The sequence below is a fragment of the Coleofasciculus sp. G1-WW12-02 genome (genome assembly GCF_040219735.1).
GTDB lineage: Bacteria > Cyanobacteriota > Cyanobacteriia > Cyanobacteriales > Coleofasciculaceae > Coleofasciculus.
In genome coordinates this window covers 1-57,671 of record NZ_JAVJRX010000157.1, presented here as the reverse complement: position 1 = coordinate 57,671, position 57,671 = coordinate 1, and the positions used below count along the sequence as shown (strand labels likewise).

Annotated in this window: 47 protein-coding genes (1 of these 47 running past the window's edge); 19 read left to right on the top strand and 28 right to left on the bottom strand. The window is 45.8% G+C overall.

Features of this window, described 5'->3' with window-relative positions:
* From RID09_RS25270 to RID09_RS25255, 4 genes are all read left to right on the top strand, one after another.
* Window positions 1-1,066, top strand: the 3' portion of a protein-coding gene (locus RID09_RS25270) for a serine/threonine protein kinase (protein WP_446338671.1). It extends 236 nt beyond the left edge of the window; the window shows 1,066 of its 1,302 coding nt (coding positions 237-1,302); the start codon falls outside the window, past its left edge; the stop codon is at window positions 1,064-1,066.
* A gap of 270 nt (window positions 1,067-1,336) precedes the next feature.
* Complete coding sequence (locus tag RID09_RS25265) at window positions 1,337-1,699, top strand: VOC family protein (protein WP_446338670.1); 363 nt, start codon at window positions 1,337-1,339, stop codon at window positions 1,697-1,699.
* A 178-nt stretch (window positions 1,700-1,877) separates the two neighbouring features.
* A complete protein-coding gene (locus RID09_RS25260; protein ID WP_446338699.1) occupies window positions 1,878-3,170 on the top strand; it encodes a recombinase family protein in 1,293 nt (430 codons plus the stop codon).
* Between the two features lie 205 nt (window positions 3,171-3,375).
* Window positions 3,376-4,005 carry a pentapeptide repeat-containing protein gene (locus tag RID09_RS25255; RefSeq protein ID WP_446338669.1) on the top strand — a complete coding sequence of 210 codons (630 nt, stop codon included), beginning with the start codon at window positions 3,376-3,378 and terminating at the stop codon, window positions 4,003-4,005.
* 44 nt (window positions 4,006-4,049) lie between these two features.
* Here RID09_RS25255 and RID09_RS25250 read toward each other — a convergent pair whose 3' ends face one another.
* From RID09_RS25250 to RID09_RS25220, 7 genes are all read right to left on the bottom strand, one after another.
* A complete protein-coding gene (locus RID09_RS25250) occupies window positions 4,050-5,633 on the bottom strand; it encodes a DUF3084 domain-containing protein (protein ID WP_446338698.1) in 1,584 nt (527 codons plus the stop codon).
* 92 nt (window positions 5,634-5,725) lie between these two features.
* A complete protein-coding gene (locus tag RID09_RS25245; protein ID WP_446338668.1) occupies window positions 5,726-6,268 on the bottom strand; it encodes an HNH endonuclease in 543 nt (180 codons plus the stop codon).
* Window positions 6,269-6,516: 248 nt separating this feature from the next.
* Window positions 6,517-7,809: an AAA family ATPase gene (locus RID09_RS25240; protein WP_446338667.1), complete on the bottom strand. Its 1,293-nt coding sequence runs from the start codon at window positions 7,807-7,809 to the stop codon at window positions 6,517-6,519.
* 156 nt (window positions 7,810-7,965) lie between these two features.
* Window positions 7,966-8,904: a type II secretion system F family protein gene (locus RID09_RS25235; protein ID WP_446338666.1), complete on the bottom strand. Its 939-nt coding sequence runs from the start codon at window positions 8,902-8,904 to the stop codon at window positions 7,966-7,968.
* Window positions 8,905-9,023: 119 nt separating this feature from the next.
* Window positions 9,024-10,052: an L-histidine N(alpha)-methyltransferase gene (locus RID09_RS25230; RefSeq protein WP_446338665.1), complete on the bottom strand. Its 1,029-nt coding sequence runs from the start codon at window positions 10,050-10,052 to the stop codon at window positions 9,024-9,026.
* 327 nt (window positions 10,053-10,379) lie between these two features.
* Entirely contained in the window at window positions 10,380-15,530 is a 5,151-nt protein-coding gene (locus RID09_RS25225) for a tetratricopeptide repeat protein (RefSeq protein ID WP_446338664.1), read from the bottom strand.
* A 551-nt stretch (window positions 15,531-16,081) separates the two neighbouring features.
* Window positions 16,082-17,383, bottom strand: a complete 1,302-nt coding sequence (locus tag RID09_RS25220; protein WP_446338663.1) for a P-loop NTPase fold protein — start codon at window positions 17,381-17,383, stop codon at window positions 16,082-16,084.
* Between the two features lie 205 nt (window positions 17,384-17,588).
* Between RID09_RS25220 and aroA the strand changes: the two genes are divergently transcribed.
* From aroA to RID09_RS25205, 3 genes are all read left to right on the top strand, one after another.
* Window positions 17,589-18,959, top strand: coding sequence for a 3-phosphoshikimate 1-carboxyvinyltransferase (aroA, locus tag RID09_RS25215; protein WP_446338662.1), 1,371 nt, complete (start codon window positions 17,589-17,591; stop codon window positions 18,957-18,959).
* A 137-nt stretch (window positions 18,960-19,096) separates the two neighbouring features.
* A complete protein-coding gene (locus tag RID09_RS25210; protein WP_446338661.1) occupies window positions 19,097-20,410 on the top strand; it encodes a calcium-binding protein in 1,314 nt (437 codons plus the stop codon).
* A 488-nt stretch (window positions 20,411-20,898) separates the two neighbouring features.
* Window positions 20,899-21,474, top strand: coding sequence for a hypothetical protein (locus tag RID09_RS25205; RefSeq protein WP_446338660.1), 576 nt, complete (start codon window positions 20,899-20,901; stop codon window positions 21,472-21,474).
* A 73-nt stretch (window positions 21,475-21,547) separates the two neighbouring features.
* Here the strand turns inward: RID09_RS25205 and RID09_RS25200 are convergent, their stop codons facing one another.
* The 8 genes from RID09_RS25200 to RID09_RS25165 form a co-directional block, all read right to left on the bottom strand.
* Window positions 21,548-24,412, bottom strand: a complete 2,865-nt coding sequence (locus RID09_RS25200) for a GAF domain-containing protein (protein ID WP_446338697.1) — start codon at window positions 24,410-24,412, stop codon at window positions 21,548-21,550.
* 368 nt (window positions 24,413-24,780) lie between these two features.
* Window positions 24,781-25,725: a glutathione S-transferase family protein gene (locus tag RID09_RS25195; RefSeq protein ID WP_446338659.1), complete on the bottom strand. Its 945-nt coding sequence runs from the start codon at window positions 25,723-25,725 to the stop codon at window positions 24,781-24,783.
* Between the two features lie 138 nt (window positions 25,726-25,863).
* Window positions 25,864-26,157, bottom strand: a complete 294-nt coding sequence (gene gatC, locus RID09_RS25190) for an Asp-tRNA(Asn)/Glu-tRNA(Gln) amidotransferase subunit GatC (protein ID WP_446338658.1) — start codon at window positions 26,155-26,157, stop codon at window positions 25,864-25,866.
* Between the two features lie 68 nt (window positions 26,158-26,225).
* Entirely contained in the window at window positions 26,226-26,747 is a 522-nt protein-coding gene (locus RID09_RS25185) for a photosystem I assembly protein Ycf3 (protein ID WP_446338657.1), read from the bottom strand.
* 186 nt (window positions 26,748-26,933) lie between these two features.
* Entirely contained in the window at window positions 26,934-27,767 is an 834-nt protein-coding gene (locus tag RID09_RS25180) for a pentapeptide repeat-containing protein (RefSeq protein WP_446338656.1), read from the bottom strand.
* 31 nt (window positions 27,768-27,798) lie between these two features.
* Window positions 27,799-29,418, bottom strand: coding sequence for an apolipoprotein N-acyltransferase (gene lnt / locus RID09_RS25175; RefSeq protein ID WP_446338655.1), 1,620 nt, complete (start codon window positions 29,416-29,418; stop codon window positions 27,799-27,801).
* A 420-nt stretch (window positions 29,419-29,838) separates the two neighbouring features.
* Window positions 29,839-30,210 carry a hypothetical protein gene (locus RID09_RS25170; RefSeq protein ID WP_446338654.1) on the bottom strand — a complete coding sequence of 124 codons (372 nt, stop codon included), beginning with the start codon at window positions 30,208-30,210 and terminating at the stop codon, window positions 29,839-29,841.
* 105 nt (window positions 30,211-30,315) lie between these two features.
* A complete protein-coding gene (locus RID09_RS25165) occupies window positions 30,316-31,068 on the bottom strand; it encodes a hypothetical protein (RefSeq protein WP_446338653.1) in 753 nt (250 codons plus the stop codon).
* A 304-nt stretch (window positions 31,069-31,372) separates the two neighbouring features.
* Here RID09_RS25165 and RID09_RS25160 point away from each other — a divergent pair, with 304 nt between their 5' ends.
* From RID09_RS25160 to RID09_RS25150, 3 genes are all read left to right on the top strand, one after another.
* Window positions 31,373-32,236, top strand: a complete 864-nt coding sequence (locus RID09_RS25160) for a Tab2 family RNA-binding protein (RefSeq protein WP_446338652.1) — start codon at window positions 31,373-31,375, stop codon at window positions 32,234-32,236.
* Window positions 32,237-32,304: 68 nt separating this feature from the next.
* A complete protein-coding gene (locus RID09_RS25155; protein ID WP_446338651.1) occupies window positions 32,305-33,633 on the top strand; it encodes a TldD/PmbA family protein in 1,329 nt (442 codons plus the stop codon).
* A 104-nt stretch (window positions 33,634-33,737) separates the two neighbouring features.
* Window positions 33,738-36,353, top strand: a complete 2,616-nt coding sequence (locus RID09_RS25150; protein WP_446338650.1) for a chloride channel protein — start codon at window positions 33,738-33,740, stop codon at window positions 36,351-36,353.
* A gap of 283 nt (window positions 36,354-36,636) precedes the next feature.
* Here RID09_RS25150 and RID09_RS25145 read toward each other — a convergent pair whose 3' ends face one another.
* A complete protein-coding gene (locus tag RID09_RS25145) occupies window positions 36,637-37,650 on the bottom strand; it encodes a hypothetical protein (RefSeq protein WP_446338649.1) in 1,014 nt (337 codons plus the stop codon).
* Between the two features lie 75 nt (window positions 37,651-37,725).
* Window positions 37,726-37,935, bottom strand: coding sequence for a hypothetical protein (locus RID09_RS25140; RefSeq protein WP_446338648.1), 210 nt, complete (start codon window positions 37,933-37,935; stop codon window positions 37,726-37,728).
* A gap of 61 nt (window positions 37,936-37,996) precedes the next feature.
* On the opposite strand from RID09_RS25140, the gene RID09_RS25135 reads away from it, so the two are divergent.
* Both RID09_RS25135 and RID09_RS25130 read left to right on the top strand, forming a co-directional pair.
* The gene (locus tag RID09_RS25135; RefSeq protein ID WP_446338647.1) at window positions 37,997-38,356 is read left to right on the top strand and encodes a hypothetical protein; all 360 of its coding nucleotides are present in this window, start codon (window positions 37,997-37,999) and stop codon (window positions 38,354-38,356) included.
* Window positions 38,328-39,656 carry an ATP-binding protein gene (locus RID09_RS25130; RefSeq protein ID WP_446338646.1) on the top strand — a complete coding sequence of 443 codons (1,329 nt, stop codon included), beginning with the start codon at window positions 38,328-38,330 and terminating at the stop codon, window positions 39,654-39,656. The genes RID09_RS25135 and RID09_RS25130 overlap by 29 nt, the downstream gene beginning before the upstream one ends.
* A 112-nt stretch (window positions 39,657-39,768) precedes the next feature.
* Here the strand turns inward: RID09_RS25130 and RID09_RS25125 are convergent, their stop codons facing one another.
* From RID09_RS25125 to RID09_RS25115, 3 genes are all read right to left on the bottom strand, one after another.
* Entirely contained in the window at window positions 39,769-40,443 is a 675-nt protein-coding gene (locus RID09_RS25125) for a histidine phosphatase family protein (protein WP_446338645.1), read from the bottom strand.
* Window positions 40,444-40,676: 233 nt separating this feature from the next.
* Window positions 40,677-41,747, bottom strand: coding sequence for a serine/threonine protein kinase (locus RID09_RS25120; RefSeq protein ID WP_446338644.1), 1,071 nt, complete (start codon window positions 41,745-41,747; stop codon window positions 40,677-40,679).
* 69 nt (window positions 41,748-41,816) lie between these two features.
* Window positions 41,817-43,277, bottom strand: coding sequence for a PAS domain-containing sensor histidine kinase (locus tag RID09_RS25115; RefSeq protein ID WP_446338643.1), 1,461 nt, complete (start codon window positions 43,275-43,277; stop codon window positions 41,817-41,819).
* A 547-nt stretch (window positions 43,278-43,824) separates the two neighbouring features.
* Between RID09_RS25115 and petJ the strand changes: the two genes are divergently transcribed.
* A complete protein-coding gene (gene petJ, locus RID09_RS25110; protein WP_446338642.1) occupies window positions 43,825-44,157 on the top strand; it encodes a cytochrome c6 PetJ in 333 nt (110 codons plus the stop codon).
* Between the two features lie 239 nt (window positions 44,158-44,396).
* On the opposite strand, the gene RID09_RS25105 is transcribed toward petJ, so the two are convergent.
* The 8 genes from RID09_RS25105 to RID09_RS25070 form a co-directional block, all read right to left on the bottom strand.
* Window positions 44,397-45,347, bottom strand: a complete 951-nt coding sequence (locus RID09_RS25105; protein ID WP_446338641.1) for a F0F1 ATP synthase subunit gamma — start codon at window positions 45,345-45,347, stop codon at window positions 44,397-44,399.
* Window positions 45,348-45,421: 74 nt separating this feature from the next.
* Window positions 45,422-46,939 (bottom strand): F0F1 ATP synthase subunit alpha, encoded by a 1,518-nt coding sequence (atpA, locus tag RID09_RS25100; protein ID WP_446338640.1) that lies wholly within the window; start codon window positions 46,937-46,939, stop codon window positions 45,422-45,424.
* A 140-nt stretch (window positions 46,940-47,079) separates the two neighbouring features.
* Window positions 47,080-47,637 carry an ATP synthase F1 subunit delta gene (gene atpH / locus RID09_RS25095; RefSeq protein ID WP_446338639.1) on the bottom strand — a complete coding sequence of 186 codons (558 nt, stop codon included), beginning with the start codon at window positions 47,635-47,637 and terminating at the stop codon, window positions 47,080-47,082.
* Window positions 47,638-47,639: 2 nt separating this feature from the next.
* Complete coding sequence (locus RID09_RS25090) at window positions 47,640-48,161, bottom strand: F0F1 ATP synthase subunit B (RefSeq protein WP_446338638.1); 522 nt, start codon at window positions 48,159-48,161, stop codon at window positions 47,640-47,642.
* Window positions 48,162-48,341: 180 nt separating this feature from the next.
* Entirely contained in the window at window positions 48,342-48,836 is a 495-nt protein-coding gene (locus RID09_RS25085) for a F0F1 ATP synthase subunit B' (RefSeq protein WP_446338637.1), read from the bottom strand.
* Between the two features lie 306 nt (window positions 48,837-49,142).
* Window positions 49,143-49,388, bottom strand: a complete 246-nt coding sequence (gene atpE, locus RID09_RS25080) for an ATP synthase F0 subunit C (protein WP_446338636.1) — start codon at window positions 49,386-49,388, stop codon at window positions 49,143-49,145.
* A 131-nt stretch (window positions 49,389-49,519) separates the two neighbouring features.
* On the bottom strand, window positions 49,520-50,260 hold the full coding sequence (gene atpB / locus RID09_RS25075) for a F0F1 ATP synthase subunit A (protein WP_446338635.1): 741 nt from the start codon (window positions 50,258-50,260) through the stop codon (window positions 49,520-49,522).
* Window positions 50,261-50,457: 197 nt separating this feature from the next.
* Window positions 50,458-50,901: an ATP synthase subunit I gene (locus RID09_RS25070; RefSeq protein WP_446338634.1), complete on the bottom strand. Its 444-nt coding sequence runs from the start codon at window positions 50,899-50,901 to the stop codon at window positions 50,458-50,460.
* A gap of 568 nt (window positions 50,902-51,469) precedes the next feature.
* On the opposite strand from RID09_RS25070, the gene larC reads away from it, so the two are divergent.
* From larC to RID09_RS25040, 6 genes are all read left to right on the top strand, one after another.
* Window positions 51,470-52,759, top strand: coding sequence for a nickel pincer cofactor biosynthesis protein LarC (gene larC / locus RID09_RS25065; protein WP_446338633.1), 1,290 nt, complete (start codon window positions 51,470-51,472; stop codon window positions 52,757-52,759).
* A gap of 183 nt (window positions 52,760-52,942) precedes the next feature.
* Window positions 52,943-54,127: an AAA family ATPase gene (locus tag RID09_RS25060; RefSeq protein WP_446338632.1), complete on the top strand. Its 1,185-nt coding sequence runs from the start codon at window positions 52,943-52,945 to the stop codon at window positions 54,125-54,127.
* Entirely contained in the window at window positions 54,127-54,720 is a 594-nt protein-coding gene (locus RID09_RS25055; RefSeq protein ID WP_446338631.1) for a DUF4276 family protein, read from the top strand. The genes RID09_RS25060 and RID09_RS25055 overlap by 1 nt, the downstream gene beginning before the upstream one ends.
* A gap of 105 nt (window positions 54,721-54,825) precedes the next feature.
* The gene (locus RID09_RS25050; RefSeq protein WP_446338630.1) at window positions 54,826-55,038 is read left to right on the top strand and encodes a DUF2997 domain-containing protein; all 213 of its coding nucleotides are present in this window, start codon (window positions 54,826-54,828) and stop codon (window positions 55,036-55,038) included.
* Between the two features lie 13 nt (window positions 55,039-55,051).
* The gene (locus tag RID09_RS25045; protein WP_446338629.1) at window positions 55,052-55,594 is read left to right on the top strand and encodes a nucleotide exchange factor GrpE; all 543 of its coding nucleotides are present in this window, start codon (window positions 55,052-55,054) and stop codon (window positions 55,592-55,594) included.
* 147 nt (window positions 55,595-55,741) lie between these two features.
* The gene (locus tag RID09_RS25040; protein ID WP_446338628.1) at window positions 55,742-57,328 is read left to right on the top strand and encodes an Hsp70 family protein; all 1,587 of its coding nucleotides are present in this window, start codon (window positions 55,742-55,744) and stop codon (window positions 57,326-57,328) included.
* The last annotated feature ends 343 nt before the right edge of the window (window positions 57,329-57,671 follow it).

Below are 57,671 nucleotides of genomic sequence, written 5' to 3'. Positions count from 1 at the left end.
ATTGGATTGTCCCAGTATCCCTCAGTACCTGGATGCGTTTGAAACTCCTGATGGCTTTTGCTTAATTCAGGAATACAAGCAAGCCCCCTCTTTAGCCGTTCCCCAATCCTTTACCCCAGAGGACGTTAAACAAATTGCGATCGCACTCTTGGAGGTGTTGGTTTACCTACAACAGCAAGTTCCGCCGATTATCCATCGAGATATTAAGCCGGAAAATATTTTAGTCGAGCGTTCCCCCCAGATTAAAGTTTATTTAGTCGATTTTGGTTTAGCGCGTGCTTTTGGTGATGATTTGGCGGCGAGTAGTGTGGTGAAGGGGACGTTAGGATTTATGCCACCGGAACAGATGTTTAATCGTCAACTCACGGAAGCGTCTGATTTATATGGTTTAGGGGTAACGTTGATTTGTTTACTAACTCAGACGAAATCCGCTGATATTGGCAATTTAATGGATGAGGACTGTCGAATTAACTATAGATCTGTGGTATCGGGTTTGAATCCTCAGTTTATCACCTGGCTGGATAAAATGGTCGCACCTAAATTGAGCGATCGCTTCCCTAATGCGGCGACGGCGCTGGCGGAATTGTTACCGATTGATGTGGTGAGGAATTCGCAAACTTCGGATCAGTTTCAGTTACTCCAGTCTGGAATTACGCCAATGTTGGTATTGAAACTGGGGGTATTGGCGGTGATCGGTACAGGTTTCGCGATCGCGTCTCGGATTACCAATCCTGTACCGTTGGGAAATTCTCAAGCCGCCGTACAGCAATTGCAGCAAACGGGTGCATGTGCTGGATGTAATTTGAGTGGCGCTGATTTGAGGAAAATGGATCTGAGAACAGTTGATTTGAGAGAGGCTAATCTGAGTGAAGCTAACCTCCAAGGGGCGAATTTGCAAAGTGCTAATTTAGAGAATGCAAATTTGACAGAGGCAAATTTGATTGATGCAGATCTTAGGGGCGCTTACTTAAGAAACGCTGATTTAACGGCGGCAAACCTGACAGATACTCAGCTTGAGAGTACGGATCTCAGAGGTGCGATTATACCTGATGATTTTACACGATAGAATCGACATAACCTCACCCAACCAGTTTTCTGGGCGCAGGTTAGTAAAGGGCGCACGTCGGTGCGCCCCTACAATTCTAATCTATTATGACTACATTGCCAGACATCGAAAAAGACAACTGTCTTTGTATGCGCTACGGGAGCATGAATATGAACAGATTTCACGTTCTGAAAGGAGTTCAGAACTCGATATTGCTTTATTGACACAATGGCATCCACCCATCTATCCGGCACAATGAAAGCTAGAATCGCATTCAACAGCTAACTCGCCATGGAAATTACCCAATGTCTTCATACAGCCATTCTCGTCTCTAACCTGGAGGACGCCGAAAACTTTTATGGCAACATTTTAGGGTTATCGAAAGTCGAGCGATCGCTAAAATATGCAGGTGTCTGGTATCAGATTGGCGATGTTCAACTCCACATTATCGTTGACACTACGCTTTCAACTCACCGGCAAAACCCGAAAAAATGGGGACGCAATCCTCACGTCGCCTTCTCGGTTGCTAGCTTAGATGACGCCAAAACAAACCTATTGGCAAATAACTGCCCGATCCAAATGAGCGCGTCTGGTCGTGCGGCTTTATTCACTCAAGACCCCGATGGTAACATTATTGAACTAAGTCAAGTTTAGTTATTCGTCATTTGTTATTCGTCAAAATTCAAAACCAGGTTTCTTTGAGCAAGGGCGTTGGGTCAAACTCTTGCCCTCAGTCAGGGCGGGTTTAGTCACATCTGGGCTAGGTCAGAAACGATAGTAGTCAAACCCGCCCCTACAAACCATGTCCGAAAAGCGTTGCGAAGGGTCAAAAATGCGAATCGTCGCCTACCTCTACAGCGATCCCCTCTTAGAATCTCCTCCTGATCCAGTGATCTGGGGTTGGGAGGTGGATCACGTCTATCAAGATTTAGGTGGGCGTCAACAGTGGCGACAACTCATCGCTGATTGTCAAACTCAATCGGCTGATTATTTGCTGATCCGCCGTTTAGAGGAACTGGGCGATTCTATTACACAAGTGAGCGATCGCCTCACTCAAATCCAAGCCCTAGGTGTCATTGTCATAGCGACTGAACAATCCTACTCCTCCCATGACACCAACTCCCAAACAAACTTACTCAAACTTCTCAGTGAAGTCCAGCAAGAAGCCAGTTCTCGCCGCCTGCGTCAAGGACATGCCCGTAATCGTCTCAACGCCTTACCTCCACCGGGAAAAGCCCCCTACGGCTATCGACGGGGCAAAGACCGCTATATTTTGGATCGCAGTACAGCCCCTTTAGTCAAAGATTTTTTTGACCAATTTCTGCTGTACGGCTCATTACGCGGTGCGGTGCGGTATCTGGAAAAAAAGTATAGTAAAAAAATCTCAGTGGCAACAGGTAAACGTTGGCTAACCAGCCCCGTCTATCGGGGTGATCTCGCCTATCGCAACGGAGAAGTTCTCTGTGACACCCATAGCCCGATTCTCAACCGCGAAGAAGCCGCCCAAATTGACCGTCTGCTGCGTCGCAACCGTCGTCTCCCGTCTCGAACAGCCAGCGCCCCCCGTTCCTTAGCCGGTTTAGTCGTCTGTGGTGAGTGTCAATCTCAGATGAGTGTCACCAGCGTCACTCGCCCCCGCCAGAACTGGGAATATGTTTACCTGCGTCCGGTTAACTGTCCCAAGCGCCCTAAATGCCGTGGTATTCCCTATCAACAGGTTTTAGTAACCACAATTCAAACTATTTGTCAAGAGTTACCTCGTGCCGTAGCCGGGATGAACCTGCCCAACTTGGATGATGTCAAAAAATCTCTAATCAGCCAGATTACTGAGAAAAAAGCGGTATTAGACCAGCTTAACCACTTAACCGCCACAGGTGTCCTGGATACCGAAACCGCCCAGATCCGCGCCTATAAACTCCGCACGGAACAGTCTCAACTCCTTTCCCAGCTTGCCTCCCTGCCCCCTGTGAATTTAGGCGCGATCGCACAAACCGTATCCATTCCCCAATTCTGGTCAGATTTATCGGAATCTGAGCGCCGATTTTATTTTCGAGAATTTATTCGGCAAGTCGAACTCATTCGTCAGGGTAAAGAGTGGCGGCTTCAACTTATTTTTATCTTCTAGTTGACAAAGATTAAATTATATGAGAAATGCGTCAAAAATACGATATAGTATCTAACTTGGGTGCGTATCATTACTAAGGGGAGTTATCCTGATTACTCTATTCATAGGGGGTAAATCAAGGATAATCCCATCACGACCAGGTGCAACTGCCTCAAATCACTGATGAATTAGGACGTTAGCGAGAGGCTAAGACCTGGGAATTTTTATGGATGCTGCTGAATTGCTAAAGGGTTATGCTGCCGGAGAGCGAGATTTTGAGGGAGTTGAACTCCGGGGAGCCTATCTGACTGAAGCAATTCTCAATGGAGCGAATCTGAGACACAGCGACTTGAGCGGTGCTAATCTCAGTGGCGCTAGTTTGAAAGGAGCGAACCTGAGCGAAGCCAATCTGAGTCAAGCCAACTTAAGCGTCGCTAATTTAAGCAAAGCTGAACTGAACGATGCCAATTTAACAGCGGCTGAGTTAGTCAGAGCCACGTTGATTGAATGCAACTTAAAACGGGCTAATTTGACGGGAGCGCATCTGCGGGAAGCAAGCTTGATGTTTGCCAATCTTGCCCAAGCCTGTCTTTATCAAGCCGATTTACACGGCGCGATGCTGCACCAGGCTATTTTACATTGGGCAAGCTTAAAGAATGCGGATTTAATTGGGGCAATCTTGCAAGGGGCGGATATGAGGGGCGCTGATCTCAGTCAAGCCTGTTTGATTCGCGCTGATGTATCCAAGGCAATTTTGATGGTTGCTGATCTGCGAGGGGCAATTGTCATGGGGGCTAACTTTAAAGCCGCCATACTCACAGGCGCTGTTTTGCCAGATGGTAAAATGCATCAGTAGAGTTCACAGGAGCCAGGTAGCACAGGAGCGGATGGACAAAGAACTTAAGTGCTAAAGAGGATCTGTCCATTCTGAATCGCGACTAACTGCATTTTCAACGGTCCTGCTGTAGAGGTTTGGTCTTGGGCAATCGCTCTCACCGCCAGAGGTTGCTCAGATTCCCCCAACTGTTCAATAAAGCGAATCAGGGTAGAAGGATCACCATCTGCAACTTGAATCGGACCGAGGACTCCAGCCCGACGGGCGCGAAACTGAGAGGCGGCGAGTAATTGGTCAATGCGCTGTTGCACCGCTTTATTCGTCAGGGTTGAAGCATCGACAGAAATTGCGGCTAACACCTCCCCTGGTTCAAACACCACTTGATTGAGCGCTGCATCAGCAAAGGCTTGAATGGGTTTTTCCCCAACCACATAGTTTCCAGCGGAGAGAATTCGCACCACATAGTCTTCACCATCTTGAATTTGCTCGATTAACTGTTCGGCTTGGGCTTGAGTAATTTGAATCAGGGGTTCGTTTGGTTCCTCAGATCCCGGCAAAATAATGTCAGTGGCGGTTCGATTGGCTTCCCGCAGGAGTTGATCAACCGCCTCAGATGCGGCTGAGGGTTCAACAATACGCACCACGCCAAATGCCAGCACTTGACCACGCAAAATTGCCACATTGCCCTGACGTAGGGCTTGATAGTTCTGATAATACTGCTCCAGAATATCAACTCGCCCTTCTAAAAACGCCAGTTGTTGTTCTTGATCTTGTAGTTGTTGGTTGCGTTGGGCGATGAGGAGTTCCCGTTGGGCAAGTTCCTGTTCCAGTTGAGCCAAGCGAACTTCCCGTTGTGCGATCGCCTCTTGGAGTTCGGCTTGCAGTTCTTGAAGACGGGCTTCCCGTTGTGCGATCGCCTCTTGGAGACGAGCTTGTCGTTCAGCAATGGTTTCAATAACTTTATCTTTTTGGGCGAGTTCCTTCTCTTTTTCTGTCAGTTGTTGATTTCTCTGCTGGAGTTGCTGGTTTTTTAGCGTCAGTTGTTGATTTCTCTGCTGGAGTTGCTGGTTTTTTAGCGCCAGTTGCTGGCTAGTTTCCTCCAGTTCCTGATCCCGTTGAGCCACTAACTCTTTAAGCTGACTAATTTCTGCATTAAGTTGATTTCGTTGCTCAATTAACTGCTGACGTTCAGCCAAGAGCGACTGAATTTCTGAACGTAGATTATTTGCCTGTTTCGAGATATCTCGCAGTTGAGCTTGAGCCTGCTGAAAATTGCTGTTGAGTTCATTCAGACGCTGTTGCACTTTGGCTTGCTCGGCTCTGGTTTGAGCGAGTTCGTTCTCTACTTGCTGTTTCTGGGCATTTAGAGTTTCCACATCCCGACGCGCATGTCTAAGTTGTCGCAGGATGTTATCCAGTTGAAATACCCCTTCCCGCAGGGATTCACTCAAACCGAATAGAATACCCAAAGTTGAGGCAGAAATCAAACATCCGGTCATAATCGTGACCACCGTCGCCGTTTTGCGAGGACGTAAGTTAAATAAACTCAGCCGCGCTTTGCCGACTTTCGTACCAATGCGATCGCCTAAGGTGGCGAGGACTCCTCCCAACAGTAATATTGCCACGATCAGGATGTAAGCGCTGGTCATCACGGTGCTACGTCTGTCCAGATACAGCCTATCTCATGGCTGAGGCGGATTATACTTTTTTTTTGGTTGATGGTTCATTGGGATTGGAGAAATTATTCCTCATCTCCCCTGCACCCCTGCACCTCTGCACCTCTGCACCCCCGCCCCCCCGCATCTTTGCTCAGATTGTGCATAAGGTATTCTTCCTTTCGCGGATCGATAAGTACTGGCTCTCCCTGTTCTGGCTCAACCATGGGTTCGCCCCGTCTTCGCGCAACTTCCTTAACTTGACCCGTTGTATCAGAGAAAACAGCGTACTTATTATTTTTGCCGCCATTACATTGACCGCAAGCATATAAATAATTTTCCCAGACAAAAACGGCTTCAGGATATAGATCCTTGGGTTTAATATGCTCTACTTCATCAGCGACAGAATCTTCACAGTAACCACAGCGACGAGCGGCACAGCACATTTGGGTTAAAGTTTGACGCACTTTGCGAAAGGTGGGGTTTGTTGAATTGTTACGTTGGGCAAATGCTTTTTTTCCCCGATCAACTCTTTCGGCGTAATCTTTTAGACCGTTAATTTCATTTTGCCAGGTATTTAATTGATTTTGAGCATTTTTAGGTAAATTTCGATGGGGGAGCCGTATCATTCTTGACTTATACTATTTTGTTACACTTAGGATTAGATCGCGGGTTTTATGGGCGCACGTCGGTGTGCCACGCCGATATAATGGGAAAATTTTCTCATAATCTGTTCCGCATTTAAACCTTAATATCAATAATGGCGAAATCATTGTATGTAGTGCGAGCATCTTGCTCGCTGCTAATACCCAATTTAAATGAATGAAAGCTTCTCAATTAAATTTCAGGGATATTGTTTAATCCCATGAGCATCTCATTAGCCGACTTTATGGGGTGAAGTTGGCATCATTACCCGCAGTTTTTCTTGCTCATTTCGCTCATCTTCACTCAGTTGTTCGTGTAGTTCTTTCCGATTCAATTCAGCTAACCGTTGTAACCGCTTTTTTGATTCGTCTGATCGGGTCACATCTGCCCCAAATGCTTCTGTCCCATAAGCATCTAAGACATTACCATAAAGTAAGCGATCTAAATCTTTCCCCCTTACCATAGCCCCTGATTCGTTACTACCTGGTTTAGGTAAACGCCATACTGTTCCCACGGTTGCGGCTTGGCAAATTAGAGGACTATGGGTTGTGACAATAAATTGAAGATTGGGAAAATGTTCCCGAAACCAAATCCCGATTCGCCGTTGCCAGGTAGGATGAAGGTGAGCATCAATTTCATCGATGAGGACAACACCAGGAGGAATAATTTTTGTTTTGTCATTGGGATCAAAAATAGATTTATAGCCATAAACTCTAGTAAGTTGGCGAATCAGTTCAAAGGTTAGGCTTAAAATTGAGCGATACCCATCACTCAATTCCTCAACTGGCAATCGACAACCATTGCCATCAAAAAATTCAACACCTTTAGAGGAAACCTGTTCCAGACGCGCTTGATGCGGCAAAAATTCGCTTTGATTGACAAACTCTTTCACCGAATCAATCAAGTTACCTTCTGGATCACCTTCGAGTTTCTTGAATTGTAAATCTTGCAGCCACTGTAAACATTCAGTTAGAGCCACATCTTCACCAAACAACGATAAGTGTGCCGCTACTTTTGGATTAGAGTAGAAAAGCTCGTCATAATCTTTATTTCCACCCCTGAAGCGTCGAAAGGGACCAAACCCAGCCGAAAACCAGCAAGCTCTTTTTCCCCATAAACCTCGTCTAGGATTATACCCGTCTACTTCTGGAGCGTCTATTTTGACATCATTTTTGCTCTTGATAAATTGAAGCAAAACAGGAAAACCGTGGAATCCAATCGATTTATACCCTCCAGGTATTTTGTCAAAACGGCTATCATACAATAAATGGACATAAATTTCTCCAGGATTTTCATTGTCTCCATAGTCTTCATTTTTGTTTAACCACTCATTCCAATTTAGCCGAAGCGCAATAGCATTACTTGGACCAAACAAAGCTAATGCAATAGCACGTAAGAAAGTTGACTTACCTGAACCATTGTCGCCAATAACTACATGCCACCCCGCACAATGTTCTAAACTTATCTTCCAATATAAATTTTTAATTGAGCGGATATTAATCATTCCAATTTCATTAATATACATAATCCCTTCATTTAATTTATTGTCGGATAGGTATCCTTCCCACCGAAGCCAATGGTGCAAGAACTGAGATCTACAGTAGCTTATGCGATCGCGCTTTTCCTCCAATTCCCCGAAACCCTCTGCGTACCTCTGCGCTTCCCTCTGCGTACCTCTGCGTTAATCCGGTAATGAATCCAGCAACACAGATATCCCTCGGATACCCACCACCGCCACCAAACTTCCCATCACCACAAGGCTTAAAAGTCGTAAACTAACCTGTAGCGATCGCAGTCGTTGTTCCAACTCGCTGTCATAGTGTTGGGCTAAGGTTTCCAGCGTCTGCTCTAAGGTTCCGCTTTCTTCCCCGGTGCTAATCATCTGTAGCGCTGTAGGGGGTAATTTACCCTGGAGACTCTGACTCAAAGGTTGACCCATGCGGACGCGCCGCGTAGCCCAGGATAATTTGGCTTTCATTACCGTATCTGGGATATGCTCTCGCAGTAAATCCAAGGCGGTGAGGAGAGATACCCCACAACTTAACGGTAATCGTAACTTAGCTAGATAGAGGAGCGATCGCGCCTGCACAATTTTGCCGAAAATAGGTAGCCGCCTCACCAGTTGCAGCCACAAGGGACTAGAAAAGCGAGATACCAGGACAATCATCACCCATAATAGCAGCGCGATCGCTAACCCTCTTAACCAGAATTCTGGTTTAATAATTCCGGTTGGATTGGGGTTAAAAATAGCCGCCGTTAACACCAAAAATCCCCAAATTGTCGCCATAGCTGAACGTTTTACCGACCCATATAATCCTTCTTGTCTCCCTTGCGTTTCAGCGTCTTGGGCGAGCATTTGACAGGTTTGGGGGAGAGAACCGCTATATTCAGCTAAACGGATTAAGCTAATCGTCCAACGGTTAAAATAACCGCGTTCACAGGTTAAGGCGGTGGCGAAATCTTGACCCGAACCCACGGCGAGACTGACTTTTTGTAAATAGCGTTTAACCGCTGGGTTTAAATCGTTTCCCACTAGGGTTAAGCTTTGCTGTAGATTTATACCAGAATTGAGTAATTTAGCCAGTTGGTAGAAAAATTTAGCATTTTGGCGATTTTTCATTCGTTTTTTGTCCTTCGTTATTCTTCCTTAGTCATTTGTCCCTATCCAGATTTATTTCTCTCTTTATAATCTAGTCCGTGCAGGTAGACTTTTTTTGTGTAGCTGTGACTTCCAGGGAGCTATTGCTCATTTTCACAAATTACCATAATATTCGATAAATATTGGTCAGTCTTGTAGTGAACAAGTCGGAGTCCAGCCTGTTCTATTTCTTGCACCAGTTCAGAAATTTCAAACTTATGCTGTCTCCAAATCGTAATCTCTTCCCCTTCAGCCATTTCAATACTCCTATCCCCTCCCATTAACCTGAAATTTATCCGATAGTTCTGACTGAATTTAATCGTCGCCACAATACTATCGGTTTTATGCTCATACTTTCGCACCAGTTCACAATCTTCAGCTTGAATACCCATCGCAGTTTTCACCCAAGCATAGACTTGATCCACATGATACTTTAACCCCCCTCTCACTGTTCCATCCCATTGGGAGTTAGAACCAATTTCGTTAGTGAATACCAGGACATCATGCTTTCTCATGCTATCTCTAAAATTTTTCAGGACTTCCGTTCTATTGTAATGATTACCCATAGTTACGCCTAAATGTAATATAATTTGGGCGGTGTCGTCAGTTTTTAGATTAATCTGATGGTTTGACAAGGTTTGGGACAATGAATTATTTTCTATATCAATCGTGTCGCCAATAAACTCAATGTTAGGAAACCATTTTTTAATATTTTGCTGGGATACCTTGAGTAAGTCTTCGCTAATGTCTAAGGCGATATATCGATTGATTCTGCCCAAGCGATTCAGCCGACGGATAAAATCTTTAACGGGATAGGAATTACCCGCGCCGACATCGATAAGATTAACGGTGTTGACAGCTTGGATTTTGCGGGTGATGACTTCAAAATTAGCTCTTAACAGGTCAATTTCCCGATTAGCGGGTCGATACCAGCGTGGACGCAGATAGTTGAGATAAAATTTATCCCAGATAGTTGCGCCTTGACCTTTGTAGGAATATTTTAAGCCTATTTCCCGTCGGGTGGCTAATGTTTGAATGATATCTAAGATTTCGGTGTCTGAAAAAATAGAGTAAAATTCAGCACTAGGCTGGGCTGTATGAAGGATAGGATATTGCTGAGATTTAGACATTGATGTTTTTCTGATAATAGTTATTCAAACTCTATTTAGATAATAGGGCACGGCAATGTTCCCTACCCAAGAAACCCCCTTTTTGCCCCGGCGACTGGAAGTCGCAGCTACACAAACAAAGTCCGCCTGCGCGGACTGGATTATAAAGGGGGTGGCTAACCCGGATTTGGTATGATTTGGTAGGGGTACGATATTATCGTGACCTGATCGAGTTGTAGGTTGGGTTGACCTAGAAAACCCAACAAAATTAAGTGATAAAGCCCTTACTACTAATTCAATTGGGGGTTGGCGATGGGACGTTTATGGCGAAGACAGCGCAACTACAAACTAAATTCGCTGGTGAATTTCCTCTAAGAGTTGCTGCGCGGCGGCTTGCAGTTTACCGCGATTATAGGCTTGGAATGTTTCCAAGGAGGCGCGGGTGAGGATTTCCCCTTGGTTCAGGGGTTCCAAAATATGCGATGTCTCGTCTCTATATTCGGTGCATCCTGTCCATTTTATCGCGTCAATTCGTAAGTAAGCGCGGGCGATATCCAGGGTTTCTTCTGCACTATCTACGGTTTGTCCGAGTTGGCGGAAGTGGGTTAAGCCGAGGGTGTAGTTTGTTTGAAATTGGCTGATTTGTTCCCATAAGTTAGAATCGTCCGCCGGGAGTTGATGGAAGCGTTCAGCGTAGACGAGGGCGAGGGCGGTGTAATCATACCCCAGGTTCTTTTTGTAGTCGTTTTTTGTATTAATTTGTATGCTTTGGCGTATGTTTTCTTCGGCTTGGCTGAGGAGGGTGAGGGCTGCGGTTGTGTCGGGGGTATTTTGGGCGAGGAGGCGTTGGGTTTTACCAATGTATCTGTAACTTCTAGCCGTGCGTTCATTGTGACCGATTTGCTGGTATAAATCACGGCTTTGTTGGTGATGTGCGATCGCATCGTCATATTTGCCCCAATCCTGATATATTCTACCCAATTGATAGTAGGCATCAGCGATATTGGGTTGGTCATCTAGCTGCTGGCGAATCGCTAAATCCTTTTGTTCACACTCTATGGCTTTCTCATATTGTCCCCAGTCTCGATAGCAATCAGCTAGGTTGTACCACTGATTAGCGACATTCTGCTGTTTGTCTAATTGCTCATAGAGTGAAAGGCTTTGTTGGTGATGTGCGATCGCGTCCTCATATTTGCTCCAATCCTGATAGATTCTACCCAATTGATAGTAGGCTAAAGCGATAAGGGGTTGGTCATCTAGCTGCTGGCGAATGGCTAAACACTTTTGTTGACACTCAATCGCTTTCTCATATTGTCCCCAAGCTCTATAGCAATCAGCTAGGTTGTACCACAGGGTAGCGACATCCTGCTGTTTCTTTAATTGCTCCAAGAGTCCAAGGCTTTGTTGGAAATGTGCGATCGCATCCTCATATTTGCCCCAATCCTGATAGATTCTACCCAATTGATAGTAGGCATCAGCGATATTGGGTTGGTCATCTAGCTGCTGGCGAATGGCTAAATCCTTTTGTTCACACTCTATCGCTTTCTCATATTGTCCCCAGTCTCGATAGCAAACAGCTATGTTGTACCACAGAGTAGCGACATCCTGCTGTTTGTCTAATTGCTCATAGAGTGAAAGGCTTTGGTGGTAATGTGCGATCGCCTCCTCATATTTACCCCAATCTTGATAGATTCTACCCAATTGATAGTAGGCTAAAGCGATATTCTGTTGGTCATCTAGCTGCTGGCGAATGGCTAAACACTTTTGTTGACACTCTATCGCTTTTTCATACTGTCCCCAGTCTCGATAGCAATCAGCTAGCCTGTACCACTGATTAGCGACATCCTTATGTTTGTCTAATTTGTCATAGAGTTCAATGCTGTGTTGGTGATGTGCGATCGCATCGTCATATTTGCCCCAATCCTGATAGATTCTACCTAGCAGAAAGTAGGCATCAGCGATACTAGGTTGGTCATCTAGCTGCTGGCGAATCACTAAATCCTTTTGTTCACACTCTATCGCTTTTTCATATTGTCCCCAGTTGCGATAGCAAGCGGCTAGACAGTACCACGAATCAGCCACATCCTTCTGTTTATCTAATTGCTCATAGAGTTCACGGCTTTTTTGGTAATGTGCAATCACCTCTTCATATTTTCCCCAATCCTGATAGATTCTACCCAATTGATAGTAGGCTAAAGCGATATTCTGTTGGTCATCTAGCTGCTGGCGAATGGTTAAATCCTTTTGTTGACACTCTATCGCTTGCTCATACTGTCCCCAGTCTCGATAGCAATCAGCTAGCCAGTACCACTGATTAGCCACATCCTGCTTTTTGTCTAATTGCTCATCGATTTCACGGCTTTGGTGATAATAATCTATTGCTTGTTCATATTTACCCCAACTTTTATAGGTTCTTCCTATATGATAAAGAGCAAGTGATTCAGCTTTAGGCTTGTCAACCTCTCTAGCTATCGTCAACATCCGCTCAAAGCAAGCAAGCGCCTGTTCATATTTTTCATGTAATCGGTAACAAATACCCCAATTTCTCCAGAAAATCATCAAAGCGGTTGGCTCGATATATGGCTCCAGCTTTTCAAAACAAGCTTGATAAGCATCAATTGCTTGGTCAAATTTATTCACTCCCTGATAAGCCGCCGCCAGTGACCAATCGATATAAGCCTGAATCCCACTGTTATTTTGCCCAGTTATCTCGTCTAAAAGAGGAATGGCTTTCTCATAATCATCACTTCGCAGATAAGACATAGCCGTGACAAAGGTTAATCCCATTAACCCACCACTCTGATTTTGTCGAGTTACCTCCAAGGCTGGAGTCATTTCTTCCCCTAATTCTTCCATTAAATCCTTAATCGAACAAAACAGAGTTGGTTCTAACTGATGAACAATCTCCGTCACACAATCTACTAATCCTGCGCCCGATTCACCACAAGCTACATATAAAATAGCTGACTGTGCTTTCACTCGTCGTTCCGCTATTTCTTGAGCCTCCTCAACTTCTTGACGCAAATAACGGATCACTTCCCCTTTCTGATTAAATCGTTCAATTTGTCGCAGCAATCTCAATACCTGTTTAATCGTTTCATTCTCAAACTCCTCATCCAATCCCAAATAGGTCACACCTAACTTCTCAATCACCTTTGACCGAATCCGGCTATTCACCTCAACTTCAGCCACAACCTGACCTGCAAATAGCAATTCTTTCAATATCGATGCAGATTCACGCCAGGAAATTGTCCCATCTTCCGCCAAAACTGACCACCGTAAAATCGGCTTACTTGATGAACTATTTTTAACCTGAATTTCTCCCTCTCCCAGAACAGGTTGATACTCGTCCAACCCCTTAAACAACCGTTCCACTAAATGCTTCACCTGCTTAGGACTATGAATTCCCAAATACCCCAATGCCAATAAAATTGGTTCTTGCCAACGCGGATCATCCTGATGTTTCTGGATAATCTCCAGAGTCTCACTCACGTCATTATCGGCAATATACCGCGCTGTCAAATACTCCTCAAAAGTTAAATGCATAAACCCATAAACATTGGGCGCACGTTCGACAAATAACCCCGTCGTTTCCCGTACCCGCCGCAAAAATTCCTGTACGGCTTTTTTCACACTATCCGCTTCCACATCTTCATCATTTAACGCTGCCAATTTTTCCCCTAACTGCGCTTCCGCTTCCGCTTGAGTAATTAACCCCGATGGTTTTTTCTCATGCATCCAATACGCCAGAGGTGCTAAAAGTTCAATGACCTCACTTTCCCGCAGCACTACCTGCGGCGCATCGGGTAAATTCTTACTCAATTGCCAATCTTCTATCAACGTTTTCACCGCCAACGCATACAGTTCCACCCGCCGATTCGGGAGGCGCGACCCATTGCGATGAATTAATGCCAAAATGGTTAATAATAGGGGATTTCCGGTGAGGCGTTTGACCCCTTCATTCTCTTGAATTGCCTCCAACAGTTCCTCAGCTTCTTTCTCCGCCTCTCGTCGCCAAACCTCTTCCGTTTCATCGAGTTTCTGGGCTTTTTCAATCGCCAGACACCAGCGACGCAGGAATCGCTCTACCTGCTCAAATTCCATCTGAGTAATCGTAAACTGGGTAAAGCGACTGCCTAATTTCACATCCTGATAGCCAGCAATCCGGCTGGTAATCACATACTTGTTATCGGGATAATCGGTAACAAACGCCTCTATTTGTTTAACAATCTGCTGACGGCTAGTCTGATTAAATACCTCATCCAAACCATCCAGCAGCACCAAGCATTCACCCTGACGCATCTTTTCACACAGCAGTGTAGAGACGTAGCATGCTACGTCTTTACATTCATCGTTCACATCCCGAACATCCGCCTCCCACTGCTGATAAAACTCCTCCAGAAACGCCAACAAACTCAACTCTGGCTGTTTCACCAACCGTTCCGCATAATCCGCAACTCGTAAAAACACCGGGAAACGAATATTCCCTAATGATTCAGGATTGGTGGCTGAAGATTGGGACAATTCGTCCTTATTTCCTGCATTCCCAGACGTACCATGGTACGTCTCTACATTTTCCACCAAAACCCTCTCTTTCCCATCCCGTTGCGCCATGGCAAAATGCAGCGCCAGATATCGCAAAAGTGTGGTTTTTCCCGCCCCCGGATCACCTAAAATTACACTATAGTGACACCTCCCCACCGCCTCCGCTAAATCCACCTTATGCGTCACCGTTTTTGTACTCATTTCCGACGGCGCAAACTCCATCCCCTTGCGACTCTCCGCGCCAACCTCGGCGTACCTCTGTGTTTCAAAACCTAACTTACTCCCCCCCTTAAACTCCGTCACCTGCTGCTGACGTTCCGCCTGTAGGGACACATAAACTTGATCCAAAAAAATATCCACTTGGCGCTGAACTTGCATCACGCCACTCATTTTCAGATAAGAATTCTCCGCAATTAAACTCTCTAAATAGGGATAAAGTAGAAGATTCAACGGCGGACGAGTGGTAAACTTAACCACCTTTTCCCGCCAATCCCAAAAATCCGGCGCATAACCGCGAAACGCCTCTAAGAAATCCCGCTTATTCAGCCAAAATATCAGGACAATCTCCCGTGAAAACAGCGCCTCTCGTCCCAGATTCAATCGTTTCAGTTCCTTCAGTATCCGGGGGCGAGGTAATTGTTCAATCCCAAACGCCATAATGACTGGACGTTTGGATTCGTCTTTTGCGTCTGGGTTAATGGGGATTCTCTTTTCTAAAGCGTAGAGAAACGCAATCAGAGACTCTTGACTATAAAAGAAGTTCTCAATCTGAAATTCATCGGGGTTGAGGACGGATTTTAATTGTTCGACGACGGGATGATTGGGGGCGCTTTCGGGGGCGATGGCAAAAACAATAGTTGTCCCGTCGGATAATTCTAGGGTGGTGGCTAAATCGTCTAAGGTTTCCTGGTCAGGTTGATTTAGATTGTTTATGGGGGGAATGTCGATTGCCATGGTCAATCCGTCCTGATGCTTAGTCTGATTGTAGATGATTTTGATGTGTTGGGGTGTTATGTTTTTTTAACGCAGAGGACGCAGAGGTTGGCGCAGAGGGGCGCAGAGGGATTTAACGAATTGGGCAATATTGGGAAGATTATGAGTGGATTGGTAATTTGATTGATTCTCTGTTTTTGTGCGATGTTTTATCCGATTTTATCCGATGTAGGGGCGGGTTTAGACGCTTGATTTTTGGATTACTGATAACGTTTCAACAAAACCCGTCCTGACCTTAACATTAATGCGATATTAGGTTGGGAAAACGCAAGGAAACCTAACCAAATCCCTGATGATAAAAACGGGTAGGCGCACGTTGGTGATAGGGCGCACCGACGTGCGCCCCTACGTAAAGGGTTTGCGGTTGGATTGAAAATGAGGTCATCCGAGATTTTATATGATGACATTTCAGGATGTTGGTGGGTTACGGCGGATATTAATTAAATGGTTATTTCCTAAGTTTAACACCGCCTAACCCACCCTACGAATGATTACAAATGGCAAATGACGAATCATCCTTGAGTCGCTTGCCATCGCTGTAAGTCTTCAATCAATATCGGATTTACATCAAACCAAGGATTCTGATTTTTATCATAATAGCCTAAAACAAATTTATTTTGCAGGAGTTCATCGCTAATCACAAATTCTCCTTTATTCGGCAATGTATGGGTTTTTGTGGTTAATCGTCCAGTTCGGTGAATCGCGGCTAATTCCGTAAACTGATAATCACTAATGGTATACGCTTGTCGTTCTTCTTTTACCGCTTGTTCAGCTACGGCTTGATCCACAGAGGTGGCTTTCTGTTTCACCGCCACTTGACAGGCTGTTCGCCCTAAACGAATTAAATCTCGCATCACTCCCCCACTTTTTTCACACAGTAGTTCTAAGGCTTCTGGGGTAAACAAGTCTTGGGTATTATAATGGGTTAATCGCGCTAATCGCTTTTCAATCACCTGTTTTAATATCTGTCGCCCCATCTGATCCGGCTGGGTTGTGGGACATAAATTGGTGTCACATTCAAATACGGGAATATTCGCCAAGTCTAAACAGTCTTGAAATCGCTGCATCGGTTGGCGAAAACTGGGAGAATACCGCAGGGAAATGGGTATAGTGTAGATGATATGACAATCCAGTTCTGTCAGCAGAGGACTGGCAAACATTTCTAAGGCGGTCATCTGATCATGACGATCTAATCCATCGACAATGACTAATAGTTTTTGCTTTCTATCGTTTTCTGCGGATTGAATAATTGCATTGACTTTAGCGATAATTTCACTTAACATTGGGCGAATATTCAAGCTTCTCGTCATTTCTCGCGTTAGCCCTAATTTTAAGGTCATGCCCATTTTGGTCAGCAGATCGGGTAGGGCTAATCCTTCAACGGAATTAGTTTTATCTTGATAAATAACGGTTTTCAGACTGTCTTCTAAATCCTTGAGTAAACGGTCATCTTTGCGTGACCACCACCCGGGTTTAATCGCTTGACGACAAATTTCTTGACCAATTAAGACCACGACTTCGGCATAACCGATATTATAACGGTCAAGGGCGGTGGCGGTGTCAATCCAGATTACGGTATAGTTATCAGCTAAACAATGTTCAACGCGATGTAATTCTGTGGTTTTACCGCTACCTGTGTGACCCGATAGTAAAAATTTGGCGGGGTCATCTTCCATTTCCAATGCGTTGACTAAATGCTCAACGGGACTATCCGATCGCGAAACGTAAAAATCCCGAATATCTTCAGGCTTTTCCAGGGGTTCTTCAGGTTTAAACAGTTGATAAACGGGTTTCCAAAATTTTGGGTTAGTCATTGATCAAACAAGAGGGAACAGGACATAGGGAATCGGGAATTCATCATTTGGGCGGGGCGGGTTTAGTGACATTAGGGCGGAAAAAAAACGATGGTTGTGAAACCCGCCCCTACATAATCATGGATCATTCATCATCTCCCCCATTACCCCGATACAATTATCTTTGATACAATTCTATGTCCCTCTGTTAAACCCCTCCATACCTATGCCCGTCACGGTTGTCACCCTGAAGCAAATCGAAACGCAACTTGATTTGATCATCACCCGCCCGCCATCGGGATTGTTTCTGAAAGGAAATCTCCAGGTTCCCGGTGATAAATCTATCTCCCACCGCGCGTTGATGTTGGGTGCGATCGCGCAAGGGGAAACTCGCATCCAGGGACTCCTATTGGGCGATGATCCGCGCAGTACCGCCGTTTGTTTCCAAGCTATGGGTGCCGAAATCTCTGTACTCAACGCCGCAGCGGTTATCGTTAAGGGCGTGGGTGTGGGAGAATTACAAGAACCTGTGGATATCTTAAATGCGGGTAACTCTGGGACTACCCTGCGGCTAATGCTGGGACTTTTAGCCTCCCACCCCGGACGCTTTTTTACTGTAACCGGAGATAAATCCTTGCGATCGCGCCCTATGTCTCGTGTGGTGCAACCCTTGCAACAAATGGGTGCCCAAATCTGGGGGCGGGGGAATGGTTCATTAGCCCCCCTAGCAATTCAGGGACAACGCCTCAAGCCAATTCATTACCATTCCCCCATCGCCTCTGCCCAAGTTAAATCCTGTATCCTATTAGCAGGGTTAATGGCAGACGGGGACACAACAGTAACAGAACCCGCCCTGTCTCGTGACCACAGCGAACGGATGCTTAAGGCTTTTGGTGCTAAGATTACCGTTGACCCAGAAACCCACAGTGCTACAGTCACGGGTCCGGCGCAACTCCAGGGACAAACGGTGATTGTTCCCGGCGATATTAGTTCCGCTGCGTTTTGGTTAGTCGCTGGGGCGATTGTTCCAGATTCTGACTTATTGATTGAAAATATTGGTGTTAACCCCACCCGCACGGGTATTTTAGACGCCCTGGCGATGATGAATGCGGATATCCAGTTGGAAAATCAACGGATAGTGGCGGGAGAACCAGTTGCTGATATCCGAGTTCGCTATAGTCGCCTCAACGCTTGTGAAATCGCTGGGGATTTAATTCCCCGTTTAATTGATGAGATTCCCATTTTGGCAGTTGCGGCTGTTTTCGCCCAGGGAACCACCGTAATTCAAGACGCCGCAGAACTTCGGGTTAAAGAAAGCGATCGCCTCGCGGTTATGGCGTCTCAGTTAAACCGGATGGGTGCAAAGATTACAGAACTCCCCGATGGGTTAGAAATCACTGGAAACACCCCCCTAACGGGTACAGAGGTTGACAGTCATACCGATCACCGGATCAGCATGAGTCTTGCGATCGCGGCACTCAACGCTAAAGGAATTACCACCATCCACGGTGCAGAAGCCGCAACCATTTCCTATCCCGACTTTACCACCACATTACAACGTCTGTGCAATAGGGGCAGTGCGGAGCAACTTGTTTAAATGTTGGCACAGATTAAGCCAGTGAAGCGAGGTTTTTATTAAATTTAATTAACTTCGCATTTACTAATTTTTTAGTCTGATAAACTCTGACAAAGTGAAATTTATGATTTAGCAATCCATTAAAAAAGGAAAACGTTATGACATCTAAGTTTCAGCCTCGAATTTCTCGACGCTCCACCAACTATCTCCGGAACTTAAGATCGGCTTTCGAGAAAGGTAAACCCCTTTCGATGAAAGCACTTAAGGAAGTGGAGGCTGAAATGCTTTCATTAGCTCCCCAAGCATTTTCCTTGAATTTCATCATTGGCACGCCTAATGATGATGTTGCCATCGTTGGCACCAATGAACCCGATCAAATTTTCGCCCTCGACGGCAATGATGGCATCTTTAGTCTTGATGGCGACGATACAGTCTTTGGCGGCGGTGGCGTTGACGTCATTATTGGTGGTGGTGGCAATGACGTACTCAATGGAGAGGGTGGCGCTGATGTTATTTTCGGTGACTCTCAATTATTTGGCATCGGCGGGAATGACCTAATCAATGGTGGCGCTGGCGCTGATGTTATCTTTGGTGAAGCTGGTAATGACACCATTAATGGTGGCGGCGGAGCTGACAACATCAATGGTAATGATGGGGATGATTTGCTCCAAGGTAACAATGGCGCTGATGTTGTCTTTGGTGGCAATGGTAATGATATTATCACGGGTGGTGCTGGCGCTGACCGACTTTTTGGTGAGGATGGGAATGATATCATTCAGGGTGACGCTGGGGCTGATGTTATCAATGGCGGGTTAGGTAATGATACACTCCTGGGCGGAGCTGACGATGATTCATTTTTTTCGGGTTCTGGCAATGATCAAGTCTTTGGCGGAGATGGTAATGATCGTGCTGACGGTGAAGCTGGGGATGATATCCTCAATGGCGACAGTGGCAACGATACCCTCTTTGGTAGCCTAGGGAATGACACTCTCAACGGCGGAAATGACGCAGATATACTCGTTGCTGGGGTTGGCAGTGACTCTCTCGATGGCGGCGATGGAAATGATGTGCTGATTGGCGTTGACCCCTTTGTCCCAGCATTTGGATTTGGTGGTACGCTCACCAACCCATTGGCTCCCTTCGAGCGGGATACTCTCACTGGCGGTCAAGGAGAGGATACCTTTGTCCTGGGTGACGATGGCACTGTAGTCGGTATCGAGCGGGGAGAGCCGGAACTCTACTACGTTGGTGGCGGTAATGCTGACTTTGCCTTGATCACTGACTTTACTCTGGGTCAAGACACAATCCAACTGGCTTCGGATACCTTGTTTAATGATCTGGAGTTTGGTATGTCTAGTGGTTTCCTCCCGCCAGGGATGACGATTTCTTTCCAAGGCGACCTAATTGCGATTATTCAATCCTCCGTTTCACCTTCTGCCCTTAACAACCCTGTACACTTCGTTAACGCCTAGAAAATGAAGCGGTTGGAAACGCTGAGCTTGACGGTTACCGAAAACCCCACACAGACAATCCCTCTCAACTAAGTTCTCAGACACTTCCCAGACTCTCATCCTCGGTTTCCGTAGACTCGAACGCCCCATCCTAGCTCCTGACTAGGGTGGGATTTCGTTATAGCAGGACAGATTCTATTTAATTTATTGACACTATACTGGTTTTGTGGATGAGAGTCAGGTGGCAGATGAAATTCCCTATTCTCACGTTGACCAAATCGGTGGTCTAGCAGGTAAGCTGAAGGCAGTCTCAGAATGGGCTGAGCTGGGATTAGTCTAATTCTCCAACATTCCTCAGTCAGGTGGGAGAGCAAGATCACCAATTTTTTGGCGGAGGCGCTATATTATAAACTCTTGCATTCTACGCCACTATCCTTATGAACTATACTTTGGCACAATTGGTCAAATAACTCCCCTAGAATAGTTTTTTTACTAAAAACGTTGGACTTATGCGCCAAAATAACCAGACATTGCGTTTGCAACTGAACCACTACCGCTCCTATATTGCCATTTCCTGCGAGGATATGGAAGTTGGGTTTTGTACGCCAGAATTTGCGGCGAAGATGGTGGAAATCTTTAATGAGTACGAACGACTCCATGAAGAAAATGAAATGTTAAACAAAGCCTTAAAATTAGCCTGTATCGATTTGCTTAAACAAGCTGGGATTAGCATAAATCATCTCGACCGGCGCATCCAGGATTATCTGGACAGAGCTAAACGTCCGGAACATGGAACTCGTGCTATCGCTTTTTTACTGCGGGAAAGACAGCAAGCCCTCGATATTAGTAATCGAGAATTTGTTCGGTTTTGTGCCTCTTACAAATTAGCGCCGCAACAACTTAAAGATATATTCCAAGGTAAAGATATTCCGGATAGCCAGCTTAAGTCATTATCCCGAATTTTAGGAAAATCCATGGAAGAGCTAATCGAAGTACGGGATGGATTCAGTGATAGCGAACTCAATCGATTGGCACGCATCTTGGGAACGTCCAATGAAGATTTGGCTCAGGTATTTAGCAGTTAGAAATTGTTCATTGTTCAGTTTGTTATTGGTCACTCAAAACAGACGCGCCATGGCACGTCTGGTACAAACTCAATCAACGAATAATACCTGGAAGCACAACACCCACTTGATTGTTAAAAATTTCCATGTCCCGTTGATCATTTTCATCAAAACTGGCTTTAAAGTACTCAGGAACTTGGGGCCAATTGGATGGATCATACTCCGTCGTATCCTCACCATGACGTTTGTTCACGAGTTGGGTAACGGCAAGTAACTCACCATCACAACTTAAAACAGGCATACATAACAGACTGCATGTCCGATAATGGGTTTTGGCGTCTGTTCTGCGGGCGATATCAGAATCGGGGTGATCGTAGAGGTCAAAGGGAATGTTTAACGGTTGACCGGTTTGGGCAACTTTCCCAGCAAACCCTTCTCCTAAAGGTACTCGCGTTTCCATTAATGATCCATCGGCTTGGGGAATTTTTGTCCATAATTCCTGAGTTTGGTAATCAATTAACCAAAGGGTGGTGCGATCAGCATGGGTCAGTTGTTTTGCCGCTTGCATCACCGTTTGGATGATTTCTTCGGCATTTCCGCCACTACTGCTACTAACTAAACTAATGGCTTGATAGAGGGGATCGATCGCCTTGCGTTGTTCCTGAATATTGCGGATTTCCCGGTGAAATGCTTGGAACCCTTGCAGAATGGGTAACGTGGATGTCATACGTTCCTGCAATTTCTGGGCATCGGCTTGGGTAAAGCCATTGATTTCGATTTGTTCGGATAACGTCCCTCCCGGTTCATAGGTAAATATGAATTTGTTAAATGACCGAATAATAGCCATCACTTTCCCTTTCGAGTCTACAACCGGGAATAACAACAGGTTTTCGATGTGTTTGATCGCGTCAGGTTCTAAGCCAATATGGATTAACAGATCATTCAGTTTTCTGGGGTTTTTGCTGGCTTTGACTGAACGAGACTCAACAATTTTACTGGCGATTCCTAGGGTGGCGGACACCCGAATCTCTTGAGCATTTAGGGTTCTGGGGTTCCAGACTAATGACCAAAAGATGCTTTGTTCGGCATCCACTAGGAAAATCGTGGTCTGTTCTGCGCCTAAGAGTTTGTTAATCGAGTTGGTGACAAAGCTCAACGTATAATACAGCGCATTGTAGAGCGCTTCATCACTCTGATCGGCAACGGAATTACTAAGAATTGCCAGGGTGTTATAAACGGATTCTTTTGGCTCAATTTGAGCAAGCTGTTTTAGTGTCTCATGGGTCTTGACAAATTGCAGGATTACGCCCACTCGTTCGTTAAAGACTTGCATGGACTGGCGGTCATTTTTATCAAAACTCGCTTTAAAGTAACTGGGAACGTGGGGCCACTCGTCTTTGTTATACTCTGGATGATCTCCGGGTTTGCGCTTGTTAATCAGTTGGGTTACGCCCAATAATTCCCCATCTGGACTAACAACGGGCATACAGAGGAGGCTACAGGTACGGTAGCGGGTTTGTTCATCCGTTTTTTTGGCATTTTCCGCACTGGGATGATCGTAGAGGTCGAAGGGGATAATCATCGGTTGGCGGGTTTGCGCCACTTGACCCGCAAAGCCCACCCCAATATCACAGCGCACCTCTCCTTTCCCTGGAAGTTCCGTCCATAAGTCTCCGCGATCGCGATCCACTAACCACAAGGTACTGCGATCGGCGTTCAGCAGCTTCTTGGCGGTATTCATTACCCGCTGCAAAATTGCTTTGGTATCTAAGTTAATCTGATCGAGCGATCGCGTGGCTTCCGCTAACGCTGCTGTCGCCCGCAGCTTTTTCATGACCTTATAACAGGATTGGCAACTTTCCAGAATTCGCCGCACTGGAACCACACATTTTGCCAACCGTTCTAAGTCTAAGGTGGTGAATCCTTTGGGTCGCTTGTCAGATTGCTCATCGGTGGGTAATTTATTCAGTAGCTGAATCACCGCAATCACTTCTTGGCTTTCACTTAAAATGGGAAATGCCAAGATGTTTTCAGTGCGGTAACTATATTTTTTGTCAAATTCTTTAACCAGGGCGGCGCGTGGATCATCATAAACATTGTCGGGAATATGGATCACCTTTTTCGTCTGAGCCACCTGACCGGCAATCCCTTCCCCGACTCGCACTTGAATATCCAGGAATTCCCCTTCTTCATTCTCCGCCACTAATGACCAAAGTTCTGTCTTCTCGTCATTAAGTAAGAAAATGGTGGCGCGATCAGCACCGAGTAATTCGCCGACTTTAGAGGTGACATCGCGCAGCACCTCATAAAGGGCTTGCGCCGAACCTTCATCCTCGGATTCCGTATCGGCTTTTGATAAGATTTCCACTTGGGAAACCAGGAGTTTTCGTTCTAATTCTGCTAAGGCTTTGAGAAATTCCGAGTCCCCTGGTTCTAAATCCGCTTGGATGGTTTTTAAAGCCTGATTGACCCATTCTTGGTTAAAGACTGATTCATAGATGCGATTGTGAATCCTAACTTTCCCTTGATGCTTGAGGATTAACCCCATCATCCGCAGTTCCTTCTGTTCGGAACTGTCATTAGCGATCGCTTCTCCTTGTTGGAGGATTCGCTGATACACCAGCAACAGCTTATGACTGCGGTGTTTGCGTCTGAGCAAGCGATCGCGGATCGTCTGCAAATGCATCAGTTCCGGTTGCTGCTCCCAATTCTCGATCCAGCGCGATCGCACTAAGTTTTCCACCCATTGCGCTTCTGCTCCTTTCGACGGTGCATCAGGTGCTTGAGCGATCAATCGACAAAGCTGCTGGGTGAGGAAGGGTTGTCCTCCTGTCCATTTCAACACCTCCACCAGCAATCGTTTATAGTTTTGTGATTTAGCTTTTAATCCTCTGGCGATTTGTAATCCGCTACTGGCACTTTCTGGATAATGGGACTGTTCCGATAAATTAGAAATCATAGTGCAACCTGGTGTAAACGCCTTGGCAGCTTGCCTTCTCTCGCTAGTCGGGTGGTGATTGGGGATCAGGAGCCGTGAGTAATCCATTGGGACTATCTCAGATGCTACCTCACCTATGGCTTAAATTAGACTCTACCGATCTCAATATCGTAAGACAAATAGTATTGACAATACTACTAAATTATGTATGCTCCTGAATATATTTCACCCTATCGGTGAAAATTTGTGAAGATGAGGGAGATGGGGGAACACAGGCGCTGCTTGAAGCTGGGGGAGTTGACTCAACACTCAGTCAGGGCGGGCGCGAGTTAAGTTAACGGTTTGCTTCTGAATGGTATCTGTAAAACCCGCCCCTACACACTCAACACTTACCCCATCACCCAATCAATTACTGGCCCTTTGGGTACAATGCGAGTCGGGTTAATGTGGGGATGGCTTTTGTAATAGTGTTGCTTGATCTGGTCAAGGTTACAGGTATCACTAACACCCGGTTGCTCATAGAGATCTTTGAGATAATTTCCCAGATGGGGATAATCGCTAATTCGGCGTAAGTTGCACTTAAAATGCACGTAGTAAACAGGGTCAAAGCGAAACAGGGAGGTGAACATGCACCAATCGGCTTCCGTTATGCGATCGCCACACAGATAAGGTTGCTGGGATAGAACGGCTTCCCAATAGTCTAGTTCTTCAAAAAGTTCTGTTACCGCCTCGTCATAAGCCGTCTGAGTCGTGGCGAACCCAGCACGGTATACACCATTGTTGATCGGTTGGTAAATTCTGTCAATCGCGCGATCGATTTCTGCTTGCAGATGATCGGGATAGAAGCTAACCTGAGATTTCGCGATCGCCTCAAATTCCGTATCGAACATGCGGATAATCTCACGGGATTCATTATTCGCGATCGTATTCTTTTGTTTATCCCAAAGCACAGGGACTGTCACTCGTCCGGTACAGTTCGGGTCAGCTTTTAGATACACTTGTCGCAAATAACGAGACCCATGAACCGTATCCGGGATACAACCGGGAGCATCAGAAAATTCCCATCCGTCCTCATCCATAAACGGGTCAACAATTGAGAGGCTAATTGCCTCCTCCAAACCCTTTAATTTCCGCATAATCAGCGTGCGGTGCGCCCACGGACAAGCGAGAGACACATAGAGATGGTAGCGTCCCGACTCAGCTTTAAACCCTGTAGAACCATCCGCACTCACCCAGTTATGAAACTTGGTCGGATTTCGCATAAATCGCCCCTGAGGGTCTTGCTGGTAAGGTTCCTTTGTCCATTGTCCATTCACCAGCATTCCAGTTGCCATATTTTCTCCCTATTTCAACGCTTTGTTAATTATCCCAAATTTATGTTATTCAATTCTCTATTTCATCTTGTCATCCTTCGCCCTTGGTTATTCTCAAAAAAAACGGCACATAACCAAAGACGAAGGACAAATTCAGCGTTACTCTTCCGTACTGAGGATTTGCGGCACTTTAAAAAAGTCCCCATCTTGGTCAGGAGCTTCTGCCAATAAAGCATCCCGCTCCGGATATCGTTGAAGTTGGTCAGGTCGGGTCACATTACTCACATCAATAGCTCTAGTCGTTGGCGGAACATTTTCTGTATCCAATTCACTAAGCTGTTGAAAGTAATCCAAAATGCTATTAAGCTGCGGCAAAAATTGATCTTCTTCTTCAGAAGTCAATTCCAAACGCGCCAGATTAGCGACTTTGCGAACTTGTTCTAGGTCAATCATGATTGTTGATTGTTAATTTTTGATTCTTCCCTAGTCAATGACCAAGGACAAATGACAAATGACGATCACTAAAAATAGATATCAATAGCTGAACGTCCGCTAGTTTTTAGCCAATTTTGGGCTTCCAAGTAGTTATTAGGAGCCAGACGAATCGCTCGTTTCCAATACTCGGCGGCTTGCTCAAACAACTTTTCTGCGGCTTCATCATTTCCTGCTTCCTTCTGCTTCTCACCTTGGAAGTGGTAAATGACAGCAACATTATTCAGCGCTTGGGGGAGACGGGGATTAGAGTCGAGGGCTTGATGGTAGTACTCTAATGCTGTCTCATGCTCACCGTTGCTGGTATAAATTAACGCCATGTTGTATAGAATCAAGCCGCGGTCATAGGAATCTTCTTCTAACTCCAACGCTTGCTTGTAGTTATCCAAAGCTTCGGCATATTCGCCATCTCCCTGAGCAGACATACCATCTCGGTAATAGACAAATGCTTCTTTCGCTCTCTTGTTGGTTGGCAAAACCTTAAGAATTAGATCTGCCATTACCGTGAAGGTTTTATCAACAAAGTTATCGTTACGCTGTGTTCGTGGCATAGTAGCTTCCCAATTATCCCGGTTGTCAATCATCGTAGCGTGTCTGGGATGCACTCGATCAGACATTGGGGAAGAGGTGATTATTGAATCGGGGACACGTCGCTTTGATACAAGGGCGCAGGTCGGTGCGCCCCTACGGTTTGCGGGCGTACAGCAGAAATAACTGAACAGCTAATACCTCCCCTATCAATGAATCGTCCCCTCGGGCAGAATTGTCCCTTGGAGACTAGCACCCTCTAGGTTACAATCATCTAAATTTGCCCCTGTCAGATTCGCTTTGTCAAGATGGGTACCTTCCAATCTAGCGCCTTTGAGGTTAGCGGCTTGGAGATTTGCTGCTGTGAGATTCGCCCATCTCAAATCTGTTCCTTCTAAATCGGCGGCGCTGAGGTTTACCCCAAACAGATAAGCACTACCCAAATGAGCCTGACTCAGGTTAGCCTTTTCCAAGTCAGCTTGGTAGAGGTAAGCACCAATCAATTCGGCTTCATGGAGGTTAGCATGACTCAAATTAGCCCGGTTAAGATGGGCATGAATCAAGCTGGCTTCACTGAGATTGCTGCGTCTCAAATTGGCTTCATTGAGCATTGCGCCTTTCAGGTTTGCCTCTCTCAAGTCTGTGCCAATCAGATTAGCATGACTCAGATTAACGTTCATCAACTTAGCGCTTCTGAGATCAGCGCCGATTAAGTTAGCATGGCTTAGATCAGCATAACTGAGTTCCGCTTGCATCAAATGAGCGCTGACTAAGGAAGCTTCGATGAGATTAGCGTCAATCAGATTAGCCAGACTCAGATAAGCAAGGCTCAGGTTGGCTTTTGTTAGGTTGGCGGTGATTAGATTCGCCGACTCTAACTGCGCCCCTTTCAGGTTAACGTGCTTCAGGTTAGCGCCTCTGAGGTTAGCGCCTTCTAGGTTAGCCTCGCTCAAATCGGGTTCTATGGTTTGATGTTGATTTCTCCATTTAATCCAGCCAACTGCACCTTGCTGAAGTAATCTCAGATGCTCTAAATTTGCCATTCGCGTCTCCCGCTTTACCGTTAACTCTTGTCTATTGGTGAAGATTCAAGCGACTCACGATAAACGCCACAATCGCCAATCCTAATAATGTCGGAGTTAACCAATTTCCCCAGCGCACGTAAAGCGTCTGGGTTTGTCGCCGATATATTGTCGCCGCGTGAATCTGGTATGTATTAATCCCAGAAAGCCATAAGGTTCTCCCATGAGGATCTACAATGCCAGAATAGCCCGTATTCGTCGCCCGTACTGCCCACCGGTCTGTTTCAATGGCTCGCATCACATCTTGGGCGTGATGTTGGGCGGGCATGGTTTCACTATAATGAGCATTATTTGAGGCACTGAGAATAAACTCACCCTCCCTGGCGGCTTGATGGCGGAAATGATAGGCAAAGGCTGACTCATAACAAATCCCCGCGATCGCACGACCAAAAGGTGTGGCAAACTGTTGGTTGGGTTGACCTGCGGCTAAATGGGCATCTAAGGGGGAAAGTCGATCAATTAAACCGCCGAATAGTTCCTCAAAGGGAATATATTCTCCTAAAGGTACAAGAATAACTTTGTTATAGCGGCTGATGGTTTTACCCGTACCTGTAATCGTAAATAAGCTATTGGTAAGGCTATCCCCTTTTTCACCAAACGCCCCCAGCCAAACCAGCACACCTTTTTCTAAAATAGCTTGTTTGAAACGGTCGAGTTTGTATTGATAAAACGGAACGGGTGAGCGAAATTGATTATCCTGTTCATCCCAGATAAATGGCAAAGCTGTTTCGGGTGTCAAAACTGCCTCAACTCCTTGATCAGCTAAGGCGTTGTAACCGTTGGTATAATTTTCAATTGCCCGACTCAAACCATCTCGGTAGAGTTTAATTGTGTTCGGAATATTCCCTTGAATAATGCCAACCTTGAAGGCGGCTTGAGTCGGTTGAATCAGAGGGCGACTGTAGAGTCCAAATCCAATCAGATGGAAACCGATGAGGAGTCCTAAGGCTAGGATAAGTTTCTGCTTTGCGTTAGAATCAGTAACTCGTTTGGTTCGATTTGAGAAATAACTAATCCCAGCTTCGGCGATTAACCCATTTACAGCAACAACGGCTGCAGTTACCGTAAACGGACCCGAAATCTGACCCAGATGCAAAATCCATAAATTATGGGGACTCTGGGTATAAGCCAGGGATGTCCAGTTGAGATCGCCTAAGGTCCAGAAGGCTTCTAAGCCACACCAGAGGGCAATTCCCACCAAGACGCGAGTGAGGGTCTTAAATTTTGCACCTTGACGATTCAACATTGAATTGAACGCCGTCATCCCCACCGCCCACAGCACCACAAGCACCGTCCCCCAGAGGGTAATAAACGCCCAGCAAAAAAGCGCGATCGCTAAACTGGCTAACCAGGGTACTCCCATCCAATCCATGGGATGAACACCTGTAATCCAAAATAGGGCTAAGCCTTGATAGCCAATCCCCCAGCAGAAACCAGATAAAGCCGTCTGGCGCAGGCTTTGACGGGTTACGACTAAGAACCATAAAGGCATCAAAGCAATCCACGCCAAAGACCATGCTTCTACAGGGGATGGGGTTAATCCCATGAGGATACCACCCAACAGGGATAACAAGAAAGGAGATGCTCGCCAAAGTTGCTTAGGAATTTGCATAGTAAGGATTGTGGTACTCAGGGTAATCTGTCACCCAATTAAGTCCTATTAAACATTCTGCCTTAATCTAGCCGTTAGCAGTTTTCAATGATTGGCAAAATTGTCTTTTCCTGTTCCCTGTTCTCTGTTCCCTCTGACTGAAGAGAATGGGCTAGCACTATTGAGAATTTATGAACACTTCTCACCGTACTAGCCCAGATTGCTTGTTTGTGTTGGAGATGTTACTTGATTGTGTTCTGTTTTTAACGGCTATGACATCGGCAATAGTTATCAAATAATTTTGCGCTACTTTGCGGATGTCATTTGAGAAGAATCGGATCTAAACACCATAAGATCCATGATGCCTTTTTTGGCGTTTTAGGATATGGGGTTCCATTTAAAATTAGATACACCCATCCCAACACTATAACGAGTTGCAAATTATTCACTGAGCGGCACTTGTAACTTGAGTCTTTGAACATCCCCCTCTTCACCCACAGCCGGAAATAGGTCAAGGGGATCGCCAGAGTTGAGGGTATCTCCGACTACAATTCGTAGGCGATCGTTGATGGCAAAGCCTGAATCTGTAGAATTCACTCCCGCTTCATCTGGAGCAATGGGCGAGTTGGTATTGAAGAAAGAGCGGTAATCATTGGATAAACTGCGACGTTCTACAGTCCGTAGGGATTCACCAGATAACGTAACTGAATTTTCATTAGAACTAAACGGCGCGTCAGACTGAGCTTGGGTAAGGGGGGCTAAGCCAAAGACCGCAGCGGTGATACCTAAAACAATAAGTGTGTGGCGTCTCATGAGCGCTCTCCCTGATTCTATAGTGTTGGAAACTTGCTACTGTTGAGACCAATCATACTTTTTAGCATAGCAAGAATTGCCCTTGGCTAATCAATCGAGTTTCAGCTACTGACCTCTGTCTTGATCATCAAATTCAAATCCCCAGTCTTCATCCTCATCCTCAGGTTCCTCTTGTGGTGGGGGTTGACGATAGGGTGGGGTAATCACTCGATAGTTAGCATCATACACTCCATCAGCTCTGCCAATCCCCGACTTAGACTTATTTGATTCTCGGTAACTGTAGGAATAAACAGAGTCGGGTTGAGATGGGCGGCTGGGTTCTTGAGTGGCTTCGTAACCCCTACTTGGGCGCTCTGTTTCCTCTGATACCTCTTCCTCCTGCTCACTCTCAAACTCATCCCAGTCAAACTCTTCATCTGTGGATGTTGCAGGTTCTCCTTCAAAGTTCCATTCTGGAGCAATAGATTGATCCCAATCCGAACCTGAAGCAGAGGACGAGGGTTCTGGATGTGGTGGTTCTGGAGGTGGCGGGGGAGGTGGAATTTCCGGTTCAGAGTTCTCCGGTTCAGGTTCCTCCTGCTCAAACTCGGCTTCCTTTCGCCAGCGATTTTGAGGCGATGCTTGGGCGACGCGCTCAAACCTCTGAACCCTCCTGGGTCGAAAACTGAGCAATTGTAAGACTAAACTGGTGAGTATGCCGAGTGCGATCGCCAGTCCTATCCATACCGTCAGAGGCAATGCAACGGTTTGCATTCCCAAAAACATGACAGACAAGACGGGGGCTGACAAATTTGACAAAACAAATATAGCCAGTCCGCCTCCAACCACGCATAAGAGTACAATTCGATTGACAGGCATGATCACTCACAGTTATAGATCCAGCGTTACCTCTAACTTACCGCTTTCTTTGCATCTGATCCCTCATCCTGAGTGGGGTGTGGAGTGTAGAATGTGGGGTTTAGGGTGAGTAACGGTTTACAGCAGTAGCTCAAATACCGAGTTTGACAGATAATTGACCTGTACAGGGATGAGATCATCGCGTCCGTGGTAGGTTCCTCATGTATTAGGGCGATACATCACTGATAGTTCCTTGGGAGTACGTCCCGGAGCGGATCACTAACCCGTATTATTAGAAGAGGGGTTAGATTATAACAGTCTTGGCATGACGATTATTTGGGAACTCGATTTCTATTCGCGTCCAATTTTGGACGACAATCAGAAGAAAGTCTGGGAAGTCTTAATTTGTAAGAGTCCTTTAAACATCCATCAATCCTCAGACGACATATTTCAGTACGCGCAGTTTTGTTCCAACCAGCAGGTCAACTCCTTATGGTTACGGCAATCTATAGAAGAGGCGATCGCGCAAGCGGGACAAAAACCCAAAAAAATTCGCTTTTTCCGGCGTCAGATGAGCAACATGATTAGTATTGCCTGCCAAGAGTTAGGCATTCCGGCGATCGCGAGTCGTCGGACTTATACCCTAGATCGCTGGCTCCAGGAGCGGATGCAGGACGTTTATCCCCATCAACCCGGATATCAGTCCTCAGCCGCCGCGTCTTCCTTTGTGCGCTACCAACCTGAGGTTCCCCAACCCTTACCCGACGCCATCCAAGGACAAAAATGGGCATTGGTGAGCTTGGAAGCCGGAGCATTTGCTGAAATGGAAGAGTGGGACATTGACTTTGGCGAAGCCTTTCCCCTGTCAATGATGAAACTCGCTCCAGATACGCGCATTCCCGGCATAATTATTTTCTCTGATCGCGCCAAAGCCTTAGCCGCTTGGATGTCTGGCTTAGAACTGGCGTTTGTTAAATTTCAGGGAGGCGTCACCCCTAAGTTATTACTGGAAACGGGTGCTAGTGATAGCTGGATTTTAGCTAATATAACCGATACCCAAACCCTAGCGGAAGCTCAAGGATTTGAATCTGCCAAAGAAAACGCCCAGTTCGTACATTTTCTCGCTGTGCAGTCAACGCCAACCTCAGAAACCTTTGCCGGATTTTGGTTGTTGCAAGAGCTAAAGTAGCGCTTACTGGGTTAGGGGTTCACCACCATAAGCCGGAAATATAAACAGAATAATTAACTCTAAACATTATGGAGTCTCCAAATTTGTCACCCGCCCTCTTGAGCGAGCAACTCTTAGATCTGGCACTCAAAGCCGGAGCCAAGGATGCTGAAGTCTATCAGTCGCGATCGCTGTCTCGACCTGTATTATTTGAAGCGAATCGCCTCAAGCGGCTAGAAAGTAGTCAATCAGAAGGGGTGGCGCTACGTTTATGGAAAGATGGACGTCCAGGATTGGCGGTTGCTTATGGTGGGGTGAATCCCCAAGATTTAGTGGATCGAGCTATCGCCATTAGCGCCCTGAATGAATCTGAATCGGTGGAACTAACACCAGGACGAACGGAAAGTTATCCCGACTTGGGCAAGTTCGTAGCGGTAGAAGAATTGGTCGTCATGGGCAAAGAAGCGATCGCTCAAATTCGGGATGCCAATCCAGATGTCATCTGTACGGCGGAATTGGAATGTGAAGCAGAAACCACCCGTTTGATCAATTCTCAAGGCTTAGATTGCCACTACACCGACACCACACTTAACGGTTTTTTCTCCGTAGAATGGGTGCGTGGTGATGACTTTTTATGCGTATCTGATGGTCAAACTCAACGAGAGGAGCTTAACCCAAATAAGGTCGTACAAGCAATTCTGCAACGCTTAAACTGGGCGCAAGCCAATGTTTATCCCCCCATCGGTCAAGTGCCAATCTTGCTCACAGCCAAAGCCGCAGATTTGCTCTGGGATACCGTACAAACCGCTTTGAATGGGAAGCAGGTTTGGGAAGGCGCTTCACCTTGGAGCGATCGCGTGGGTCAAGTGGTCAGTTCCCTCAATCTCACCCTCTCTCAACAACCGAATACAGGTCCATATAGCTGCCCTTTTGACGACGAAGGTACGCCCACTCGACCCCTACTATTAATTCGAGAAGGGCAATTGCAGCAGTTTTATTGCGATCGCACCATAGGGCGATTAATCGGAGGAGGCAGTACAGGTAATGGATTTCGCCCCAGCTTAGGCAGTTATCCGACCCCAGGCTTAGTCAATATCATGGTGCAACCGGGTAAAGGATCGTTGAGAGACTTGCTACGTCAACTCGATGATGGATTAGTAATCGACCAAATCCTCGGTGGTGGAGCTGGCATATCCGGTGACTTTTCTGTCAATGTTGATTTAGGGTATCGCGTTTGCAACGGTACGATCATCGGTCGGGTGAAAGACACTATGGTCGCGGGTAACGTCTATACCGCCCTTAAGCAGATTATTGCCCTCGGTGAAGATGCGGATTGGAATGGTCCATGTTATACCCCATCCTTAATTTTAGAAGGACTCTCGGTCACCGCTTCCGAGCAAACCTCTATTCTGATTTAGCCCGTTAGGGGAGTTATCAGTTATCAGTGAGCAGTTATCAGTTATCAGGAGCAGGGGAAGCAGGGGGAGCAAACAAAGAAGGCATGATAAATGATAAATGACCAATGATCAATCCCATACGTCAATGGTTACTACCCAAGCGACGTTTGGCGATCGCAGAAGCCTGTTTAATTGGGGTGGTTTCTGCGCTATCCGCCGTGTTACTCCAACACAGCATTGGCTGGCTCGGTTCATGGCGCATTCATTTTTCTGAACAATTTTCGCCATTTTTAGTTTTACCCGCCTTCGGACTGGTATTGGGAGCGCTGTCTGGATTCCTAGTCGAGTACTTGGCACCCGATGCTTCAGGGAGCGGTATTCCTCAGATTAAAGCCGCACTTGCCCAATATCCCATCGCTCTAGATTTGCGTGTAGCGCTAGTCAAACTCGTCAGTAGTATTTTAGCGATCGCGGGAGGACTAACCCTAGGACGCCAAGGACCTACTGTGCATATTGGCGCAGCGTTAGCGGCTCAGTTTAGCCGTTGGTTCCCCACATCTCCAAGCCATCGACGCCAGATCATTGCGGCGGGGTCAGCGGCGGGTTTAGCGGCGGGGTTTAATACCCCAATCGCGGGTATTTTGTTTGTGGTTGAGGAATTACTCCATGATTTTTCTGGGTTAACTCTAGGAACGGCGATTTTAGCCTCATTCATCGGTGCGGTGATTTCCCGGATTTTAGGGGGTCGTAGTCTCGATCTGAACCTGGAACTGAGTCAGACGACCCATAGTTTTTCCGCCCTGGAAATTCCTTTTTATTTGCTGCTGGGTCTTTTAGCAGGATTACTGGCAACATTATTTAATCGCGGGATTCTGTTTTCGTTGACGTTACAGCGCCGCTTTCATGTCTCTTTGGCGGTGAAAATAGGGCTAGCTGGATTAATCTGTGGTTGTGTGGTGTCTCTATTACCACCGGATTTTCGCAATAATCGTGGGTTGCGGGAGTTGTTAATTACAGGCGCAGAAACTTGGCAATTTACTAGCCTCGCCTTGGTAATCTACTTTTTTCTCACTCTCATTTCTTACGGATCGGGCGCTCCTGGGGGTTTATTTCACCCCTCACTGGTTTTGGGTTCTGCCTTGGGTCATCTGGTGGGCGTCGCTAAGTTGTCTTTTTTTGGTTTTGGATCGCCGACGACTTACGCTTTGGTCGGAATGGGGGCATTTTTTAGTGCGGTATCCAAAGTTCCCATAACTGCGATCGTGATCATATTCGAGATTACGGCGGATTTCAATCTGGTTTTACCGTTAATGATCACCTGTGTGGTGTCTTACCTGATTGCCGATCAACTCTCCAAAGGTTCGCTTTATCAGCGTCTGTTGGAATGGAGGGGGTATATCTCACCGACTGAAAAAGTAGACAAGGGTTCATTTACTGGGTTAACCGCAGCGGATTTGATGCAACGGCGGGTGGAAACCTTATCGCTGCAAATGAGCCTTGATGACGCTTTACAAACGGTGTCTTGCTCGACGCACCAAGGGTTTCCTGTGGTAGATGAGGGGACACTGGTGGGGATTATTAGTCAATCAGATATTACAAATGCGACAAAAATGCAAGGTAATCCCCCCCGCTGTGCTTTTCCCGGAACCACACCCTTAACGGATATTATGACGCCACACCCGATCACGGTTAAGCCGACGGCGAGTTTAGTGGATGTGCTGTATTTGCTCAACCGTTACCACCTCAGTCGTCTCCCAGTAACTGAAGGGCGTAAGTTATTAGGAATTATTACCCGCAGCGATATTATTCGGGCGGAATTAGATCAGCTAGATCGTAAGACAACTCAACCCGGCTCACAATTGACACCCTCTTGTGTGGTTTATCAAACCCGCGCTCCAGAAACTGGACGAGGACGGTTATTAGTTCCCATCGCCAATCCCCAAACTGCGCCGATTTTAGTCAGACTCGCCGCCGCCATTGCCCGCGATCGCGATTATGAATTGGAATGCTTACAGGTGATTATCGTCTCCCGCAGCAATTCTCCAGCAGAAACTCCGGTAAAAACAGCAAAAATTCGGCGGTTATTACGTCAGGCAGAAAAGTGGGGACGAGATTGGAATATACCTGTTCACACTCAAATACGGGTGAGTCAGGATATTACTCAAGCGATGCTAGAAACCATTAAAGAACGACATATTAATCTGATTCTGATGGGGTGGAAAGGCTCAACCTCAACCCCTGGGCGCATTTTTGGCGGGGTGGTGGATGGGGTGATTCGACAGGCGCCCTGTGATGTGATGGTGGTGAAATTCGGTGAGATGATGCATCCGCCTTATATCCCTCCCTTCTTTCAGCGTTGGTTGATTACCATCGCCGGGGGTCCTAATTCTCAACGCGCCTTGGAGTTTATTCCGGCGTTAGTTCCCTTAAGTGGTAAGCCCCTAGATATTCAATTATGCCAAGTCTTTGATCCAGATGATACGCTGATGAATACAACAGCCCTAGAAAAAGCCAGCAACTTTTTAAAGGGGCAAATGAATGGTCGGATTCGCCAGATTCCCATTCGCGCCAGTGAGGTATCTGATGCTGTGGTTCATTTAGCCAATGACCAATTCTGTGATGTTGTGGTTTTAGGGGCAAGTCGGGAAGGGCTGTTACAGCAGGTGATTCAGGGGAATATTCCCGAAGCGATCGCGCGACGGGTTAAGAGTACAGTTATTTTAGTTCGCAGTGTGACATAATTTTTCTTACAATTCCTATTTTTTCCAGGGAAGCTTTGTCCCCATTTCAGTTAGCGCTGAGAAAACCAAATAGAGGATAAGACAGCTAACACCTGCCCAAAAAAGAACTAAATCATTATCCATAATTTGCTAACTCTAAAATCATTTTTGAAACAAAGCATGACTTGGTTGCAACAAAATCTCTAAAATTTATCAATGGATAATTAATAATTGATAATTGATAATTATTAATTATCCATTGATAAAGGCGGATTTGGTATAATGGGATATTGATATGACACATTCAGCGTTTTTTCTTCGACCCAGAAGAGCTGCTACTACTACCAAAACTAGAGGAACTATTTCTGGATGAATTAGGTTTAGGTTTTGATTGGTTAGATCTTAAATTACTACTCCCGTAACCAGAACCCGTAGTTTTGCTACTCGATGAAGACGGGGAGGAACTTGTTGAGGAACCTGTCGATGGTGGAGCAGATTGAGTTGTTGTGGCTGGATTTCTTGTTCCCGGTGGAGTTTTCGGTATTGTCGATTTATCCGTTGGCGTTGATGGCGTCGTACTGGATGAATTTGTGGATTCGGGTGAAGTTTTCGGAGTCGTTGTTTGACTCGTGGTTGACTTCCTCAACACTCCCGATGTGCGTAACTGATTGTTCGACACCGCAGGCGGTGGTGTATTGTGGTTGCTTTTATATTTAGCTACCGCTTGGTCATAACTTGAGGCATGATAGCCACTATACAGCACTTGACCTGATCGATAGGGGGGTGGAATATAATATCGAGGAGAATTAAATTCCAGTTCAATCTCAATCCCCCCGTCACTCTCAAAGGGTTGCCAGTACGTTGATTCCTCACGCACAATGACCATTTCATTATTACTGGCTCCTTCCGTAACTGCGTGCATATATTCAATCTGAAAATCTGGACTCAAATGCAAAACGGCTTGGTTATTCTGCTTATGTAGATAACTTTGTTCTCCAGCATTGAGTTCCCCTTGTGTCAGGGGTATCATTTGCGGATTCGTCGTGCTGTACGCCGCGCCTGTGGAATTCATCAAAAATAAGGTATACTGCCCATTGGCGTCATTGTAGGTCACTTGCTGGAGAGCATACTTCCCATCAGTGAGTCGAGTTTGAGACGATACGGTGTTGGTGTCCTGTCGCCCAGTAGACTGATAAGAGTTGGTTGAATCCTGACAAGCCACTGTTGTCCAACACAGCGCTACACTGAGAATAACGGGCGTAAATTTGCGGAACCTTCGGCGTGGCGTACCCATAACTGCTTTTAAAGAATTTTTCATCGCTACTACTTTAAACTTTAACTCGTGATTATTTAAGGAAGGAAGGTTGTTAACGTTTAGACATGACGCCTCGGCTTAGCCAATAGCCAAACTGGGGATGAGTGTCTGTCTATTACTCAAGATTAGGTCTTGGATTATATGCGCGATCGCAAGTTTTGTTAAATTTCTTAACCGATTGTTCCCAGTTCCCGGAAAATCCCTGGTGTGACACTGAACGGGTGGGGAATCTCTTGACCAAACCAATATAATATCCTGATTTCGGCTAAGGCGTCCAGAATATTGCATAGAAAACCGATGGAAGAGTGATCGCAATCTTCACACCGACGCGAGCAAGTTGTAGGAAAAAATGAATAAACGACTATTGAGTGTCAGTCTGATCTTCCCTATTTTACTCCTTGAGGCAGCTCACAGTTTAGCTTATCCTGGAAACACAGCGACTCAAGCATTCGTATTTTCCAGACTTAGCCAGAGAACATCTCAAGTTACATTTGCTACAAGAGAGTCCCCCTCATTTTTCCTTACAGCTAGGAAAGAGAAACCGAAAACCTGTCGGTGGGCGGGCTATTGTGACGATGAAGATAACGAAGATGAGAATAACGAGGATAATGAGACAGGTGCGATCGCGTGGCGAGATGCTATGTCTTTCAACGACAATAGAATAAGGATGATGAGGACTTATGGGACTAGATCTACCGAGATTTTATAAAGCGTGCAATCCAAGCAAACCCTTAACCGCTGGGGAAGTGGAAGATCAGAACTATTATATTGATTTTTCCCCCGTTAGAGGGAACCGAATTATTCAGTCACTGCGACGCACAATTGCCCTAATTTCACCAGATGAACCCACCTGCCAACTTTTTACGGGTCATATTGGCTGTGGTAAGTCTACTGAATTACTGCGACTCAAAGCTGAGTTAGAAGATCAGGGATACTATGTGGTTTACTTTGAGTCATCCCAAGACTTAGATATGGCGGATGTCGATATTACTGATATTCTCCTCAGTGTTGCTGGTCGAGTCAGTGAGAGTTTAGAAGCGATTAAAATCAAACTTCACCCCGGTTATTTTGCCAATCTTTTTAGTGAAATTGCCGATTTTCTGCAAACTCCGATTGAATTGAATGCCGAAGCAGAACTCTCGATTGGTATTGGTAAAATTACCGCCAAAACCAAAGAAAGCCCAAAACTCCGCCGCCGCTTACGGGAATATTTAGAACCCCGTACCAGTGGTATTTTAGAGTCGATTAACACTGAACTTTTAGGACGGGCAAACACCGAACTGCGGCGACGGGGAAAAGCGGGACTGGTAGTGATTGTCGATAATTTGGATCGGGTGGATAATCGTCCGCTTCCCTCGGAACGCTTACAACCCGAATACTTATTTATTGACCGAGGTGACCAATTACGGAAACTGAATTGCCACGTTGTTTATACGATTCCGCTATCCTTAACCTTCTCCAATGATGTCGAAATTCTGAAAAATCGATTAGGAGGTGGACTACCGCCGACTATTTTACCCATGGTTCCTGTGCGCGAACGGGATGGATCAGAATGTAAGGAAGGGATGGATTTGCTGCGACAAATGGTCTTAGTGAGAGCATTTCCTCATCATACTCCAGCACAACGATTAGCCTTACTTCCAGAAGTCTTTGATAATGCTGAAACCTTAGATCGTCTCTGTCAAATCAGCGGGGGTCATCTGCGAAATTTATTGGGACTCTTATTTGGCTGTTTGCGACAAATGGACCCCCCAATCTCGCGGGATTGTTTAGAAGGCGTGATCCGCGAAAGTCGGGATTACCTCACCTCATCCATTGATGATGAGGAGTGGGAATTGTTATTTCAGGTGGTACAACAACAGACAGTGAAAGGAGACGTGGAATACACGACTTTACTCCGTAGCATGTTCGTCTATGAATACCGCGATCGCAACGGGAATTGGTTCTCTATCAATCCAGCTTTAGAAGAGACACAGAAGTTTCAAAATTGGTTGAGAGAAAACACCTAAAATGACGGTTGGTGTAACTCTACTTAGCAACAATTTTAGGGGCGTGTTTAGGGATTCAATGATGAGACAAACTTAAAACAAAACAACAAAACCAGCCCCTACAACCAAAATTTTACAAGTTTGTAAAATTTAGACCTTTCTCGATAAATTCTGGAATAATTAAATGATGCCACTCCAGTTTTGTCAACTCAGTATTAGCAAAACGCTGACCCAATACATCCACAGGATTTGTGTTTTCCGTGATTATACCAACTAGAATCCGGATTGAACCGATATGACTACAAATCAGAACCTTATTCACCTTACCCGTTTGTGTTGCCTGAGCCAGCTCAATCAAAAATGAGAAAATCCGTTGAGCTAATTGTGCATAACTTTCGCCATTTTCTGGTGCGTAGTTTAAATTTCCAGCCGCATATTCGGGAATAAATCGGAGTTTCCCTCCTTCTAATACCCCTAAATTACGTTCATTCAGGCGCTCGTCTTTGTGGATACTGCCCACGCTGATCCTGCTGCTAGTTATAGCAATATCTAACGTTTTATAGGCGCGTTTTAATCCGGAGGCAAATGCTAAACTGTAATCCGGATCAAGTTGAGTTCCTAATACCCTGGCTTGATCTTCTCCTTGAGGCGTTATGTCTACGTCTTGAGAACCGGCAATTCGCTTTTCGGCATTGACGGTGCTTTGAGCATGACGAAAAATGTGTAATGTTATTGGAGTTGCTAAAATCAAAGGGTATTTTAGGTGTTTGCGGATGTCTTGCCAACTAAGAAATTTGTCATTGTTCATTCATTTTATTTCCTTTGAGGCAATAGAAATTGAAGCAACTCTTGAGGGGCGGCAATGTTCCTATAATCCCTTTAAAAAACATAACTTTACTACTCTAAGTTCTCTGGATAAATGAAGAATCCCGCGCTGTAATCAAAGATTTCAGCGTCGGGAGTGTCAATGTAAAAGCGAAGTATCCGAGCCGAGTCATAATTGGCATAACCTAGTAGATAGACGATCGCGCGATCGCAGAGTTATTCTTCGGTTTCTGGTGATTTTAAATATAAGGGGGATGAGACGGAGGGGTTCACGTTTGGAGATGATTCAGGAATAAATTTTTCCCAAAATCCCATTCCTTCAATACTGGCAGATACCACGCCAGCGGCTATGCCAACTACCCCTAAAATTCCGACAACCATCGCCCAACGGGGTGGTTTAGCTAATCCAGAAATCACACCACCTCGCTGTACTCCCAACAATTTTAACCAATCCAGCACAGACTTGGGACGTGCTTCGGGTTCGAGTTTCATTCCCGCCAGAATCGCTTTATTAACGCGCTTAGAAATTTGAGGATTAATCTGTTTTGGGGGAATTAAATCTGCCTTACCCTTTTGGCGATCGCTAGAGGTGGCGGGTAGCTTCCCGGTTAAGAGGACATACAGCGTTGCGGCGAGGGAATAGACATCGGTACAGGTTCCGTGCGATCGCGTCTTCGACTTAAGTTCAATCGGGGCAAAGGCTTCCTCTTGCCATCCCAAGATTAAAGGATACTCAAATTTCCCGCCCAGGTCAAAATCAATCAGTACCGCCTCATATTGACTCGCCCGCACCATAATATTGGCAGGTTTTACATTCCGATGCAGCAATCCCTGCTGATGGGCGGCGATTAGCGCCTCCCCCATCTGCTGAATATAACTTAACGCTTCCTTTTCCGGTAACACTCGTTGAGACAGATTCCCTAGATTCCTTCCCCGAATGTACTCCATCGCCAGACAGAACCACTGTCCTTCCACAAACGTCTTGTATACCTTGACGACATGAGGATGCTTACATCCCTCTAGCCTCCGCGCCTCATCGACAAACTTACATTTGAGACTTTCCCGACGTACAGGAGTAAGCTGTTTGAGTCGATCCTCATTCAGCGTTTTGATCACCAGTTTGTTTCCTTGTGCGTCTGTCGCTAGGTAGGTAATACCAAAGCCTGCCTTGCCTAACGTCTTTTCAATGGTGTATTGACCATTATGTAGTTTCTGCCCTATTATCCACGCCATCGCCTGTGCATTTAAACCCTTTGTTTCTATTTTGGCAGATTTGTCATTTGTCATACTCGCTCCCGAAAAGAAGCAAGCTACGTCATTTGTTTGCCCCCCTGCACCTGGAGCCCCCTTCATCCCTCATCCTTCCTGCGCCAACGGAATCGCTACGATAAACTGGCTTCCCTTTCCCTCCTGGGAAATACAGCAGATTTGACCTTGGTGCTTTTCCACGATGATATTATGAGCGATGGATAACCCTAACCCTGTCCCCTTCCCCGTGGGTTTGGTGGTAAAAAAGGGATCGAATAAGTGATTCTGAGTCGCTTCTGGCATTCCCGGTCCATTATCGGCAATGGTAATCACCGCCCACTGCGTCTGAGGAGCGCGATCGCACTCTAAACCTATCCCCTGCTTCTGCCAATATTCTCCCCTTTTTACGGCTGTAGAAAGCGTAATATTTCGCGGTTCAGGCTGATTTTCTAAGGCGTCAATTGCATTAGAAATTAGATTCATAAACACTTGATTAAGCTGACTGCCATAGCACATAACAGGCGGCAGATCTCCATACTTTTTAATTACCTGAATTTCCGGGCGTTCAGCTTTGGCTTTGAGGCGATTGTGCAAAATCAGTAATGTACTTTCTAACCCTTGATGAATATCAACCAACTCCATCTTCTGCTCATCCAGACGTGAGAAGTTCCTCAAAGACAGCACAAGATCTCGAATGCGGTTGGCTCCGATTTGCATAGAAGACACCATTTTCGGTAAATCTTCAACAATAAACTCAATATCGTCCTCCTCGATAATAGCTTCAATTTCAGGTATCTCCACCGGGCAATGTTTCTGGTAAAGACGCAAAACATGTAAAATGCTTTCCACATACTCGCGAGTATGAAGCAAATTGCCGTAAATAAAATTGACAGGATTATTAATTTCGTGAGCAATTCCAGCCAAGAGTTGACCCACACTGGACATTTTTTCACTTTGAATCAGTTGAGTTTGAGTTTGTTTAAGCTTCTCCAGTGCTTCCTCAAGTTGTTGTGCCTGTTGTCGCGCCTTCTGTTCCGATTGTTTCAAGGCTTCCTCTACCTGCTTACGCTCAGTAATATCGAAGCGAATTGCTAAATATTGATAGATTTCTCCGTTGTCATTCAAAAATGGAACGACGGTAGTATCTACCCAATAATAGGTTCCATCCTTGGCTTTATTCTTGATTTCACCTTTCCAGACTTTACCCGATGCAATCGTAGTCCAGAATTCTTTGAAAAATGCTGGTGGATGATGACCTGATTTAATAATACGATGAGTTTTGCCAATTAACTCTTCTCGACGATATCTGGATATTTCACAAAACTTATCATTGACATAGCGAATCACACCTTGCTTATCGGTAATCGCCACGATTGCGGCTCGATCTAACGCAAATTCCAAATCTGATAATTCTTTGAGCGTCCGCTCCAACTTTCTCGCCACAAAATTTTTCTGTCCAATCCCTAGGTTCGTTAGAGTATCTATAGGATCTCTGAATTCTGTATTCACCCGTCCATTCATTTCACAATTATAAGAACTCTCTTGCTGATGAATCTTTTCGGCTGTCATCTTAGGTTTGCCTTTACTTAACTACATCTATTCATGTTTACGGATTAACCGCGATTTATAGATATTTTATTCGTTTCCCAATCAGCAATGTGTGATTTACTTCACCATTGTGGGATGTTTATAGTAAAAAAAATGGAACCTATTTTAGATTTGTATCAAATAGTAAGGAAATTTTTACAGACTGTTTTCAAACTTAATATTTACTGAAAATTTAATCAATTTTTAGGGTTTATCGTTCAAGCTCTAATTTAATTTTTTCTTCCCCAGCTCCCCCAGCTTCCCCAGCTTCCCCAGCTCCCCCAGCTTCCCCAGCTCGCCATAGTGCCATGGCACGTCTGGAACATCCTTCCCGGCGTCTCGGCTATTTGAATTGGAACGAAACTCTAGATTAGGCGCGTGTCCTGTTAAAATTTGTAGAAAGGCGGACAATATTGCATCATGCCTATAGCATCGGATTGATGGATTAGGTCAATTCTGTCCCAAATTGCTGCAATTTATAATTGAGCAATAATACTTACTGTCTGTGTTTGAGAAGAGGAGAACTACATTGAAGAAAATTCTGTCCATCATTTTACTTGCCGTCGCTGTGTTTGGTTTGGCATTCAGCCGTCCGGCTCTAGCTGCTGATACGACAAAAGGAGGTCAAATCTTTGGTGCCAACTGTGCAGCTTGCCACATGGGTGGTGGTAATGTCGTTATGGCAAATAAGACCCTGAAAAAAGATGCCTTGGAGAAGTATGGCATGGACTCCATGGAAGCAATTGTTACCCAAGTAACAAACGGAAAAGGGGCTATGCCTGCTTTTCGCGGACGCTTACAACCTGACGACATTGAAAACGTTGCGGCTTATGTGTTAGAGCAAGCTGAAAGTGGCTGGTAATTAAGATCCGTCACATTGTAGAGACGTAGCATGCTACGTCTCTACAGTGTTGTTGGGGGTGGGTTAATTCTGGGGAGCGGGGCGGGTTTATTCACATCTGGGTGAGATAGAAACGATAATAATGAAACCCGCCCCTACAGACACACCATGGCACGTCTCTACCTAAACCCAATCCCCAAATAAAAAGCGCCTGAGTTAACCCCGACGCTTTGATTTAATTGAATTCCCAGGAAGCGATACTAACCCCCAAGAGCGCTGGCGCCGCCAACGACTTCCAGAATTTCTTGAGTAATGGAGGCTTGTCGCGCTTTGTTGTAAGACAGGCTGAGCGTGCCAATCAATTCAGTGGCATTATCACTGGCGTTGTTCATCGCCGTCATCCGTGCGGCTAATTCGCTAGCGGCTGACTCTTGTAATGCCCGCAGAAGCTGGTTGTTCAAATACAACGGTAGTAAGGCATCCAGAATTTGGACTGGATCTTGTTCAAAGATCATGTCACGGGATAAAGCACGGTTTTCTGTCGTCACTTTTTCCCGTTGTACCTCAAAGTTACCGCCGCGAGTAGTGAGGCGGAAGATTTCATCATCTTGTGCCTCTAATCCTTGGGCGGTTAAGGGTAATAATGTTTGTACCACCGGGCGAGAACTAATTAAGGAGACAAACTTGGTGTAAACCAGTTCAACCCGATCCACTTCTTCCGATAGGAACAAGGAGAGCAATTCATCGGCAATCATTGAGGCTTCAGGTGCCGTGGGAATTTGTTCTAAGCCTGTGTATTTGGCGTCAATTGGCTGCTCCCGGCGCTCAAAATACTGGATCGCTTTGCGCCCGATTAAGACATATTTGTAGTCGATGCCTTCCTTTTGGAGTTCCTTGGCGCGGTTTTCGGCACGGCGGATCACGTTGTTATTGTAACCGCCACACAAACCGCGATCGCCAGATACGACGAGTATGCCAACAGACTTGACGTCCCGTTGTTTGAGCAAGGGTAAGTCGACGTCTTCAAATTGGAGACGGTTCTGCAACCCATAGAGAACCTGCGCCAAGCGATCAGCAAAGGGACGAGTCGATGTCACCTGTTGTTGGGCGCGACGCACCTTCGCCGCTGCCACCAGACGCATCGCTTCGGTAATTTTCTGAGTATTTTTGACGGATTTTATGCGATCGCGAATCGCTTTTAAATTAGGCATAGTCTGTTCATTGTTAATTATTGATTGTCCATGGTTCATGGCTTTTTACCGATGAACCATGAACCATGAACCCATTACACAGAGACTAAGAATGTCTGCTTGTACTCAGCCAGGGCTTCTTTGAGCAGGTTTTCGGCGTCTTCGGTGAGGACTTTCTTATCCTTGATAATCTCACCAAACTGTGGCTTGCTGGTTTTCAAGTAGTCCCGCAGCCCCTTGGTAAACGCGGTGACTTTCTCCACCTCAATGTCATCTAAGTAGCCATTGATACCCGCGTAGACGAGGGCGACTTGCTCGTACACCGCTAAGGGAGAGTATTGGGCTTGCTTGAGCAGTTCCCGTAACCGTACCCCCCGTGACAATTGGTCTTGGGTGGCTTTGTCTAAATCTGAGGCAAACTGGGCGAAGGCTTGCAGGTCATCAAACTGTGCCAAATCTAGTTTGAGTTTACCTGCCACTTTTTTAATGGCTTTGGTTTGAGCGGCAGAACCCACCCGTGATACAGAAATCCCAGGGTTAATCGCAGGGCGTAGACCGGAGTTAAATAAGTCAGCCGATAGGAATATCTGACCGTCAGTGATCGAAATCACGTTGGTGGGAATATAGGCGGATACGTCACCAGCTTGGGTTTCAATAATTGGCAGCGCGGTCATACTGCCCCCACCCAATTCATCATTCAGTTTGGCTGCCCGTTCTAACAAGCGGGAGTGGAGATAGAATACATCCCCAGGATAGGCTTCCCGACCCGGTGGGCGACGCAGCAACAGGGACATCTGGCGATAGGCTTGGGCTTGCTTGGACAAGTCATCGTAGATAACCAGAGTGGCTTTGCCCTTATACATAAAGTATTCGGCAATAGACGCTCCGGTATAGGGTGCCAGATATTGCAGGGTGGCGGGGTCACTGGCGTTAGCGGCAACAATAACGGTGTAATCTAATGCCCCTCTCTCTTCCAGGGCACCGACAACCTGTACCACGGTAGATGCCTTTTGACCGACAGCGACGTAGACACAGATAACGTCTTCTTCTTTCTGGTTGAGAATTGTATCGATCGCGATCGCGGTTTTTCCGGTTTGGCGATCGCCAATAATTAACTCCCGTTGTCCTCGTCCCACGGGAATCATAGCGTCAATCGCGGTAATCCCAGTTTGCAGGGGTTCATAAACAGAACGCCGTGCAATAATACCCGGTGCTGGGGATTCAATTAGACGAGATTCTCCTGTTTGAATCTCTCCCTTGCCATCAATGGGTCGTGCCAACGCATCGACTACACGACCAATTAGTGCCTCACCCACGGGAACTTGAGCGATTTTCCCAGTCGCGGTTACAGAACTCCCTTCCTGAATATCGAGCCCTTCGCCCATCAGCACGATACCCACATTATCTTCTTCCAAATTCAGGGCAATGCCCACTGTACCATCTTCAAACTCGACCAGTTCCCCAGCCATGCACTGGTCTAAACCATAGACCCGGGCAATGCCGTCACCGACTTGCAGGACGGTACCAACGTTAGAGACTTTGACCTCTTGGTCGTATTGTTCAATTTGCTGACGAATAATGCTGCTAATTTCGTCGGGTCTAATGCTTACCATTCAACTAATCCCTCTACTTTTTTGTCCTTTATCCTTTGTCTTTTGTCATTCGTCCTACTCGCTTGCGCCACAAGCAAGCTAAGTCATGTTCAGAAACCATCAACGATGAACCATGAACCATGAACCACGAACGATGACCATTAAGTCGAACGACTCAAGCTCACACCAATGCGACGCAGTTGTCCGCGCAGACTGGCATCAACCACTTGAGACCCCACTTTAATAATCACACCACCGAGTAAATCGGGGTCAATTTGGGTTTCTAGTTCTACATCTTGGGCATTGGTCATGCCTAGCACTTTTTGGCGCACTACCTGCTTCTGGTCCTCGTTGAGTTCCACGGTGGATATGACTTGAGCCAGAACCGCTTGTTTTAACTCCCGCAAGAGTGCTTGATACTGCTTACATACGTCTCCCAGAAACAGAATGCGCCGTCGATCGACGAGAATCTGTAAAAAATTCACCATGTAGGGGTGAAGTTGCTCTCTGCCGATTTGTTCTAAGACGGCTTTTTTGTCATCGGCTTTGACAATAGGATTCCCTAAAAACTGCTGCAACTCCTCTGATTCTTTCAAAGTATCGAGCAAAGCCGCAACGTCTTCACCGAATCGGTCTACGAGGTCATGTTCTTTAGCCACAGACATCAAAGCTTCTGCGTATGGCTCAACGACTTCAGCACTAAATGAACTTCCTTTCATAATTATCTCGCTCCTACTCGCTCAATGCTGCGGTCAACTAAGGTATGCTGTGCCGATTCGTCTAACTGGCTTTTGATTTGGGACTCGACACGCTCCATAGCTAGGGCGACCACCTGCTGGCGAAGTTGTGCGATCGCACGTTCCCTTTCTGAGTTTAAATCCTGAACGGCTGAAGCTTTCATTCGTTCCACATCTTTAGCCGACGCTGCCAAAACTGCTTCTCTGGCGACGTTGGCATTTTCTTCTGCCTTTGCCCGAATCTTTTCGGCTTCCGCTTGGGCTTTTGCCAGCTTTTGCTGGGCATCAGCTAAGGCGGCAGCAGCGTCTTTCTGCTGCTTTTGGGCATCGCTAATTGCTTCTTCAATATTGGCACGTCGCTCAGATAGGGTCTTCCCTAAAAACGATCGCCCAAAGTAAACCAGTACCCCGATAATAATCACCAAATTAATCACATTGGTTTCTAAAATATCGAGGTTGATACCAAATCCTCCTTCTGCGGTAGCTAAAATTGAAAAACTACCCATAATAGCCATATACACCTGCTTTAATTGAGAACTGCTATGCTGCTTTACCGCTAACGCTGGGTAATGCCTCAAAATGCTGGAATTTTTGTCCGGCGTTATTTCTGGTCACACCACCGACAAAAGACAAGGGTTTAACTTCAGCAAACCCCTGCTTGTTCAGCTACCCAGATAAAGCCGACGTTACTTAACCAACTCTGGTCCTAGAAGTTTTTCCAGAATCTGACGCGAAAGCGAATCCACTTCTTGTTCTAAGGATGCCATCGCTTCAGTTTTTTGTTGGTCAATCTCTTTTTGGGCTTGCTCTCGTTGTGCCTGGGCTTCCGCTTGCGCTTGAGCCATTTTATCGGCAGCTATTTTCTGAGCATCAGCTTGAGCGGCGGCAATCGTTGCTTGTGACTTGCGACGAGTTTCTGCTAGTTCTTGCTCATACTGTTTAGCCAGATTCTGAGCTTTTTCTAGCCGTTCCCGTGCCTCTAAGCGGTTTTTGCGGATATAGTCATCCCGTCCATCAATGGCTTGGCTAAGCGGCTTATAAAAAACCGCATTTAATACCGCCACCAAAATTAAAAATTGCAATGCCATCAAAGGTAGGGTGGCATCAAAATCAAATAACCCCCCTTCTTTGGCTGCCTTTTCTGCTGTTTCAACAGCGAGTAAAATTGTCCAATGTATCATGATGTTTTGGTAATCCCACAGCGCACAAAATCGTTAGCTTTTTCGTTGGGATGGGATAGCGTTGTCGATTTCAATAGCCGCTACCTTAAAACTTATTCAAAGTTAACCAAATCTAGTCAACCTTGATGTTCACTTCCTGCTCCCGGGTGGCAGATCTCCCACAGCTTGGTAACCAAGGGCTTGGTAACCAAGCCCCTACGGCGGCTTATGGATTGAAGAAAAAATCTTCTATATGTGTGATGCCTTTATTTCAACAGCATTCAGACCTCAGTCATTGGGGTCTGAATGCTCTTGTGGCATAAAGGGTTACGAGAAGGGGTTGGCGAATAATAAGACCAGAGCAACCACCAAACCGTAAATTGTCAGTGCTTCCATGAATGCCAAACTCAGTAGTAAGGTACCCCGAATTTTACCTTCAGCTTCAGGCTGACGGGCAATCCCTTCTACTGCTTGTCCCGCCGCATTTCCTTGACCAATTCCAGGACCAATTGCTGCTAAACCAACAGCTAAAGCAGCAGCAATAACAGACGCAGCAGAAACTAATGGATCCATGATATTTTTCCTCGCTTTTGACTAAATAACAAACGAACGTGAAACACTTACCCTACACTAATCCGCTAGACACAGCAGAATTCTTTGATTGCTCGCTCCAGGAAGCAGCAAATCTTCATCACCAGCTTAAACTAGTGATGATCTTCCATCGCCTCCCCGATATAAGCCGCTGCTAGGGTAGCAAAGATCAGCGCCTGAATCGCACTGGTAAATAAACCTAATGCCATCACCGGGAGAGGTACGAACAGGGGAACCAACAGCACCAATACTGCCACCACCAGTTCATCTGCCAAAATGTTGCCAAACAGACGGAAACTGAGGGAGAGAGGTTTGGTAAAATCTTCCAGAACCTTAAACGGCAGCAGAATGGGAGTTGGTTGGGCATAACCAGCAAAATACCCCAAGCCTTTCTTGCTCAGACCCGCGTAAAAATACGCTAAGGAGGTCAGCAGCGCAAAAGCCACTGTAGTATTAATATCACTGGTTGGTGCAGCTAATTCACCTTCTGGCAGCTCAATGAGTTTCCAGGGAATAAGTGCCCCAGACCAATTTGCCACAAAAATGAACAAAAATAACGTCCCCACAAACGGCACCCAGGGACGGTACTCTTTCTCCCCAATCTGATTTTTGGCTAAATCTCGCAAAAATTCCAGGGCATACTCCATAAAATTTTGGAGACCACTGGGAACTCGCTGAATGTTGCGGGTAGCAGCAATCGAGGCAATAACCAGAATGGCAATCACGACCCAGGAGGTAATAAAAACCTGACCATGAACCTTCAAATTACCGATATGCCAATACAGATGCTGACCAACTTCTAGTTCAGCAAGGGGGAAAGCATTATAGAACGCCAAACCATCTATCATTTCCATTCCGGAGATTTCCCCAGCTATCTTCTATCCTTTGGTTGAAACGACTACACAGAACGGATTGACAATTATCCATCGAACAATTGCTGAGTCTGCTTCCTGCTTCATCCAAAGGAATGATCTCCTTTGTCCACAGGCGTTAAGTTCGGGTGTAGCCCACCCTACTATTTGGATGCGTTGGCTGCCCTGACAATGGGAACTTACTTCGACGTAGGCAACAAGGTGCTTTGCAGCATATAAGCGATAAGCGCAGCTTTATACGTCAGAAATCCTAAAAATATGGGCAGAATGCGTAAACTCTGCCATTGACTGGCAACGACTAATAGCCCAATCAATAAAGCCAACCGAGTCGAACTCGGACGCCTTTTTTGGACACCTAACCGCTCAACGTCTTTCGCCAACATTCTCAAGTAAACCACACCAACGCACGCCCCGATCAAATAATTCAAGGCGATGTTGAGTGAGTAAAAAATCCAGACAGAGACAAAAATCACCCCTGTCATTGCCAGAGTGACCGCCAACAACGTTTGTTTAAGTTGGTAGTACTCTTGCATTGAGGAACTTTCAGGGGAAGTCTGAGAACTCCCTGGCGGACTTTCCTCCGGTGTGGGCTTGGGTTGTACAGAGTTGTCTGACAAGTTCACAGGCAGCAGCAAACGCTAGTCCATCAAAATTGGCTGGATCGCATCTAGCCATAGGCGATCATACCACGCCAAAGTAACAATACTTAAAACATTTTTAATCGTTATTGGTCATTGGTCATTGGTCATTCGTCATTCGTCCTTTCCTTGCCCATCTCCCCCTACATAAGAAATGGGGTTTGGAGACCAAACCCCTACAACCCCATCTCCCTCATCTTCCCTATCTCCCCAATCCCCCACCCCCCATTCTCCTTTCCCTACAATAGATGTAGACCGTTACATAAGATCTACCCAAATCTGTCCACTTATGGACACATCTGGAACTTACTTCCTGCTTCACTCTGGCGGTGTCGGCACCTTCCCAGTCCACAGGCTAACACCACCTAACTGGCGGCTATCTCTCTCACCTACCTAGCTGTGGTTTTTGGCTGGATAGGTATACCAATAAAGTATACATACTCTTGGCAGACCCATTCTCTCAGAACAAATCTCTACCCAATTTTGGGCAATAATGGGTAAAGGTTTCCAGCCTTTTGGTTACAGCTAATCACCCTTCAGGATTCAAAACGTAATGCCAAAGCTCGCCTACCTAGACTGTCAGAGTGGAATTGCTGGTGATATGTGCTTAGGGGCACTCGTGGCAGCAGGAGTGCCGTTAGAGTATTTAAGTGAAAAGTTAAAAGGGCTAGGAATTGACCATGAATATCGGTTAGAGTCACAACCAGTCCACCGCCAAGGTCAATTAGCCACTAAAGTCCATCTGAATTTGCTCACTCAAGCCCATCACCATGATCACGCTGAACCGTCAGACCATGAGCATAGCCGACACCTGGCAGATATTGAACACCTAATTACAACCGCTGGATTACCTTCACAAGTCGTCGATTGGAGTTTGGCAATTTTTCGCAACTTGGCAGAGGCAGAAGGGGCAGTTCACGGGATGACACCCGAAACCGTGCATTTCCATGAAGTCGGCGCGACAGATGCCTTAGTGGATATTGTCGGTACGTGTTTGGGGTTGGATTGGTTGGGTATTGACCGACTCTACTGTTCTCCCTTACCCACAGGAGGTGGTACAGTACAAGCCGCCCATGGTCGATTGCCTGTTCCTGTTCCTGCTGTTTTAAAATTGTGGGAATCTCGGCAAGTCCCTATTTATAGTAACGGCATCGATCGCGAATTAGTCACGCCCACTGGTGCAGCTATTGCGGTTACCCTTGCCACCCAATTTGGACTCCCTCCAGCGATGATTCTGCACAAGATTGGTCATGGTGCAGGAACCAGTGAATTGGCGATTCCGAATATCCTGCGACTTTGGATTGGAGAAGCTTCAGAGTTGGGGATTCAGTTTCGAGGACAAGACGGCGCTAATTTTATCAGTGATTACCCTTGCCAAGAAACAGTTTGTGTGATAGAAACCCAAATTGATGACTTAAATCCCCAAGTGATTGGGTATGTCTTCGAGGTGCTATTTAATGCTGGGGCGTTGGATGTATTTACCCAAGCCATTGGCATGAAAAAATCTCGTCCTGGGGTATTACTCACCGTGATTTGCCCACCGGAAAAATTAACCGTTTGTGAAGATATTTTATTTAGAGAAACGACAACCCTTGGTATTCGCCACTTTACCCAGCAACGCACAATTCTGCAACGGGAAATTCAGCGAGTTGAGACCAAGTATGGCACGGTGCGGGTAAAAGTTGCCAGTCGCGCTTCAGGAGTACAAAACGCCATCGCCAACGTCCAACCGGAATATGAAGACTGTGCCGCGATCGCACGAGACTATAATTTATCCTGGCGGGAGGTGCATCAACTAGCACTTGATGCCTGGTATCGTGCCAATACTCCACCCTTGCCCTGAGTATGGGTTATGGGGTATGGGGTGTAGATATCTATAGATTTTATGTAGGGTGGGCAAGAATTATAAACCTGCAAGGGTTTATATTATCCTTGGTTGCTCTTGCCCACCCTACGGTAACTAAAGGTTGAGTCGATGACTTGTAACAACCCTGGTTGCTCGGCGCTGGTTTATTAGGATAACATCATGAAAATTGTTTCCATCAAAATCAAAAACTACCGTCTTTTTGAGTCCATAGAAATCAAAAATATTCCAGGATTTTGTGTCATTGTTGGAGCAAATGGCACAGGTAAATCTACTTTATTTGATATTTTTGGTTTTCTTCGAGATGCCCTTAAAAATAACATTCGTCAAGCCCTCCAAGTTCGAGGTGGATTTAATGAAGTTATCACCAGAGGCAAAGAACAAGAAGACATCGAAATCGAATTAAAATTTCGCATGAAGATTCTGGAAACAGAACGCCTCGTCACTTATGTGCTAATTGTTGGGCAAGAAAAAAAACGCCCTGTAATCAAGCGAGAAATATTACGCTACAAACGTGGCGAATACGGCTCTCCTTATCACTTCCTAGACTTCCAAAAAGGCAAAGGCTATGCCATTACCAATGAAGAGAACTTTGAACAAACTGAAGCAGAGCTAGACCGAGAAGAACAACAATTAGAATCCCAAGACATTCTAGCCATCAAAGGCTTAGGGCAATTCCAACGCTTTAAAGCCGCCAGTGCCTTCCGTTCCCTAATCGAAAATTGGCATATATCCGACTTTCATATCAGCGATGCGAGAGGGAGTAAAGATGCTCTCTACGCCGAACACCTCTCCCCCACCGGAGACAATCTAGCAATAGTTGCCCAATATATTTATCAAGACTATCCCGAAATATTTCAGCAAATTTTAGAAAAAATGCGCGATCGGGTTCCGGGTATTTCCCAAGTCGAAGCCAAAAATACCGCAGATGGTAGATTAATCCTGCGCTTTCAAGACCAAGCTTTCAAAGATCCATTTATTGATCGCTACGTTTCCGACGGCACCATGAAAATGTTTGCCTATCTAATTTTACTTTTTGACCCCAAACCTCACCCTTTACTTTGTGTCGAAGAACCCGAAAACCAACTTTACCCTACCCTACTTCAAGAACTCGCCGAAGAATTTGCTAGCTATAGCGATCGCGGTGGTCAGGTTTTTATTTCTACCCATTCCCCCGACTTCCTGAACGCCGTTCCGCTAGACAGTATTTTTTGGCTGATCAAAGAACAAGGCATCACCAAAATATACAAAGCTACCAATAACCCAACGCTCAAAGCTTTAGTTGAAGCTGGAGACTTACCTGGCTATTTATGGAATCAAGGTTGGTTTGAAGGAGTTGCACCATAATGAGCTACAACATTATTTTTTTATTAGAAGAACTCTCCATGAGGATAGTTTTAGAGAAGATATTACCCGATATAATTCCTGAACATATTACCTATAAGTGTATTACTCACCAAGGTAAACAGGATCTGGCTAAATCTATCCCCATTAAAATCAATGCCTTTAAATTCAGCCCCTCCACAGAGTTTGTCATTGTCCATGACCAAGACTCCCACGACTGCAAAGAACTCAAGACAGAATTAAAACAAATTTGCCAAACGGCTGGGAAATCTGACGTAATGATTCGCATTGTCTGCCATGAACTAGAATCTTGGTTTCTCGGAGATTTAGTTGCTGTCGAAAAAGCCTACAACCTTAAACCTCATAGCCTCAGCCAAAAACAAAACCAAAAGAAATTTAGAGATCCGGATCAACTCAACTATGCCAAAGAAGAACTCAGGAAATTATTACCAGCAAAATCAGCGTATTATCCCGGCACTCACTCTAAGGAGATTGCCAAATACTTGTCCCTTACCGACAATAAATCGCGTAGCTTTCAAATTTTCTGTGAAGGAATCAAAAAAGTTTTAGCGAGAGTCAGTTATGACCCAGAGTGAACAGGAGTTAGAGAAAATCTAATCCAATCGATATCTTACTGTGCTGTGTACTGTAAAATAGGGGAGGTGTGAACTGTAGTTGATTGTTGGGTTCGGAAAGGAATTATGGCAGAGTATCAAAAGATCGAATATCGCATTGGCAAAGATGGCAAAATCACTGAAACCGTCATCGGCGTCACTGGATCAAGTTGCACCGAAACCACCAAAGGGATTGAAGCGGATCTCGGAGAGGTCGCAACTCAAGAATTGCTACCAGAATATTATGAAGGTGACGAAACCCTAACCACGGATCAAACTACGACTTTACATCAACAGTAAAAGGAGAGGTAAGATGGCTCATGATCCTAACCTCTTGGGGCTAGGTTTACTGTTGTGGTTTGTCTTCACCACTTTACTCATTAGTCGCTTTGGGCCAAAAAAAAGACCCGAAAACCATTCTGCTTCAGTCTCAGTTGCTGACTCCAGTCAAATCAAGGAATTAGAGGCACAATGTAAGCGGCTACGGGATGAACTCGAAGCGCGATCGCAGCAACTATCCACAGATATCCAAGATACCACCTTTGAACAACTACGCCCCCTACTGACCAATTATCCCACCGCTTGCCGGATGATCGAAGCCCGCCCAGATTTACCGGCTAAAAATTTAGTCGCACTCTTTACTCCATTAGAAAATCTAATCCAGAGTTGGGGCTATGAACCCATTGGTCAACCTTGGGAACAGGTTCCCTTTAATTCCCAACTGCACCAACCTGATGTTGAAGATATCACAGAAGGAGAACTCGTTTATATTCGATTCGTCGGCTATCGAGATCATAATCGAATACTTTGTCCGGCTAAAGTCAGTCGTACCCTACCTAGGGGACTGTCACATTAGTGAGTTTTGAAGGGTGTAGGGGCGGGTTTCACTACTATCCTTTCTTCGCTCACCCAGATGTAACTAAACCCGCCCTTCGAGGGGAGCAGGGAAGAGAATTACCAATGAACCAAGAACAATCAACAATGAGCAATCAACAAATGACAAATGACCAATACAGTTGCAATTGACTTCGGTACGAGCAACACAGTCGTCAGTATACTCGAACCCGATACCAACAGTCCCAAAACTCTCAGGCTGGGTTCACTCTCTCGCCTGTTTAAAACGAACTCAAATGAGCCAGATATCCCAGTCATTCCCACCCTAGTTTTTATCAAAGACAATAACCAAATACTTCTGGGAGAACAAGTTCGTTCCCAGCGCTTAGGACAATCTCAACCCGCTCGCTTTTTTAAAGGATTTAAACGAGATTTAGCGGCGGACTTCCAACCGCCTCCGCGTCTCATTAATGGTGAATATTACACGGCTGAATCGGTTTCAGAACAATTTATTAAAACTATCTGGCAGCAATTAAAGGCTCAAAAAATTCAACCCTCTCAGCTTATTTTAACTGTACCCGTGGGCGCTTATGATCGCTATTTAGATTGGTTTCGCGAGGTGGCACGCCGCCTGGATGTGGATCAAATCAAACTGGTGGATGAATCCACAGCAGCGGCGTTAGGCTATGCGGTACAACGTCCCAGTTCCTTGGTATTGGTGGTGGATTTTGGTGGTGGAACTCTGGATTTAAGTTTAGTCCGTACTGCACCACAATTGGATGCAGCCAAGCGCGATCGCGAAACGGTATTACGGGCAGAAGTGTTGGCGAAATCTGATGCATACATCGGTGGTGAAGATGTGGACAGTTGGATTGTCGAAGACTATCTGCATCAGCAAGGATGGTCAAGGGAAGCAATTGGTGAGGTGGGGTGGCAGAATTTATTAGAGTTAGCTGAACGGTTAAAGATTCGCTTGTCTAGTACTCAAGAAGCGAAGGAAAGTTGGTTAGATGAGGAGACATTTAATTCATACAACTTGCAACTAAATCAGGATAAATTAGAAGAGATTCTGGAAAATCGCCAATTTTTAGAACAATTGCGGGAGGCGTTGGATGAAGTATTGACAATTGCCCTGGAAAAAGGAATTAGTAAGGGTGATATTGAACAGGTGTTATTAGTTGGGGGCAGTTGTTTAATTCCCGCCGTACAGCAGTTGATCCGGTCATATTTTGGCAAGACTAAGGTTAAATTAGATAAGCCCTTTGAAGCAGTGGCATACGGGGCGTTAGCGTTAAATCAAGTGGCGAGTGTGGATGATTATTTGCGCCACAGTTACGCCATTCGCTTATGGGAACCTTATGCTAAAACTTATTCTTATTTCACATTATTTGAAAAAGGGATGCAATATCCCTGTGAACGTGGGGAACCGTTAACCTTACAAGTCGCCATTGAAGGACAACGGGAAATTCGCTTAGATATCGGCGAAGTCGCAGAAATGGCACAAGCCGAGGTAACTTATGATAAGTTAGGACGGATGACCAGTAGTCAGTTATCTAAGCAAGCCGCCTATCGTTCTTTGGATAGCGATCGCGAACAGGTTTGTGTGGCACATTTAGAGCCACCGGGACAAGTAGGAGTTGACCGGATTTCAGTTCAGTTTGAGGTAGATGAACGGCGGGTTTTGGTAGCAACAGTTAAGGATTTAGTGACGGGGAAACTGTTAGTAGAAAAAGGCGCGATCGCGAAATTACAGTAGTGGCGTGACACACCTAATTTGATGGATTATCCCCAGAAAACCCATACAATTAGCTAACTTTTCACGGGAAGTCTAGAAACCTGAGTCGGGGCGGGTTTAGTCACATCCCTTGTGCAACCAAAAAGATAGTCGTGAAACCCGCCCCTACACACTTAAGACGCTTAGTTGCGCCACATAACGTGAAAAGTCAGGATAACTGATAACTGATAACTGATAACTGATAACTGCTCACTGATAACTGATAACTGCTCACTGATAACTGCTCCCCCTTTCTGGAGAACCGACGGTGCATCTAAAAAATCTGTTACCGAACTATATCAATGGCAAATGGTGTCCCTCCAGC

Excerpts from the sequence above, each read along its gene's own strand:
- RID09_RS25140 (WP_446338648.1), bottom strand. The coding sequence starts at position 37,935 with ATGCAATATTCTGGACGCCTTAGCCGAAATCAGGATATTATATTGGTT.
- atpB (WP_446338635.1), bottom strand. The coding sequence starts at position 50,260 with ATGGAAATGATAGATGGTTTGGCGTTCTATAATGCTTTCCCCCTTGCT.
- RID09_RS25165 (WP_446338653.1), bottom strand. The coding sequence starts at position 31,068 with ATGCCTGTCAATCGAATTGTACTCTTATGCGTGGTTGGAGGCGGACTG.
- RID09_RS25200 (WP_446338697.1), bottom strand. The coding sequence starts at position 24,412 with ATGATTTCTAATTTATCGGAACAGTCCCATTATCCAGAAAGTGCCAGT.
- RID09_RS25105 (WP_446338641.1), bottom strand. The coding sequence starts at position 45,347 with ATGCCTAATTTAAAAGCGATTCGCGATCGCATAAAATCCGTCAAAAAT.
- RID09_RS25240 (WP_446338667.1), bottom strand. The coding sequence starts at position 7,809 with ATGTATATTAATGAAATTGGAATGATTAATATCCGCTCAATTAAAAAT.
- RID09_RS25245 (WP_446338668.1), bottom strand. The coding sequence starts at position 6,268 with ATGATACGGCTCCCCCATCGAAATTTACCTAAAAATGCTCAAAATCAA.
- RID09_RS25255 (WP_446338669.1), top strand. The coding sequence starts at position 3,376 with ATGGATGCTGCTGAATTGCTAAAGGGTTATGCTGCCGGAGAGCGAGAT.
- RID09_RS25045 (WP_446338629.1), top strand. The coding sequence starts at position 55,052 with ATGGCTCATGATCCTAACCTCTTGGGGCTAGGTTTACTGTTGTGGTTT.
- RID09_RS25195 (WP_446338659.1), bottom strand. The coding sequence starts at position 25,725 with ATGGCAACTGGAATGCTGGTGAATGGACAATGGACAAAGGAACCTTAC.
- gatC (WP_446338658.1), bottom strand. The coding sequence starts at position 26,157 with ATGATTGACCTAGAACAAGTTCGCAAAGTCGCTAATCTGGCGCGTTTG.
- RID09_RS25050 (WP_446338630.1), top strand. The coding sequence starts at position 54,826 with ATGGCAGAGTATCAAAAGATCGAATATCGCATTGGCAAAGATGGCAAA.
- atpA (WP_446338640.1), bottom strand. The coding sequence starts at position 46,939 with ATGGTAAGCATTAGACCCGACGAAATTAGCAGCATTATTCGTCAGCAA.
- larC (WP_446338633.1), top strand. The coding sequence starts at position 51,470 with ATGCCAAAGCTCGCCTACCTAGACTGTCAGAGTGGAATTGCTGGTGAT.
- RID09_RS25235 (WP_446338666.1), bottom strand. The coding sequence starts at position 8,904 with ATGAAAAATCGCCAAAATGCTAAATTTTTCTACCAACTGGCTAAATTA.
- lnt (WP_446338655.1), bottom strand. The coding sequence starts at position 29,418 with ATGCAAATTCCTAAGCAACTTTGGCGAGCATCTCCTTTCTTGTTATCC.
- RID09_RS25125 (WP_446338645.1), bottom strand. The coding sequence starts at position 40,443 with ATGAACAATGACAAATTTCTTAGTTGGCAAGACATCCGCAAACACCTA.
- atpH (WP_446338639.1), bottom strand. The coding sequence starts at position 47,637 with ATGAAAGGAAGTTCATTTAGTGCTGAAGTCGTTGAGCCATACGCAGAA.
- RID09_RS25180 (WP_446338656.1), bottom strand. The coding sequence starts at position 27,767 with ATGGCAAATTTAGAGCATCTGAGATTACTTCAGCAAGGTGCAGTTGGC.
- RID09_RS25130 (WP_446338646.1), top strand. The coding sequence starts at position 38,328 with ATGGGACTAGATCTACCGAGATTTTATAAAGCGTGCAATCCAAGCAAA.
- aroA (WP_446338662.1), top strand. The coding sequence starts at position 17,589 with ATGCCCGTCACGGTTGTCACCCTGAAGCAAATCGAAACGCAACTTGAT.
- RID09_RS25115 (WP_446338643.1), bottom strand. The coding sequence starts at position 43,277 with ATGACAGCCGAAAAGATTCATCAGCAAGAGAGTTCTTATAATTGTGAA.
- RID09_RS25205 (WP_446338660.1), top strand. The coding sequence starts at position 20,899 with ATGCGCCAAAATAACCAGACATTGCGTTTGCAACTGAACCACTACCGC.
- RID09_RS25145 (WP_446338649.1), bottom strand. The coding sequence starts at position 37,650 with ATGAAAAATTCTTTAAAAGCAGTTATGGGTACGCCACGCCGAAGGTTC.
- RID09_RS25160 (WP_446338652.1), top strand. The coding sequence starts at position 31,373 with ATGACGATTATTTGGGAACTCGATTTCTATTCGCGTCCAATTTTGGAC.
- RID09_RS25170 (WP_446338654.1), bottom strand. The coding sequence starts at position 30,210 with ATGAGACGCCACACACTTATTGTTTTAGGTATCACCGCTGCGGTCTTT.
- RID09_RS25250 (WP_446338698.1), bottom strand. The coding sequence starts at position 5,633 with ATGACCAGCGCTTACATCCTGATCGTGGCAATATTACTGTTGGGAGGA.
- RID09_RS25085 (WP_446338637.1), bottom strand. The coding sequence starts at position 48,836 with ATGATACATTGGACAATTTTACTCGCTGTTGAAACAGCAGAAAAGGCA.
- RID09_RS25260 (WP_446338699.1), top strand. The coding sequence starts at position 1,878 with ATGCGAATCGTCGCCTACCTCTACAGCGATCCCCTCTTAGAATCTCCT.
- RID09_RS25210 (WP_446338661.1), top strand. The coding sequence starts at position 19,097 with ATGACATCTAAGTTTCAGCCTCGAATTTCTCGACGCTCCACCAACTAT.
- RID09_RS25120 (WP_446338644.1), bottom strand. The coding sequence starts at position 41,747 with ATGACAAATGACAAATCTGCCAAAATAGAAACAAAGGGTTTAAATGCA.
- RID09_RS25055 (WP_446338631.1), top strand. The coding sequence starts at position 54,127 with ATGAGCTACAACATTATTTTTTTATTAGAAGAACTCTCCATGAGGATA.
- atpE (WP_446338636.1), bottom strand. The coding sequence starts at position 49,388 with ATGGATCCATTAGTTTCTGCTGCGTCTGTTATTGCTGCTGCTTTAGCT.
- RID09_RS25230 (WP_446338665.1), bottom strand. The coding sequence starts at position 10,052 with ATGTCTAAATCTCAGCAATATCCTATCCTTCATACAGCCCAGCCTAGT.
- RID09_RS25185 (WP_446338657.1), bottom strand. The coding sequence starts at position 26,747 with ATGCCACGAACACAGCGTAACGATAACTTTGTTGATAAAACCTTCACG.
- RID09_RS25040 (WP_446338628.1), top strand. The coding sequence starts at position 55,742 with ATGACCAATACAGTTGCAATTGACTTCGGTACGAGCAACACAGTCGTC.
- RID09_RS25150 (WP_446338650.1), top strand. The coding sequence starts at position 33,738 with ATGATCAATCCCATACGTCAATGGTTACTACCCAAGCGACGTTTGGCG.
- RID09_RS25265 (WP_446338670.1), top strand. The coding sequence starts at position 1,337 with ATGGAAATTACCCAATGTCTTCATACAGCCATTCTCGTCTCTAACCTG.
- RID09_RS25060 (WP_446338632.1), top strand. The coding sequence starts at position 52,943 with ATGAAAATTGTTTCCATCAAAATCAAAAACTACCGTCTTTTTGAGTCC.
- RID09_RS25155 (WP_446338651.1), top strand. The coding sequence starts at position 32,305 with ATGGAGTCTCCAAATTTGTCACCCGCCCTCTTGAGCGAGCAACTCTTA.
- RID09_RS25220 (WP_446338663.1), bottom strand. The coding sequence starts at position 17,383 with ATGACTAACCCAAAATTTTGGAAACCCGTTTATCAACTGTTTAAACCT.
- RID09_RS25135 (WP_446338647.1), top strand. The coding sequence starts at position 37,997 with ATGAATAAACGACTATTGAGTGTCAGTCTGATCTTCCCTATTTTACTC.
- RID09_RS25090 (WP_446338638.1), bottom strand. The coding sequence starts at position 48,161 with ATGGGTAGTTTTTCAATTTTAGCTACCGCAGAAGGAGGATTTGGTATC.
- RID09_RS25225 (WP_446338664.1), bottom strand. The coding sequence starts at position 15,530 with ATGGCAATCGACATTCCCCCCATAAACAATCTAAATCAACCTGACCAG.